We start from the raw sequence: 50,806 nt of genomic DNA, 5'->3' as shown, positions 1-50,806 counted from the left end.
TGGTGGAGGTGGACGGGGGTGTCGAGGTGGACGGGGGAGTGCTCGCGGCCGTGAAGTCCTTGACCGTCTGGTAGGACTTCTTCGGCGTGAAGTTGTTCCGCAGGAGCCCGAAGTTCTGCTCGATGTCGTTGGTGTTCGTCCCGGTGTCGCGGATGTTGTAGATGAACGCAGGGCCCACCCAGGCGGTGTCGCGTGCCGAGGCGAGCAGGATCTGGATCGTCTGCGCCTGCACGTCCTCGCTCACCGCAACCAAGTTGGTGCCGGTGGGGGCGCCCGATTCGGTCATCCAGAGGAGTTTGCCGCCGTCGCCGTTGGCGGTCATGAAGTCGTGCATGTCCCACATTCGCTGAAAGGTGCTGTAGGAGCGGGTCGATGGATCGTTGGGCAACGCGGGGAAGGTGTAGGGGTGGACCGCGACCGCGTCGAACGAGTTCTTCAGGTTCGAGGTGTAGAGCGCCTTGAGGAAGGTCAACGGTGCGATGTCTCGGCCGTTGTCGACGGCCGGCGCGAGGCCGCCGCTGATCACCGTGGGCGCCGGTGACAGCGTCCGAATTGCCGCCGAGGCCGCGGCCAGCAATCGGCCGTAACCGGCGGTGTCCGGTGCGGGCTTGTAGAAGATGTTGAGGTTCGGCTCATTCCAGATCTCCCAGACCCCGATCGAGTTCTGGTAGTGGATGGCGGCGTCTCTGGCGAAGGCGGCGAAGGTCGCCGGGTCGGCGGGCCGGAAATGGCTGTCGGTGGGGTTGTCGGCAGAGTTCTGCGCCCACCGCGGCGTGTAGGCGACCACGCCTGTCGGGCACATCCCGAGACTGGTGATCTTGTTGACGACGCGGTCGAGGGCTGTCCACGTACGGGTTCCGCGCTGCGGTTCGATCACCGACCAGTCGACGTCGACGCGAACGAGTCCGACGCCGGCGTCGCGGGCAGCGGTGAGCTCACGGGTGAGGTCGGAGTCGTTGAGGCCGAGGATGCCCGCGCCGGGCGACACCCCGACGCGCCCCTTGGCGGCCGATCCCTGGCATGCCGCGGGAGCAGCGGTGTGCGCAGTGGGTACGAGAACGGTTGCGGCGCATACGGTCAAGGCCACGACAACGGCGGCGCGGGCGACGAAAGAACGGCGAGTACGAGCGGGTCGTGCAGTGGACATCGGGGGGACCTCTCCAGTGCGGCTGCGTGGGCGTCTACTGCAGAGGTTGCGACCAGTCCCCCCGGACACGCAGGCCACAACCTTCTCGAACGAACGCAATAGTCACACCAGTCACGCGGCGCCACCGCGTCAGTGACCAAAGCTGAGCCGATCCGAGAGCGTTTCGTTACCTCGTCCGCGCATGGTCGGCGAGCTTGTGTCCGACATCGAGGACCGGTGGTGGCTTGTCGGTGTCTGGCGAATCCTGCTGGAGGAGTTCGTCGATACGGTGGAGCTGATCGGCACGGTCAGCGCATCGTCGCCGGCACACTCGATGGCCGTTTCCACGCAGTCAGGACGCTCAGGTTGCGTTCCGGTGCCGCTGATCAGGACTGCGCGGTGAGCACCTGCCGGAGGAGGTGGAGGGCGACGCTGGTGGAGCGGTTGCGGACGTCGGCTCGCGACCCCGGCAGCACGAGGGTGCGGGTCACCACGGTGCCGTCACCCAGCGCGATCCCGAAACACACGGTGCCCACGGGCTTCTCGGGCGTACCGCCCCCGGGTCCGGCGATGCCGGTGGTCGAGATCGCGGTGTCGACGCCGAATCGCCGGAGCGCGCCGGTCGCCATGGCCGCGGCGACCTGTTCGGACACTGCGCCGTGTGCGGCGATGAGATCGGCATCGACGCCGAGGACCTCGGTCTTGATCTCGTTGGAGTAGGCGACGGCGCCGCCGACCACGTACGCCGAGGACCCCGCGCGATCGGTGAGGCGCCCGGCGACCAGTCCCGCGGTGCACGATTCGGCCGTGGCGACGAGGCGGCCCGAGAGCAGCCCGGCGACCTGGTCGTCGACGGTGGACCCGTCGACGGAGAAGATCGCGCGACCGTGTTCGGCCTGCAGCAGGTCGAGCAGCGCGGCGTAGGCGTCGTCGGCGCCGGTGTCGATGCGGGTGACGATCTCGAGTTCGGCGCGGCGCAGGCAGGTGGTGATCTCGAGGCGGTCGAACCCGGAGATGGTCGACTCGGCGGTCCGCAACGTGACGGCGAGCTCGGACTCGGGGAGGCCGATCATGCGGACGGTCTCCTGGCGCTGCTGCGGGGCCGAGGCCAGGATCGCGGCCACCGCGGGCACCTCGACGACCGCGGGCCACATCGCCTGCAGTTCCGGCGGCGGACCGGGCAGCACCACCACGGTCGGGAGGGTGTCGGTGCCGGACACGACGACGCCGGGAGCGGTGCCGGTCGGGGTGACCCACTGCGCGCCGGCGGGGATCATCGCCTGTTTGCGCGTCGCCGCGGCGACGGAGTCGAGTCCGGTCGTGTCGCCGCGCGCCGCCATCCAGCGGTTCACGACGGCGCCGATGGTCTCCTCGAGCGCGGTCTCGAGGACGAGTTCGCGTCCGGTGAAGCGGGCGACGATCTCGACGGTCAGGTCGTCGGCGGTGGGACCGAGTCCGCCGCTGGTGAGGATCAGGTCGACACCGTCGTCGGCGAGGAACCTCAGCTGCGCCTCCATGTCGGCGGGTCGGTCGCCGCAGACGGTGATGTGGGCCAGCTCGATTCCCGCGTCGCCCAATTGTCTGGCCAGCCACGGACCGTTCGCGTCGGCCACCCGTCCGGTCAGCACCTCGGTCCCGGTCACCACGATTCCTGCGCGCACACTCACGATTGCCGAGCCTACGGGGTGCGACCGGACCGACCGCCGCCGTTCCCGTCCGGCCCGGGCGATGTCACTCCGCGCGATGCAGGAAGGTCAACACGGTGAGGGCGAGGATCTTCAGGTCGAGGAGGATCGACCAGTTCTCGATGTAGTAGTTGTCCCACTCGGCGCGGTCGGCGATCGAGGTCTGGCCCCGCAGGCCGTGGACCTGAGCCCAACCGGTGACGCCGGCCTTCACGCGGTGGCGTTCACCGTAGCGGCGGATCTGCATGTCGAACAGTTCGACGAACTCGGGGCGTTCGGGACGCGGGCCGACAAGGCTCATGTCCCCGCGCGCGACGTTGATCAGCTGGGGCAGTTCGTCCATCGACGTCGATCGCATGATCCTGCCGATCTTGGTCCGTCGGTCCACGCCCTCGACCCCGCCGGTGCGGCACCGGCGGTGAGCTCGAACGCGGCGTCGGCCTCGGTCGGTGGGCGCATCGATCGGAACTTGAGGCAGCCGAACACCTTTCCGTTGCGCCCCACGCGGTCCTGCGAGAAGAAGATCGGGCCGGGTGAGCTCAGCTTGACCAGCAGCATTAGGGTGAGGAAGAGCGGGGAGATGAGAAGGAGTCCGAGTGTCGCGGCCACGCGATCGACGGTGTGCTTCACCGCGAACTGCCAACTGCGCGGGTTGACGCGGGGGAGGATCAGCAGGGGCACGCCGCCGAGATGATCGATGCGTGCCCGGGCCCCGACGGCGTCGTGCGCGCGGGGCAGCACCCACGCACGGATACCGCGTCGGTGCGCCGCGCGGACGACGCGGGCGAGCTCGTCGTCGTCGATGTCCTCGGCCGCGACGACGACCTCCTCGGCGTGGGTCGCCGCGATCGCGTCGGCGATGGCCTGCGGAGGGCCGAGTCGGGGCACGCCGTAGGAGTCGGGTTCATCTGTCGCGACGTCACCGGTGAGCCGCAGGGGGGTCGCGGCGAGGATCCCCACCGGCCGGAGGCCGTACTCGGGCATCTCGCGCATGCGGAGGAAGAGTTGGTGCGCCATCAGCCCGTCTCCGACGACGAGAGTCGTTGCGAGGGACCCGTACCGGATGCGCAGGTTGCGCTGGATCACGACCCGTGCGAGCCGACCGCCGGTGACGAGGACGACTGCGCAGACCCATACCTTGGTCGTCGTGGCGCCGGTCTGGGAGGCTTGGGTGAGGAACGTGACGATGAAGCCGAGGGTGAGGACCGCGGCGACGGCCAGGGTCGTCTGCACACGCGGGAGCTCGTCGAGGAAGTTGCGGCGCAGCTGTTTGCGATACATCTGCTGCATCGCGAACGTCTTGATCATCGCGGGGACGAACAGCCACACCGACCACAGCGGAGGGCGCTGGTCCTGTGTGGCGTAGGCCCAGAGCGAGCCGAGGGCCACGGCCGCCGAGGCGGCGATGACGTCGACGAAGACCGTGACGATGGAATGCCCGGGGTGCGTCGCGATGGGTCGTCGCGGACTCGACGGTCACCGTTGGACTCCTTCAGGTCGTCGCGCGGTGCAGTATTTCAAACCGAAAATTTGCCAAGCATAACGATGCTCGACGCCGGAGAACGCCGAACCGCCACACCGCGGCCGGAGGTGAATCTCGCGTGCGGTCGCGCGATCAGCGCCCCGAGCATGGCCGGCACCGTGACCGACAGGTCGTGATGCTGCGCCACCCGACGGCGTGCGCCGGCGACGACGTCGGCCCGCAGCGTGGGATCGGAGAGGACCTGGGAGATCGCGCGCGCCATCGCGACGGGGTCGCACGGCGGCACGAGCACACCGGCGTCGTCGGCGAGGAACTCGGTGGTGCCGCCGTGGTCGGTGCCGATCACGGGCCTGCCGTAGGCCATCGCCTCGAGCACCGAGAGCGGGCCGGCCTCGGGTTCGACGCTCGCCGAGACGATGTCGAATCGGCGCAGCGCCTCACACAGGTCGAGGTGGCCGAGGAACTCCACGCGGCCGTCGAGATCGGGCTCTGCGGCGCGTGCCCGCAGCGCGGCAACGTGGTCGACGTCGCCGGGGAAGTGGCCGCCGGCGAACTCGACCCGCACCCCGGGCAGCTCGGCGACGGCGTCGAGCAGCACGCGGTGTCCCTTCCACGGGGTGAGCAGCGCCAACATCCCCACCACGGGCGGGGTGTGCAGGACCTCGGGCAGGGCGTCGACGGGCCACGTGACGCCGTTGTGCCGGACGACGACCGGTAGGTGTAGCGCCCGCAGCGGTCGGGCCGTCGCATCGGACACCGCCACCGCGCGACGGATCCCGCCACGGGCGAGGCGGATCACGCCCCGTTGACGTCCGGTGATGACGGTGTCGTGGACCAGCCACGACACCCCGCGCGGGCCGGCGGCGATCCGCGCCGCCGGCAACGCGTTCAGGGAGTTCACGACGACGGCGACACCCGGCTCGGCGGCCGCCGCGCGCAGTCGACGGCCCGTGCGGAACCAGCGGGCGACCAGCCGCGCGCCACCGGCGATCCGCGCCGCGCCGCTCTCGCCGGTGAGTCCGAGGTGGTCGATGGCCAGGTGCTCGACCGTCGGCGGGAGGCGGTCGACGAGCGGGCCCGCGGGGCACGCCACGGTGACGTCGTGGCCGTCGCGCAACGCCTGTCGCGCGAGGTCGAGCATCACCTTCTCGGCCCCCGACACCTGCCCGGAGTGCGCGACGAAGACGACGCGTCCCACCGACGGCTTCGTCGTCGACTCGGTCATGACGTCACCCCGTGCACCTTGGCGTGTCGGCCGGGTGCCCGCGCGGACGCGCGGACCAGGGGCAGGGCCACGAGGGTGACGACGAGCGCCGTCGACACTGACACCACCGGCCACGGGATGATCCTCGCGGCCGGCGTCCCGACGGCGCACGCGAGGGCCGTGACCGCGGCGAGGGTCAGCACCGACCCGAGTGGGAACAACCCGACGATCGGCAACGTCCGCACGATCACGATCCACAGCACCACGAGGACCGACCCCAGCGTGGCGACGGTCGCGATCGCCGCGCCGTCGTAGGACATGCGCGGGATGAGGATCACGTTCATCACGACGTTGAGCACCAGTCCGCCGAAGGCGACCAGGGGGTAGCTACGGGCCTGACCTGCCGAGGCCAGCAGGTAGATGCCCAGCACGATCAATGCGTTGAAGGTCGCCCCGAGCACGAGCATGCGCGCGGCGAACGCGCCGACCACGAAGCGTTCGCCGTAGAGCAGACCGATCACCTGTGGCGCCGACGGCCAGAACGCCGCCACCGCGACCGCACCGCCCGCACCGAACGCGGCGGCCGCCCCGCGGCAGCGGCGCCGGAACACCCCGGGTTCGTGCGGCCACGCCGCCTCCAACAACGTCGCGACCGGACCGGCGGCGGCCAGCACGAAGGTGTCGAGGATGTCGGAGAACTTGTAGCCGATGCCGTACACGCCGACCGCGTCGAACGTGTCGAGGATGCTCAGCAACAGCATGTCCACCTTCTGCAGGGCCACGGTGAGGGCGAAACCGATGGCGAGCGGCGCGGCGTCGAGCAGCATCGGCCGCCACCGGGCGAACTCGACGTGCCGCGACGGCCGCAGCCCGCCGTCGCGCCGGCTGATCCCCACCGCCTTGATCACCAGGGCGAGGACCTCGTTGACGACCGGCGCCAACACGAACAGCAGCAGGTAGGGCGCGAACAGGGCGGCGGCGATGGTGAGGGCCAGTTGCACTGTCTGTCCGAGACTCTCGGCCATCGCCGAGAGCAGGAGTCGGTGGCGGCTCTGGAACACGACGGTCAGGGCGTGGCCGGGGGTCGCGACCACGACGACGAGGCCCGCGACCGCGGTCGCGCGGATGACCTCGCCGGGGTAGCCCAGCGCGACCACGCAGATCAGGGCGATGGCGTACCCGCCGAGACCGAGCAGCAGCCGCAGCGCGATGAAGGCCGATGCGGTGCGTGCGACCTCGTCGGGGTCGTCGACGATGAGCCGCGCCATCACCGCGCGCCCCACGCCGAGATCGGTGAAGATCGCCATCAGTCCGAGCAGCGCGAAGACGAACGTGTAGTGACCCCACGCCTCCGGCGAGAGGATGCGGGCGATGATCACGCTGCCGGTCCACCCGAGGGCGGCGATCACGACACGACTGGCGAGCATCGCGCCCATCGCCTTCGCCGCGGCCCGACCGTCCGAGGCCGCGCCCTGCGCCGAGCCGGGATTCGTCGGCTCCGGTGTGACGACATGCGGATCGGGGGGCGGGGTCGCCACCCGGTCGGCCGATCCCGTGCTCACCGGGATCTCGCTCTCATGGGCAGATCCCCTCCGCCCGGTATACGTCCACCGTCGCGCGGGCGGTGCGTTCCCACGTCACCGACGCCATCACCGATGTCGCGGCGCGGCTCAGCTCGGTGCGGGCCGACGGGTCGTGCACCAGTGGCGCCATGGCGGCGACCCAGTCGGCGACGTCGTCGGTGGCCACGAGACGCGCGCCGCCGCCGACCACCTCGGGGAGCGCGCCGACCGCGCTCGCGACGACCGCGGCACTGCATGCCATGGCCTCGACCGGTGGCAGGCCGTACCCCTCGTAGTACGACGCGTACGCGGTCACCGTGGCCGCGGCGTACAGCGCGGGGAGGTCGGCGACGTCGACGTATCCGAGCCCGATCGCCGAGGCGGGCGCGTCGGGTCCGGTCGACCGGGCGCCCGCGAGGACGCAGGGGATCCCCAGTTCGTCGGCCACCGCCACGACCAGGGCCACGTTCTTGCGCGGCTCGACCGTGCCCTGCAGGACGAACTTCTCGGGCAGCCGATGCGCCGCACGCACACGGTCCACGTCGGCCTGCGACGGCGGTCGGGCCCAGCCCGCGGGGGCGAGTTCCACCACGTGCGCGTCGCGGCCGGTGACCGCGTGGATGCGCTCGGCGGTGAACGCCGACACCGCGATGAGGACGTCGGCCCGGCGCAGCGAACGGCGGACGAGCACGTTCTCGCCGGCGGCGCGGAACCGGCTCGACGCCGACGGCATGTTGATCACCGACAGGTCGTGCACCGTCGCGACGGTCGTCGACGGTCCGGCCAGCGGCAGGTCGACGTCGAGACCGTGGAAGACCGACGCCCGCATCGGGGCGGCGCCGTAGACGGCACGTCGGGCGCCGTCGGACACCGGGCGCGTGACCGCCGCCATCCCGCGGGGCAGCTCGGCCACCGCGTCGGACTGGATGAGTGCGGTGGTCGGTGTCGGGGCGAGCAGGTCGGGCATGTGCCTCAGGAGCTCGCGGATGTAGGTCTGGACACCACTTCCGCCCGGTCGGAGTGCGAGCGCGCCGAACGTGAATCCTGCTGTGCTGTTGCGCATCCCACCACTCCCAGGAGAAGCCAAAAATGAAGGTCGAGCGGAAAGATCTCGAAGTAGGTCGCGACGAGGCTCGCGGCCATCGCCGCCACGATCGACGCGCTGACCCCGAGCGCCAACGCCCCGTCGCGGCCGGGCAATCGACGCGCGGACTGCACGCACCACACCAGCGCGGTGAGGACCACCGCGAGGAAGGCCCACAGCCCGATCGGTCCGAGTTCGAGCAGCGTCTTGATGTAGTAGTTGTCGGGCTGATAGTTCGCCGACGTTGACTGCGTCAGTCCGCCTGCCGACGCCGTGACCGTCTGCGGTGACTGGCCCTGGGCCGTCGAGATGCGGTCGGCGGCAGCACCGCTCGAGCCCAGGCCGCGTCCCAGTGGGTGCACCAGGATGCTGGAGATGATCTCGCTCCACCCGGCCCCGCGTTGACCGAGGCTGCTGGAGGAGAAGAACACCGACGTCGTCGACGCCGGCAGGAACGCGAACGCCGCCACCGCCACCGCCAGCAGTGCCCCGAGGGGCGCGAACAGGTATCGGAACCGGATCACGGCGAGCCAGATGATCCGACGAGAAGATCGAGAATCGCCGCGCGGACGACCGATGTCGCCATCACCACGGCCATCACCGGCGCGAGCCAGAGGACGATCCGGTTGCGGCGTCGACGGGGTTCGGCCAGCGCCACCGCGCCATTGACCAGCCGCCCGACCATCACGTACAGCCCGAACCCGAACGGCTGGTTGAACGTGCGGAACAGGGGCCCGCTGGTGCGCACCTGGGTGCCGAAGTCGTAGCCGAACTGCACGAGCCGGGCCGGTCCGACGATCTGCTGGAAAATACCGACCGCGCAGGTCACGACGCACATGACCATCAGGACGGTGACGAGGTGGTCGCGGTCACGGGTGTCGAACGGCGCCCACCACAGCACCACCAGGACCAGCAGGTAGAAGAACGTCACCTTGGCGCCGACCAGTCCGATCGGTCCGTAGACCACGAGCGCCGAGACGAGTCCGAAGGCGACGAACACGACGATCGCCGGCCAGTAGGGGATGTGCACCGGCGGTGAGGTGCGGCGGACGCCGCGCCGGGCGAAGGCGCACACCAGGGTCACCGCGAGGAGCGCCTCCTTCCACGCGGCCGCGACCCCGGGCACGGGCGCGATCACGAGCAGCCCGCTCAACGGGGTGAGGGCGGCGAGCAGCAGAAGCCCACGCTGGGGTCGCTGCCAGATGAATCGCACCACGAACACGGCCAGCACGAGGGCGACGACCGCGGCGGCGCCGTAGGCGACGAGACGCACCCCGCACGACCTCTCCGACGGACCGGTCTGCATTCGTTGTTCATCATCGCGAATCTCCATCATCGCGAATTTTTCGACAGTTCGAGGGAGTTCGGCGCTTCACAGCCCGCGTCGCGTCGCGGATGACATCGGCGTACAGGCAATCGGCAGGTCCTGCGCCAGGGAACTGCCAGCGTCGATTCGTAGCTTCGTGGTTGTCGCCCGGCGAGACCGTCGGACGACGCGACACGACAACGAAGGTGGGTGGAACGCGATGCGTATCAAGAAGATCCTGATCGGCACGGTGGCCGCGGGCGGTATCGGACTGGCGTCGTTGGGTGCCGGTGCGGGGGTCGCGTCGGCGGCACCGACCGCGGTCGCGAGCCATCAACAGACACAGAACCACGAGCAGATCGGCTACGCGTCGCCGTCACGGCCGATGGTGGCCCCGGGACCGGTCCGTCGACCCGACACCCGACCGTTCGAGTTCCGCGGACAACGCGTGACCCCGCAGTTCCGCGCCGACCACCACGGTTGGGGCTTCTGGTTCTTCGGCTTCTGGGTGCCGCTGGCCTTCTAGGTCGCGCATCCTCCGTGCGCGGGGCCGGGTGCCTGTCGGGTGCCCGGCCTCGTTGCGGTGGGCGCCTCAGCGGCCGAGCAGTCCGCCGAGCGCGCCGCCGACCCCCGACTGCTCACCGGCGCCGGTGCCGCCGATCATCCCGCCCGGCGGGAGCTCCGAGGGCTGCACGATGACGAAGCCCTGGCCGGAGAACGAGAGCGTGAACCGCTCGCCGGTGCTGCGACCGATGAGCGTGCCGAGGTTGAACGAGTCGTTCTGCTTGACCCCGGTGCGCAGGCTCGACGACCACGCCACCGCGGCCTGGGGATCGGCGTAGGTCGGCTGGTCGACGTTGAGCACCACCGGCGTCCCGTCGGTGGTGATCGCGATCCGTCCGCGGCCGGTGAACACGCAGTTGAACAGGCCGGCGTTGCTGGCCATCGCCGCGCCCTGCACCCGCGCGATGTTGTACGACAGCGTCGACTCGAAGGCGAGGACGTTGGCCCCGTTGATGGTGAGGCCGTCGGTGCCGTCGAGATCGATGAGGTGGACATCGGTGGATGCGTTGGCGAGGAACAGATCTCCGCGTCCGACGACCTTCATCAGCGGCACGCCCTCGCCGGAGAGTCGCTGTCGGATCATGTTGCCGATGCCGCCGGATCCGAGGGCCTCGAACTTCAGGTCGCCCTGGTAGGCGACCATCGATCCGGTCCGTGCCATGACGTCCCCGTTGAGGGCGACCTTGCACATCTTGCTGCCCTGCTTCTGGATGCCCGGCGCGCTGGCCTCGGCGTACTGGGGTGCGAACAGTTCGCTCTGCATGGGAGGTCCTCCGGGGTTCGAGCCCATGGATGGGGCGGGTGATGGCGTGGGTGCGGCAGGCGGTGGGGAGACCGGCGCGGCAACCGGCGTCGGTGCCGCCGGCTGCGCCGCGGGTGGGGTGGGCGGTGGCGCGGGTTCGTCATCGATGTCGATGCCGAAGGCGGTCGCGATGCCGGCGAGGCCGTCGTCGTAGCCCTGGCCCACGGCGCGGACCTTCCAGGCGTCGTTGCGGCGGTATATCTCCACACAGACCAGAGCGGCCTCGGTGGTGAGGCCCGACATCGCGAAGGTGAGTGGTTCGCCGCCCGAGGTCACCGTCGCGGTGATCTCCCCGGCGCCGGCGAAGGTGGCCGGACCCGAACCGTCGAGGCTCGCGGTCACGACGACGGTGCTCACGTCGGCGGGCAGCGCGGCGGTGTCGACGGCGACGATGTCGCCCGCGCCGCGACCATGGCGGTACTCGACGCCCGGCCCGACGGGGTTGTTGAAGAACACCAGATCGGCGTCGGAGCGGACCTTCCCGTTCTCGCCGAGCAGCAGGGCCGAGACGTCGACGGAGTTCGCCGACGTGACGGTGACGGCCACCGCCGCGGCCGGCAGCGGACGGTTCTCACCGCGGGCGAGCGCGGTCACGATCGGTTCCCCATCACGGCGACCAGTCTTACAGAATCCCCACCCGGTGGGTCGGGTGAATCGGCGACGGCTGTCGCGCTACTTCTTCTCGCAGGCGATGCCGTCGTTGTCGCGGTCGCGACTGGTGTTGTCGGAGTACACGGACGCGTCGATCTCGAAGTTCGACACCGGCCTGCCCGAGGTGGAGTCGACGGCGCCGGGTTTGCCGACGCCGTGCGGGTAGTCGGCATTGAGCGCGGCGCAATTGGAGTACGTCTGCGCCGAGGTGGGGGCCACGCCCATCACGCCGCCGAGGGCGAGGACGCCGGCGATGAGGACGACACGGATGGTGCGGGTGAAGGTCATGGGCGCGCTCACTTCTCGTCAGGCGTGGCGTCACCACGCGAGAGGTGACCGTAGCCCTCAGGTGACGGCGGCGATGTCCGATTCGTGCGCCATTCGTGTGATCGGCTGACGCTCAGGCGTCGGCGGCGACCGGGGCGGTGGCGGTGACCGCCGCGAGGATCTCCGGTCCGCGCTCGGCGACGAGGGTGACCGCACGTCGATGCGCCCAGGCCAGCAGAGGTGTCGCGACGACCACCTCGACCACCACCGCGAGGTACGACAGCGGCGTCGGGAGCAGTAGTCCGATCGCGATGCCCGGGGCACAGATGAGAGCCATGGCGGGAATGGCGGCCAGGGACCAGCGCACACTGGCCCCCGACATCGAGCCGCGCGAGTTCATCGACGAGATCGACGAACCCGGCGGCACCCGGTACGGGGCGAGGGCGGGCAACAGCGCCGCGACCGATGCCGCGGTCGCCGCGCCGCCGACGATGACCGACACCGCGACCGGCCAGGTGGCCGGGTCGGTGTGACGCACGATGCGCGCGACGACGGTGCCGACGATGCCGACGGTCAGGGCCAGCGATGCCGCCAGTGTCATGCGGGCGCGGATGACCAGGGCCGCGGCCGAGGGAGCCGTGATCAACACCGCGAACGCCCACCGGTCGAGCCCGAAGGTGTTGGCCAGCATCGACCCACACATGAACACCACGAGCGGTGCGCCGAACTGCATGCCGTAGGCGTCGGTGCCCGAGAGCATCAGCACCACACCGATCACGATGAACGCCAACGGCAGGATGGCGAGTCCGAGCCGCTGGGGATCGGTGACGAGCATGCGGGCCTCGGTGCGCAAGACGAGCACTGTCGGTGACGCGGTGACCCGTCGAGGGGCGCCGCCGCGCCGCTCGCTGGTCGCCGCCGAGACCGCGTCGGAGTACATCGCCTGATCGATCCGTCGTGACCACGTCACGTAGAGGCCGCCGGCCAGGAGGGCGAGGCCTCCGACGACCACCACCGCGAGCCACCACCGACCTGAGGTGACCGACTCGCCGGCCACGACGGGCCAGCCGGTCGGCAGCACGCGCGCGGTCACCTGCAGCGCCTGGTTGCGTGGATCGATGGCGCCCTGCGACAGGAGCAGATACACGACGTAGACCGCCGCCACCGCCACGACACTGGTCACGGTGGCCACGATGCGTCCGGTCTGCGATCGCATGGCCTGCGCATAGGTCAGTCCCACCAACCGCGAACCGATCACTCCGATCGCCGCGGTGGGTGGGATCGCGACGACGGCGACGACGATCGCGGCCACGTCGAGGTCGGGTCCGGTGGCGAGCGCGAGCGGTACGAGCAACAGCGCGACGATCGCGAACCAGAGCCCGGGGCCGCGCAGCATCGCCCGTCCCGATGCGGTGCGCAGCGCGTCGGCCGACACCGGCAGATGTCGGACATCGGTCGGCGCGACACCGGCCGGTCGACTCGCGATGAGCGGTGCGATCGCGAGCGCCCCGATCACGACGAGTGCACACAGGGCCGCGGTGGTGCGGCGGGGCGCACCGGCGTCGGTGGCCATCGTGAGCCCCACCATCGCGACCAGTAGCAGGAAGGCAAACGCGCCCACCAGGATCCGCAGCGCGACGGGCGTGGGCGAGGCGCCGCGGATGGCGCGGTCGAGATCAAGCAGCGCGGCGACGGTGTCGCGGGTCGGGCGCGACACCGGGTCCGAGGCCGGCCGTGACGTGTCGGTGCTCATCGGACGCCGTTCCCGCCGTCGAGCCAGTCGAGTCCGGGCGCAGCGGTGTCCGCACCGTCCGCCGCGGATTTGTTCACCGTGTCGACGAGGATCGATTCGAGGCTCGTGCCCGCACGCACTGCGGCGGTCTCGCCCGCGGTGACCAGTCGCCCCTTGTCGAGGATCGCGACGTGCGTGCAGATCTGTTCGATCAGAGTCATCGAGTGGCTCGAGAGCACCACCGTGCCGCCGGTGGCGGTGAAGCGTTGCAGGATCTCGCGGATGGTGACCGCCGAGACCGGGTCGACCGCCTCGAGCGGCTCGTCGAGGACCAGCAGCCGCGGGGAGTGGATGAGTGCGGCGGCGAGGCCGATCTTCTTCTTCATGCCCGCCGAGTACGAGCTGACAGGTTTGTCGGCGCTGGCGGCGATGTCGAAGACGGCCATCAGGTCGGCTGCGCGGGCGTCGGCGACATCGGTCGCGAGTCCCTGCAACACCCCGACGTGACGCAGGGCCACGTGGCCGGGCAGCGCCTCGGACATCGTGGGGCCGTCGGGGAGCAGTCCGACGCGGCCACGGGCGGCGACCGGATCGGCCCACACGTCGTGTCCGTCGAGGAACGCCGACCCGTGCGACGGACGCAGCAGACCGGTGGCCATCGACAGCCACGTCGTCTTCCCCGCGCCGTTCGCACCGACCAGCCCGTAGAGCGATCCGCGCGGGATGGCCAGGCTCACCCCGGACACCGCGACCTGTCCATCGTACATCGCCGTCGCGGTGCCGTACACCTTGGTGAGCTCGCGGGTCTCGAGTGCCGGGACCGCAGCCGGGGTGGCATCGGACGCGTCGGGGGTGCGGGGATGATCGGGGTACACAGGTGGCCTCTCGGTCGACGTACCGGAATCTTTCGCTGGGCGAATCATATGTGCCGACCAGGCCGGGCGGGGTGAGAGGGATTTGTTCGCGAGCTGCAGGTTCACCTACACTTGACCGGTTGCCTGCGGCACGGTTGTGTCGCGAACCCGAGCGCGAACCCTTCGCGGCCCTCATCGGCCGTGGTCAGGCGTGCGAACGGTGGCAACGGACCGCGTGCGTCGGGTCGGAATCCGGCGTACACACCCACCAGGTCTGAGGAGATCAAACAGTGATCCAGCAGGAGTCACGCCTGCGGGTCGCCGACAACACCGGTGCCAAGGAAATCTTGTGCATCCGTGTGCTCGGAGGCTCGTCTCGCCGGTACGCCGGCATCGGCGACGTCATCGTCGCCACCGTCAAGGACGCGATCCCCGGCGGCAACGTCAAGCGCGGCGAGGTCGTCAAGGCCGTCATCGTCCGCACCACCAAGGAGCGCCGTCGCGCGGATGGTTCCTACATCCGCTTCGACGAGAACGCCGCCGTCATTCTCAAGAACGAAAGCGATCCGCGTGGAACCCGCATCTTCGGCCCCGTGGGCCGCGAGCTGCGCGACAAGCGCTTCATGAAGATCGTCTCGCTGGCCCCGGAGGTGCTCTGACATGAAGGTTCACAAGGGCGACACCGTGATCGTCATCTCGGGCAAGGACAAGGGCGCGAAGGGCAAGGTCATCGAGTCCTACCCCACGCGCAGCAAGGTCCTCGTCGAGGGCGTCAACCGCATCAAGAAGCACACCTCCGCAGCGCAGTCCGAGCGCGGCGCCTCGTCCGGTGGCATCGTCGTGACCGAGGCCCCCATCCACGTCTCGAACGTGATGGTCGTCGACGCCGACGGGACCCCGACACGCATCGGCTACCGCACGGACGACGAGACCGGCAAGCGCGTGCGCATTTCCCGCAAGAACGGGAAGGACATCTGACATGACCACCACCGAGAACAAGGTGCAGCCCCGTCTCAAGGCGCGCTACCGCGCCGAGATCAAGGACGCGCTGAACGACGAGTTCAAGTACGACAACGTCATGCAGATCCCCGGCGTGGTCAAGGTCGTGGTGAACATGGGTGTCGGCGACGCCGCCCGTGACGCCAAGCTGATCAACGGCGCGGTCAAGGACCTCGAGCTGATAACCGGTCAGAAGCCGGAGATCCGCAAGGCCCGCAAGTCGATCGCACAGTTCAAGCTGCGCGAGGGCATGCCCATCGGCGCGCGCGTCACGCTGCGTGGCGACCGCATGTGGGAGTTCCTCGACCGGCTCGTGTCGATCGCGCTTCCCCGTATCCGCGACTTCCGTGGCCTGTCGGACCGTCAGTTCGACGGCAACGGCAACTACACGTTCGGTCTCAACGAGCAGTCGATGTTCCACGAGATCAACATCGACAACATCGACCGGCCCCGCGGTATGGACATCACGGTGGTCACCACGGCAACCCTCGACGACGAAGGCCGCGCGCTGCTCCGTCACCTCGGGTTCCCGTTCAAAGACAACAGCGTGAAGGACAACTGACATGGCAAAGAAGGCTCTGGTCAACAAGGCCAACGCGAAGCCGAAGTTCAAGGTCCGCGGCTACACCCGGTGCAACCGCTGCGGCCGCCCGCACTCGGTGTACCGCAAGTTCGGCCTGTGCCGAATCTGCCTGCGCGAGATGGCGCACGCCGGCGAGCTGCCCGGTGTGCAGAAGTCGAGCTGGTGACACCGCACCACCGGTAGACACGCACCACTGATCGACCGACGAAGGCCCGAGTCCACGAGGACTCGGGCCTTTGTCGTCGGTGCCTCGCGGTAATCGTCCGGAATCAGGGGCGTCGTGGACACGACGGCCGCACCCTGCCTCGAATCGGACGATCTCGGTGGATCCGATTGTTGACGCGCCCCGTCGTACTGTCATGGACCACGGGGTGTTCACGACGGCTGAGCTGCTGGCGGTGGGCGCATCGGAGAACCGGCTTCGTCGTGCGGTGGCCGATGGTGATCTCTTCCGCCTCCGTTCGGGCTGGTACGCCCGCCCCGACGCGGATCCGAGCGTGGTGGAGGCGGTGTCGTCGGGCGGAGTGCTCGGATGCGTGTCGGCGCTCGCGTTTCAGGGGGTGTGGACGGCGCCCGGATATCCCGCACTCCATGTTCGTCGGAGCAAGGCGCTCCAGGACGGGGTGCGGCCCGGCTGCAAGGGCGTCGGATCACCGCGACCGACAGTCACCGCGGTCGACCCGGTCTCGATCGCCGTGGGCTGCGCCGTGCGATGCATGAGCGCCGAGGACTGGATCGCGGCCTGCGACTCGGTCTTGCACCTGCGTCTCGCAGATCGCGCCGACATCGTTGCCGAACTCGGACCGCAGGGCCGCGGGTTGCTGGACCGTTGTGAGGCCCGTGCGGAATCGGGAACCGAGTCGTTGGTCTGGGTCCGATTGCGGGCGATGGGGTTCTCGGTGATCGTGCAGCCTCGGATCGAGGGCGTCGGGCGCGTCGACCTGCGGGTGGGCAAGCTGCTCATCGAGTGCGACAGCAAGGCGCACCACACCAGCATGGCCAATTACCGCAATGATCGGCGCCGCGACCGGTGTGCCCTGGTGCGAGGGTGGCTGAAGATGCGGTTGACGTACGAGGACGTCGTCTACGAGTGGGACGACACCGTCGGCGACATCCTCGCCATCACACGCCCCCGCCGTCATCGCATCCGGTGACCGGGATCGTCCGACGGGCGGGCCGTCGTGTCCATGACGACCACGACGGCCCGCATCGCCGACACTCTCCGCGGCGATACGCTGCGTCAGCGCTTTTTCTTGCGCCGCTGCGCGCGGTTGGGGCCGGTCGCCCTCGAGATGACGCGTGAGCCGACGTCACGCGCGAATCCCTCGACCCCCTTCAGGTACTGGTCGGCCGGCCGCAGCGAATACCGCTGCTCCCAGGGATAGAACCCGTGATCGTCGGGCCACACCACCTGCAGCACAGGACTGTTCGGGAAGAGCGCACGGTGCACGCGGAGATCGGTGGTGTCGACGGCCTCGACGAGTGTCGCCGCGAGGTCGACGCTCTCGGTGTAGATCTCGGTCTTCTCGGCCACCAGGCGCTTCCACGACCGCACGTCGAGTTCTTCGGTGACATCGCAGAGCACCTCGACGGCGTCCTCGGCGCCGAGGCCGTACACCGCGAGTTCCGGCTCGCCGATGAGCGACCGGCCACTGGTGTACGCATACGGACACGCGGCGGCGCGAGCGTCCGGATCCTTCGCGTGCGTTGCACACAGACCTTCGACCACGGTGACCGCCAGGCCGAAGTTCCGGATGCGGCTGATCGTGTCGCGCACCACGGGATCGTCGTGCCAGCGGGGCATTCCGGGCACGGTCGGTTGCGAGTCGGTCATGTCGGTCTCCTTCATTCGGGGAGCTCGAGCGGACCATCGGCCACCGACGAATCGAACCGTCCGGCAGCCGGTTCGGATCGGGTTGTCCACAGATCGGCTGTTGTCGGCATCCAGCGCGGAGATCGTCCGAACGGTGCGACGCCGTGGTTGTGTTGCCCACAACGGCCCGCTGCTCGGACGATCTCCGTAGGTTCAGGCCATGGCCAAGCTGATCTACGCGGTGTGGGGCAGCGGACTCGGTGGGCTCCTGACCGATACCGAAACCCGCGCGGCGCTGCGGGCGGCGGGTGCGACGCGGCTGCAGATCAACATCGGGGGCACGCCGGAACTCGACGGCGCGATGACGCTGTCGACCCTCACGCCGCCGATCGACGCCGTGGTGAGCGTGTGGTCCGACTCCGACCCGACGCCGGTGGCCGACGTTCTCGCCGGCCGCACCGACCGCGTCGTCGGGTGGGAGGTCGTGGAACGTCGGCCGATCGAACCGCCGCCGACACCCGACGGGGAACCGGCCGACGCGATGGCGAACGTCGCCTTCCTGCGACGACCGGCGTCGGTCGACCGCGACGAGTGGCTCCGCCGCTGGCTCGACGACCACACGCCGGTCGCGATCGCCACCCAGGCCACCTCCGGCTACATCCAGAACATCGTGGTGCGATCGATCACCGCCGACACCGAACAGGTCGACGCCGTCGTGGAGGAACTGTTCCCCCTCGCCGCGGCCCGCGACCTCCACGCGTTCTACGGCAGCGGGGGAGACGACGCCGAGCTCACCCGCCGGATGACCGCGATGCTCGACAGCGTCGTCCGGATCGGCGCCCACGAGAACATCGACGTCGTGCCGACCCGGCGTACCGTGTTCTAGTCCTGACGTGCGATTTGGCGTGGTCGGCGCCGATCCCTACACTAGAACGGTTGCCCGGACTCGGGCGCGCTCTCGCGTGCCCGCCACCGTCCGAGGTGACCACACAATTTTCGAAGGTCACAGCTCGAAAGTGCCGGTGGTGCTCACGCACCACCGGGGTACCACCCCTCACCGGCGATCGCCGGTGAGGACATGCACAACACGCTTCGTAGCAGGCCCACGACGTGACGTGAGAGGCCGCCGGGCGCCCCGAGGGCGACGACGGAACCGACACGCGCGTGCTGCATGGGAACCGCCACGAGAAAGGTTGACGGTCACTCATGACCATGACTGATCCGATCGCAGACTTCTTGACACGTCTGCGTAACGCCAACTCGGCGTTCCATGACGAGGTGACCCTGCCGTCGTCGAAGATCAAGGTGAACATCGCCGAGATCCTCAAGCGCGAGGGCTACATCACCGAGTTCCGTACCGAGGACGCGGCGGTGGGCAAGAGCCTCGTCGTCACCCTCAAGTACGGCCCCAGCCGTGAGCGGAGCATCGCCGGCCTGCGCCGCGTCTCCAAGCCCGGACTGCGGGTCTACGCAAAGTCCACCAACATGCCGAAGGTGCTCGGCGGCCTCGGCGTGGCCATCATCTCCACGTCCTCGGGCCTGCTGACCGATCGCCAGGCAGCCAACCAGGGCGTCGGCGGCGAAGTCCTCGCCTACGTCTGGTAAGGGGCCAACACAATGTCGCGTATTGGAAAGAACCCGGTCGCCATCCCGGCCGGAGTCGACGTGAAGATCGATGGGCAGGCCGTCTCGGTCAAGGGCCCCAAGGGTGAGCTCTCGCTGACCGTGGCCGAGCCCATCTCGATCGCCAACGAGGACGGCACCATCGTGGTGACCCGCCCCAACGACGAGCGCCGCAACCGCTCGCTGCATGGCCTGAGCCGCACCCTGGTGGCGAACCTGGTCACCGGTGTGACCCAGGGCTACACCACGAAGATGGAGATCTTCGGTGTCGGCTACCGCGTGCAGCTGAAGGGCAAGGACCTCGAGTTCGCCCTCGGTTACAGCCATCCGGTGCCGATCGAGGCCCCCGAGGGCATCACCTTCGCGGTGGAGTCCCCGACCAAGTTCTCGGTCTCGGGCATCGACAAGCAGCAGGTCGGGCAGATCTCGGCCAACATTCGCCGCCTGCGGCGTCCGGACCCCTACAAGGGCAAGGGCATCCGCTACGAGGGTGAGCAGATCCGCCGCAAGGTCGGAAAGACGGGTAAGTGACATGACTGAAACCAGCACCACCACCAAGCGCGTGCCGGTCGGCAAAGATGTGTCGACCCGCCGCCGTCGGTCCACGAGCCGTCGCCACTTCCGGCTGCGCAAGAAGATCAGCGGCACCCCGCAGCGACCGCGTCTCGTGGTCAAGCGGTCGTCGCGGCACATCCACGTCCAGCTGATCGACGACCTGGCCGGCAACACCCTTGCCGCCGCGTCGACGATCGAGGCCGACGTGCGCAGTGCCGGTGGCGACAAGTCGGCGCAGAGCCGCAAGGTCGGCGAGCTGATCGCCGCCCGCGCCAAGGCCGCAGGTGTCGAGACGGTCGTCTTCGACCGTGGCGGGCACGACTACCACGGACGGATCGCGGCACTCGCCGACGCCGCCCGCGAGGGAGGCCTGCAGTTCTGATGACCACCACACACACCAGCACTCACAGTGCACACGGAAGGACCATCTGATGCCGGGACGTCAACGGCGTGACGGCGGAACCGGACCCGCCACCAGCACCGATCCGAACGCACCCGCGACCGCGGGCGCAGCCGACAACCGAGGCGGCGGCGACCGTCGCGGTGGCGGCGGCGACCGTCGTGGCGGTGGCCGCGACGGCCAGCGCGGCGGACGCGAGCAGGACAAGAACCGGCTCGAGCGCGTCGTCGCCATCAACCGCGTCTCCAAGGTCGTGAAGGGTGGACGTCGGTTCTCCTTCACCGCCCTCGTGGTCGTCGGTGACGGCCAGGGCATGGTCGGCGTCGGCTACGGCAAGGCCAAAGAGGTCCCGGCCGCCATCCAGAAGGGCGTCGAAGAGGCTCAGAAGAACTTCTTCCGCGTCCCGCTGATCGGCTCCACCGTCACCCACCCGGTCCAGGGTGAGGCGGCTGCCGGTGTCGTCATGCTGCGTCCGGCCTCGCCCGGTACCGGTGTGATCGCCGGCGGCGCGGTGCGTGCCGTGCTCGAGTGCGCGGGCGTCCACGACGTCCTCGCCAAGAGCCTCGGCAGTGACAACGCCATCAACGTCGTCCACGCCACCGTGGCCGCACTGAAGATGCTGCAGCGTCCCGAAGAGGTCGCGGCCCGCCGCGGCCTGCCCATCGAAGACGTCGCACCCGCGGGCATGCTGCGGGCGCGCGCCGGACAGGGAGTGTGACCGACATGGCAGAGCTGAAGATCACCCAGATCAAGGGCACGGTCGGAACCAAGAGCAACCAGCGTGACAGCCTGCGGACCCTCGGACTGAGGAAGATCCGTCAGACCGTCACCCGCGAGGACACCCCGGCCAACCGCGGCCTCATCAACGTGGTGCGCCACCTCGTGACAGTCGAAGAGGTTTAGTGATGACCATCAAGCTCCACCACCTTCGCCCCGCTCCGGGTGCGAAGACCGAGAAGACACGCGTCGGTCGCGGTGAGGGATCCAAGGGTAAGACCGCCGGTCGCGGCACCAAGGGCACCAAAGCGCGCAAGAACGTCCCGGCCGCCTTCGAGGGCGGGCAGATGCCGATCCACATGCGGCTGCCCAAGCTCAAGGGCTTCACCAACCGCAACCGCGTCGAGTACCAGGTCGTGAACCTCGGTGACATTGCGCGGCTGTTCCCCGAGGGGGGCACCATCGGCGTCGACGACCTCGTCGCCAAGGGTGCGGTCCGCAAGAACGAGTTGGTCAAGGTCCTCGGCGACGGCGACCTGTCGGTTGCCGTGCAGGTCACCGCCAACAAGTTCTCCTCCTCGGCAACCGAGAAGATCAGCGCAGCAGGTGGCAGCACCACGGTGCTGTGACACCGAGGTCTCCCGTGGTGTCCGACGTTCAGACGGGCACCACGGGGACCACTGTTAGAGTTCAAGAGTTGTCCGGTCACCGCCCGACACCCGACTCGTTCGGGGCCGGAACGGAGACCACCGTGATCACCGCCGATCGTCCTCGCGCCCCGCGCAAGGAGTTCGGCCGACCATAACGACTGATCACCCCTGTGCGACTGCGTCGACCACGGTTTCCCGTGGCTCCGGCGTGATGCCGCAGGCAGGCGCGTGCTCGTTCGGCAGGAGGAATTAGTGCGTTCCGCCTTTGTCTCGGCCATCCGGACACAGGACCTGAGACGGAAGATCCTCTTCGTCATCGGGATCATCATCCTGTACCGCCTGGGCGCGACCATCCCTTCACCCGGTGTCGACTACCGCCAGGTGCGTTCCTGCCTCGACGAGGTCTCGCGCGGCGATTCGGCCGGCATCTACTCGCTGATCAACATGTTCTCCGGCGGCGCTCTCCTGCAGCTGTCGGTGTTCGCGATCGGCATCATGCCGTACATCACCGCCAGCATCATCGTGCAGCTCCTCACCGTGGTGATCCCCCGGTTCGAGCAGTTGCGCAAGGAAGGCCAGTCCGGCCAGGCCAAGATGACGCAGTACACCCGCTACCTCACGGTGGCGCTGGCGCTGCTGCAGTCGACCGGCATCGTGGCCCTGGCCGATCGTGGCGATCTGCTCCGTGACTGTTCCACCGGCAGCGAGATCCTGCGCGACAAGTCGATCTTCGGCCTCATCATCATCGTGCTCGTCATGACCGCGGGCGCCTGTGTCGTCATGTGGTTCGGCGAGCTGATCACCGAGCGCGGCATCGGCAACGGCATGTCGCTGATGATTTTCGCCGGCATCGCCGCACGCATCCCCGCCGAGGGCAAGCAGATCCTCGACACCCGTGGCGGCCTCGTGTTCGCGCTGGTGCTCGTCGCGGCCCTGGCCATCATCGCGGGCGTGGTGTTCATCGAACAGGGTCAACGCCGAATACCCGTGCAGTACGCCAAACGCATGGTCGGCCGGAAGATGTACGGCGGGTCCTCGACCTATCTGCCGTTGAAGGTGAACCAGGCCGGCGTCATCCCCGTCATCTTCGCGTCGTCGCTGCTGTACCTGCCCAACCTGATCGTGCAGCTCACGCAGAGCAGCACCGGTGAGCAGCCCACGTGGCAGCGGCTGATCCAGACCTACCTGGTCAACCCCAGCAACGGCGTCTACATCGCCGTGTACTTCCTGATGATCATCTTCTTCACGTACTTCTACGTGGCGGTGACGTTCAACCCGCAGGAACGTGCCGACGAGATGAAGAAGTACGGCGGCTTCATCCCGGGCATCCGTCCGGGCCAGCCCACGGCCGACTACCTCGGTTACGTGCTCAGCCGCATCACGCTGCCCGGCTCCATCTACCTGGGCGTGATCGCGGTCCTGCCCAACCTGTTCCTCGAGATCGGCAACAGCGGCGGTGTGCAGAACCTGCCGTTCGGTGGCACCGCGGTGTTGATCATGGTCGGTGTCGGACTCGACACCGTGAAGCAGATCAACAGCCAGCTGATGCAGCGCAAGTACGAAGGGTTCCTGAAGTGAGACTCGTGATCCTGGGCCCTCCCGGCGCCGGCAAGGGAACGCAGGCCGAGATGCTCTCGGAGAGCCTCGGCATCCCGCACATCTCCACCGGTGATCTGTTCCGCGCGAACATCACCGAGGGCACGCCGGTCGGCATCGAGGCCAAGAAATACCTCGACGCCGGCAACCTGGTGCCGTCGGAGATCACTGTCGACATGGTGCGTGCCCGGGTCGCCGAGCCCGACGCCACGGGTGGCTTCATCCTCGACGGGTTTCCCCGCTCGACCGAGCAGGCCGACGCCCTCGGTCAGATCCTCGACGACGCGGGCTCGAAGCTCGACGCCGTGCTGTCGTTCGAGGTCGACGAGGACGTCGTGGTCGAGCGCATGCTCGCCCGCGGTCGCGCCGACGACACCGAGGACGTCATCCGCAACCGCATGCAGGTCTACCTCAAGGAGACCTCGCCGCTGCTCGACTACTACGGCGAGCAGGTCACCGTCATCGACGCGATCGGTGACGTGGGCGAGGTCCACCAGCGTGTGCTGCGCGCGCTCAACCCCTGAGTCACGACGCCATGGGTCTGCGCAAACAGAAGGTCGTACCGTTCAAGTCCGCCGGTGAGCTCGACGCCATGGAGGCGGCCGGCCGGATCGTCGGACAGGCGCTCGTCGCGGTCCGTGAGGCCGCGAAGGTGGGCGTCAGCACACTCGAGCTCGACGAGATCGCCGAGACCGTCATCCGCGAGGCGAACGCGGTCCCGTCATTCAAGGGCTATCACGGGTTCCCCGGCTCGATCTGCAGCTCGGTGAACGACGTCGTCGTGCACGGCATCCCCTCGAAGGACATCGTGCTCGCCGAGGGCGATCTGGTGTCGATCGACTGCGGCGCGATCCTCGACGGCTGGCACGGCGATTCGGCGTGGACGTTCGGCGTCGGCGACCTCAGTGAGGCCGACGCGGCGCTCAGCGAGGCGACGCGTACGTCGATGCTCGCCGGTGTCGCCGCGATGATCCCGGGCAACAAGCTCACCGACGTCTCCCACGCGATCGAGGTCGCCACGCGCGAGGCCGAGAAGACCCACGGCCGCCCGTTCGGCATCGTCGCCGGCTACGGCGGACACGGCATCGGCACGCAGATGCACATGGAGCCGTTCCTCGCCAACGAGGGCAAGCCCAACCGCGGCCCCGGGCTCGTGGTCGGCAGCACGCTGGCCATCGAACCGATGCTGACCCTCGGCACCGTCGAGACCTCGGTCCTCGACGACGACTGGACCATCGTCACCGACGACGGCTCGCGTGCCGCCCACTGGGAGCACACCGTCGCGGTCACCGAGAACGGCCCGCGCATCCTCACCCCGCGGCCCGACCCCACTTCGTAGATCCAGCTTCGCGCGCTCAGGCCCGTAGCCACCGTGCCCCGACGAAGTGGCGGTTGCGTCCGGTGCCGGCCAGTGTCCACTCCGATCGCACCGGCAACACCGGGCGCCCGGAGCCGAGCGTGCAGGGTGCGAAGTGCACCCACATCTCGTCGATGAGACCCGCCGCGACGTATTGCGCGGCGAGGTCGCCGCCGCCGACCACCCACACGTTGTTCTCCCCAGCGGCCTCGAGTAGACGGGGATGCAGGTCGGTGACCGCGCCGGAGAACGCCTGCACGCCATCGTGATCGCGGCGGACGATCTCGGGTCGGTGCGTCACGACCCACGCTGGCATCTCATACGGCCATGCGCCGTCCTCGTGCTCGACCACCCACTCATACGTCGTCGCACCCATCACGATCGCGCCGACGCCGGCGATGAACGGCGTGTAGCCGCCGAACCCGTCGGTGTCGATGTCGCGCGAGGTCAGCCAGTCGAGGCTGCCGTCGTCGTCGACGATGAAGCCGTCCAGGCTCGATGCGGTGTAGTAGATCGTCGACACACGGGACCTCACATCTCGATCTGGATGGTCACCGGTCCGTCGTTGACGCTGTGCACGCGCATGTGGGCACCGAACCGGCCGGTGGCCACCGTAGCGCCGAGATCGGACAAAGCGGTCGCGAATCGGTCGACGACGGGCTCGGCCACCGCGCCCGGGGCCGCGGCGTTCCACGATGGTCGACGCCCCTTCGTCACGTTCGCGTACAGGGTGAACTGACTGATCACGAGTATCGGGGCGTCGAGGTCGGCCGCCGACCGTTCGCCGTCGAGGATGCGCAGCCGCCAGACCTTGTCGGCCAGCGCGTTCGCGGTGTCGTCGGTGTCGTCGTGGGTGACGCCCACCAGTACCACCAGTCCCTGGGCGCCGCCCTCGAGGTCGAGCCGTCCGACGATCTGATCGTCGACCTCGACGTGTGCCGCCGTCACCCGTGTCACCACTGCGCGCATGGGAACCGACGCTAGCCCGTGTCGACATCTCCGATCGCGTCAAGATCGCGCGGCCCCGCGTCAGGATCCCGTTCAGATCCTGGCGCCCGCCCGGGGCCGGGGGTGATGGTGAGACCGTGACCACCGCGCAGCGCATCCGTCCGACCTGCACCTCCGACATCGCGCTGTCGGCGCGCGGGGTGGTGGTCGTCCCCGTCGACGACGTCGCGGCGCCGTGCCACGAGGCCATCGTGCGCGCACGGTGCTTCGGTCGGATGGTCCGTGCGGTGCACGTGTGTCCCGCCGGTGCCGATCATCAGGAGCTGCGCCGGTGCTGGCAGACCGCGCACCCGCTGGTCGACCTGGTGATCATCGACGCGCGACCCCACGAGCGGGCCGCGACCCTCATCGCCGACTGGGTGCACGTGATGAGTTCGGTCGACGATCTGCTGGTGGTCCTCGCCGACGGGACCGAGGCCGGCGACGCCCACGCGTTGTCGACCGATCTGGCCACCGCACTCGACGCCGCACTGGTCACGTCGCCGAAGGTGCTCGTCGCCCACCTGCACGTCGGTTGACCCGACGCCGGCGACGGAAGCAAACGACCCGACCCGGGGTTGAGTGATGACATGACCACAGCGACCGGCAGACACGCGTTCGGCACCCATGGCATCTGGGCCCCCTTCTCCGGGGTCACCGGCGATCAGGCCGGGCGCATCGAGCAACTCGGCTACGGCACCATCTGGCTGGGCGGGTCGCCGACGTCGCTGACCCCCGCACGGCGCCTGCTCGAGGCGACGTCGGGCATCCGGGTGGCCACCGGCATCACCAACATCTGGAACACCGACCCCGCGGCCATCGCGAGGGAGTTCGCCGACCTCGACAAGGACTTCCCGGGCCGGTTCTACCTGGGTGTGGGTGTCGGCCACCGCGAGGCAACGCAGGAGTACGCCTCGCCGTACGACTCGATGGTCGACTACCTCGAGGTCCTCGACGCGAACGGACTGCCCGTCGAGCGTCGCGTGCTCGCCGCGCTGGGACCGAAGATGCTGCGCCTGGCCGCCGACCGGTCGCTGGGCGCCCACCCGTACCTGACGACCCCCGACCACACGCGGTACGCGCGCGAGCAGATGGGCGACGCCGCGTTCCTCGCACCCGAACAGAAGATCGTGCTCGAGACCGACGCGGTCACCGCCCGCGAGATCGGTCGCCCGCCGGTGGAGAACCCCTACCTGCACCTGCGCAATTACGTGGCCAACCTCAAGCGACTCGGCTACACCGACGCCGACATCGACAACGGCGGGAGCGACGCCCTCATCGACGACCTGGTCGCCCACGGCGACGCCGACGCCGTGCGTGCCAAGGTCGACGCGCATCTCGCGGCCGGCGCCGACCATGTCGCGATCCAGGTGCTCGGTGCCGACGACATCACCGATGTCCTGGAGTTGCTGCCCGCGGGCTGACCTGCGATTTGGAGGGGCGCGCGCAGAGAGCGTAAGGTAGATCGCTGGTGCGCTTCGCGCCGGTACTGCCGTGTCCACAGGTTGTCGACAGTGGACTCGGTTCCGGCGAATCGGCTCGGTGATCAGCAGTCTCGCTCACATCACCGGCCGACGTGCGTACCGACACGGTAAACGAGATGTCGTCGCCTCGTGCGGCGGCAGAGATTGTGGAGGACATGGCCAAGAAAGACGGCGCCATCGAGGTCGAAGGCCGCGTGGTCGAGCCCCTGCCGAATGCGATGTTCCGCATCGAGCTGGAGAACGGTCACAAGGTGCTCGCGCACATCAGCGGCAAGATGCGGCAGCACTACATCCGCATCCTGCCCGAGGACCGCGTGGTCGTGGAGCTCTCGCCCTACGATCTCGCCCGCGGTCGGATCGTTTACCGCTACAAGTAGCGACTTCCCGGGTATCCACCCGGGTGGCACCACCCCCGACGGCTCGCTGCGGCGTGCCCGAGGAACCCCACCACCGAGAGGCACAACGACGTGAAGGTCAACCCGAGCGTCAAGCCGATCTGTGAGAAGTGCAAGGTGATCCGCCGCAACGGCCGGGTCATGGTGATCTGCGACAACCTGCGCCACAAGCAGCGTCAGGGCTGATCTGCACTCGATACGACCACCGCGTCGCATCACAGATCGCTTGAGTACGAACAACTGAATATCGAGCACCACCATGAAACTTCCAGCACCAGCAAGGGCATATGCGCCCTCGCCCACCTCCGGAACGAAGGCCGGAGCCCCGAATTTCGACTCGCGGGGACGGACTGGGAGCAGACCTTCGAAACGAAAAGGAATGCCAGATGGCACGTGTTTCTGGTGTCGATCTCCCGCGCGAGAAGCGCTTGGAGATCGCACTGACCTACATCTACGGGGTGGGTCGTACCACTTCCAAGGAGATCTTGGCCGGCACCGGGCTCAGCCCGGACCTGCGCGCCAAGGACCTGACCGACGCCGATGTCGCGAAGCTTCGCGAGTACATCGAGGCCTCGGTGAAGGTCGAGGGTGACCTGCGTCGCGAGGTGCAGGGCGATATCCGTCGCAAGATCGAGATCGGCTGCTACCAGGGGATCCGGCATCGCCGAGGTCTGCCCGTCCGTGGACAGCGCACCAAGACCAACGCCCGCACCCGTAAGGGACCCAAGAAGACCATCGCCGGGAAGAAGAAGTAATGCCCCCCAAGTCACGTACCGCGGGCCCCAAGAAGGGCACGTCGCGTCGCCGCGAGAAGAAGAACGTCCCGCTCGGGCAGGCGCACATCAAGTCCACGTTCAACAACACGATCGTGTCGATCACCGACCCGGCCGGAAACGTCATCTCATGGGCGTCCTCGGGCCACGTCGGCTTCAAGGGTTCGCGTAAGAGCACCCCGTTCGCCGCGCAGCTCGCTGCCGAGAACGCCGCCCGCAAGGCCCAGGAGAACGGCGTCAAGAAGGTCGACGTCTTCGTGAAGGGCCCGGGTTCGGGCCGAGAGACCGCGATCCGTTCGCTTCAGGCCGCCGGCCTCGAGGTGGGCACGATCTCCGACGTCACCCCCGCCCCCCACAACGGCTGCCGCCCGCCCAAGCGGCGCCGCGTCTAAGCGGGAAAGGTTAAGGAAAAACAATGGCTCGCTATACCGGACCCGCAACCAAGAAGTCGCGCCGTCTGCGCGTCGACCTCATCGGCGGAGACCAGGCATTCGAACGTCGCCCCTACCCGCCGGGCCAGCACGGCCGCGCGCGCATCAAGGAGAGCGAATACCTGATGCAGCTGCAGGAGAAGCAGAAGGCCCGCTTCACCTACGGCGTGATGGAGAAGCAGTTCCGTCGCTACTACGAAGAGGCCAACCGTCGCAACGGCAAGACCGGTGACGAGTTGCTCGCCATCCTCGAGACCCGTCTCGACAACGTCGTGTACCGCGCGGGCCTCGCGCGGACCCGCCGTCAGGCGCGTCAGATGGTCACCCACGGCCACCTCACCGTCAACGGTGTGAAGGTCGACGTGCCCAGCTACCGGGTGTCGCAGTACGACATCGTCGACGTCCGCCCGAAGTCGCTGCAGACCGTGCCGTTCCAGATCGCCCGCGAGATCCAGGGCGATCGGGTGGTGCCGGGCTGGCTGCAGGTCGTCCCGTCGACCCTGCGCATCCTGGTGCACTCGGTTCCGTCGCGTGCGCAGATCGACGTGCCGCTCACCGAGCAGCTCATCGTCGAGTACTACTCGAAGTAACACGAGGTCGGAGACCTCACCGTTTGCAACAGGTCGGTTCGACCTGACCCGCCGGGCGGCACACCGCCGCCCGGCATCCGCGAGGGCGTCATATAGCGGTCGTCCACACAGGAGGAAACACCCATGCTCATCTCACAGCGACCCACACTCTCCGAGGAGATCGTCGCCGAGGATCGCTCGAAGTTCGTCATCGAGCCCCTCGAGCCCGGTTTCGGCTACACCCTCGGCAACTCGCTGCGGCGCACGCTGCTGTCGTCGATCCCCGGCGCAGCGGTCACCAGCATCCGCATCGACGGTGTGCTCCACGAGTTCACCACCGTCCCCGGGGTCAAGGAGGATGTCACCGACATCATCCTCAACCTCAAGGGCCTCGTGGTGAGCTCCGAAGAGGACGAGCCGGTCACCATGTACGTGCGCAAGCAGGGACCGGGTGCTGTCACCGGTGCCGACATCGTGCCCCCGGCCGGTGTCACCGTGCACAACCCCGATCTGCACATCGCGACCCTGAACGACAAGGGCAAGCTCGAGGTCGAGCTCGTCGTCGAGCGTGGTCGTGGTTACGTCCCCGCCGTGCAGAACAAGGCGTCCGGCGCCGAGATCGGCCGCATCCCGGTCGACTCGATCTACTCGCCGGTCCTCAAGGTGACCTACAAGGTCGAGGCCACCCGTGTCGAGCAGCGCACCGACTTCGACCGTCTGGTGCTCGACGTGGAGACCAAGAACTCCATCACCGCACGGGATGCGCTGGCCTCGGCCGGCAAGACCCTGGTGGAGCTGTTCGGTCTGGCTCGTGAGCTCAACGTCGAGGCGGAGGGCATCGAGATCGGCCCGTCGCCCGCCGAGGCCGACCACATCGCGTCGTTCAGCCTCCCGATCGAGGATCTGGAGCTGACCGTCCGGTCGTACAACTGCCTCAAGCGTGAGGGTGTGCACACCGTGGGTGAGCTCGTCGCCCGCACCGAGTCCGACCTCCTGGACATCCGCAACTTCGGTCAGAAGTCGATCGACGAGGTGAAGGTCAAGCTGCACGCGCTCGGCCTCGCACTCAAGGACAGCCCGGCCAGCTTCGATCCGTCGCAGGTCGCCGGATACGACGCCGCCACCGGCACCTGGTCGGATCCCGCCGCCTTCGGCGACGCGGACTCCGGCGAAGACTACGCAGAGACCGAGCAGCTCTAACCCACTTTTCTCGGTCTGCGCGTGACGCGCGGAGACCGGACCTACAGGAGATATCAATGCCCAAGCCCACAAAGGGGCGCCGCCTCGGCGGTTCGGCCTCGCACCAGAAGGCGATGCTGGCCAACCTGGCCACGTCGCTCTTCGAGCACGAGCGGATCACCACCACGGAGTCGAAGGCCAAGCGTCTGCGTCCGTACGCGGAGAAGCTGATCACCCACGCGAAGGCGGGCAACCTGGCCCACCGTCGCGAGGTGCTCAAGGACATCCGTGACAAGGACGTCGTCCACAAGCTGTTCGCCGAGATCGGTCCGTCGTTCGCCGAGCGTGAGGGCGGCTACACCCGCATCATCAAGACACTGCCGCGCAAGGGCGACAACGCCCCTATGGCCGTGATCGAGCTCGTCACCGGCGCCACCGCGTCGAGTGAGGCCAGCCGCGCGACCCGTGTGGCCGCGTCGCAGAAGGCCGCGACCCCGGCTGCCGAGGCCGCTGCCGCCGACGACAACAACGTGGTGGCACAGGTCGAGGCCGACGCCGACGACGCGGCGGTCGAGAACGCCGACGCCGTCGCCGAGGGCACCACCGAGGAGTCGTGGGCCGAGAGCGCCGCGGAGATCCAGGACGGCAAGGCTGCTGACGAGAAGTCGGACGAGAAGCCTGCCGACGACAAGTGAGCTGATCGCTCACACATGATGTATCCCGATGAACCCGCCGTTGACATGGTCAGCGGCGGGTTCGTCGTCGGCGCTGCAGCCGATCGCCTCCGACTGCGATTCGACATTGGTTACGACGGAACCGATTTCGCGGGGTGGGCGCGCCAGCCGGGTCAGCGCACGGTGTGCGGTGAGATCGAGGCGGTGCTGTCGGTGATCCTGCGTGAACCCGTCGTGTTGACCGTGGCCGGCCGCACCGACGCCGGCGTCCACGCGACCGGACAGGTCGCGCACTGCGACGTCGCGGCGGCCGCGCTCGACACCCGATCTCTGCAGAACGACCCGGCACAGCTGGTCCGCCGCACCGCCCGCATGTTGCCCGCCGACGTCCGTATCAAGGCGGCAACCGTGGTGTCGACCGATTTCGACGCCCGGTTCGCGGCCCTGCGCCGGCACTACCGGTACCGACTGACCGATGCCGCGTGGGGCGCCGAGCCGGTGGCCGCGCGCGACACCGCCACGTGGTCGCGTCAGCTCGACGTGTCGGCGATGAACGACGCCAGTGCGACGTTGATTGGCCTGCACGATTTCGCGGCGTTCTGCAAACGCCGCGACGGCGCCACCACTGTCCGTGACCTGCAACGGTTCTCGTGGAGCCGGGACGAGGCCGGCATCGCCGTGGCCGAGGTGAGCGCCGATGCCTTCTGCTGGTCGATGGTGCGTTCGCTCGTCGGGGCCGTCGCCACCGTCGGAGAGGGCAGGCGTTCGGTGCAATGGTGCGCCGGTCTGCTCGAGGAGACCTCGCGTGCGAGCGCGGTACCGGTGGCCCCGGCGTGCGGTCTGACGTTGGTCGGGGTCGACTACCCGCCGCCGGATCAGTGGGCGGCGCGCGGCGCGGTCACCCGTGACGTCCGCGATGCCGTCGGGTGCTGCGGCGATGCGCGAGGCGACGACGTCCGGTCAGAGTGACCCGGTCAGGGGCGTAGCACCAGACCGTGGGCGTCGCGGGTGCCGCCGGAGAGCATCGTGATGGAGTCGACGAGCGTCCAGGTGGCCAGTCCCAGGAGGGCGTAGACGCCCAGCGGGTAGGTCAGCGCGAGATACCAGGCCAGGATCAGGCTGAGCAGCTGCGAGACCCCGATCACCATGTGCCCCAGGTAGAACCGACCAGCACCGAAACCGCCGAGCGTGAGCTGCAGGAGTCCCGCGGTGCGCTTCGACCGCGACGACAGCGGCGTACCGGTCGCCGGATCCCGTCCCCACGGGGCCCAGGGGTCGTCGACACCGGCCAGCCCGGGCAGCGCATAACCACTCGAGCCGCGCGGCGCCCGTGGCGGGAACTCCGGGCTGTCCCACCACGGATCCCAGTCGATCTCGTCCCTGTCGGCGTCGCGATCGCTCATGTGGCGCTGCGCTCGTCGGCCATCGCGTCGAGGACGGCCATCTGGACCGCGACGCCGCCGGTGAGGTCGTCGTCGACGGGACCCTGCGCCAGCAGGCGGCTCCACTCGTTCGAGTCGTGCACCATCGGCGTGGTCCCGGCGATGAACGCCTCCACCGCGGAGACGAATCGATCGGGATCATCGTGGTACGGGAAATGGCCTGCGCCCTCGAAGGTCTCGAGCAGGGAGTGCGGCATCGCCGAGTGCGCGAGAAGCGCGTGCTCGTAGGGGATCACGGTGTCGGCGGTGCCCCACACCAGGAGCACCGGCAACCGCTCGGTGAGGTAGCACCGGTCGAGCATGGTGACGACCTGTCCACGCCAGTCGACCACCGCGCGCAGCGTCCGCATGAACGCGGCGTGCGCGGTCGGGTCGACGAGACCGTTGACGATCCGCATCACCTCGGTCGCGTCGTGCAGTTGTGACCGCACCGCGGTGGGTGCGGGCAGCGTCTGTACGCGGGCGACGACGGCCCCGAGGAGGGCGAGGCGTCCCACCGCCTGCGCGGCCGGCAACAGTCCGGGCATGCGCAGCCCGGCTATCACCTGGTGTACGCCGGGCAGGGCGAGAACCCGCAGGAGAGGACTGACGTCGCGGGTCACGCCGCCCGCGGCGACCAGGACGAGTCGCTCCACCAGGTCGGGGAACTGGTAGCAGAACTGCATCGCGACACCACCGCCGAGAGAGTGCCCGATCACCGTCACCCGACGCACGCCCAGCACCGACATCAGATCGCGCATGCCGTTGGCGTAGGCGGCGACCGAGTAATCGGCGCGGGGCTTGTCCGAGAGACCGTGGCCGAGCAGATCGGGTGCGATGACGGTGAAGTGCGGCGCGAGCAGGTCGATCACCTCGGTCCAGGCCGAGGAGTTGTCGCCGATGCCGTGGATGAGCAGGACCGCCGGACCGCTGCCTGCGGTGCGGTAGGCGCGGCGGTAGCCGTGGATAGTGCGGTATTCGACCCGCTGTGTCTGCGCCCGCGTCGGGACCGGACGCAGCGGCGACCGCCGCTTGCGCGTCACGATTCGGTTCCTGGGCTGCATCGACGACCTCTCGGGTGTGGAGCACGTGGTGTTCGGGCGTGGAGCACGGTGTGTGCGGCGGGGTGTTTCGAGTAAACCGCAGGTTCGGTCACTTCGCCGACCCATGCGTCGTTTCGGCTCCGATGGACACGCGGTGAACTCCCGATGGTCGGGCGGTGAAACCGCTCTCGCGGCCCGGGGAGTGCGTGTGGGCGTGCGTATCGTCGGTGGACGTGAACCCGTTCGACGTGGACTCCTTCCTGGCGACGGGCGGCCTGATCGGCCTGTGCGTCCTGGTGTTCTTTGAGACCGGGTTGCTCATCGGGTTCGTCTTTCCCGGTGACTCGCTGCTGTTCACCGCCGGCATCCTCGCCGCCGCGCCCGATCCGTATGCCCCGCTGTGGCTGCCGTGCGTGGTGGTGCCGATCGCGGCGGCTCTGGGCGATCAGTGCGGCTTCTTCATCGGTCGCCGGCTCGGCGAGGGCGTGATGCAGGGCCGGGTCATGCGGTTCATCGGGCCCGAACCCGTCGACCGCACCCGTCGCTTCTTCGACCGATACGGCGCCCTGACCGTGTTCTTCGGTCGCTTCATCGGCGTCGTGCGGACTCTCGTCCCCCTGCTGGCCGGGTTCACCGGCATGCGGTGGGCGGCGTTCACCTTGTTCAGCGTGCTCGGGAGCGCGTTCTGGGGTGCGGGCATCATCGTGCTCGGCTACCTGCTCGGCAACGTCTCGTTCATCGCCGACAACATCGACTGGATGATCCTGGCCTCGGCCTGCACCGTGGTCATCCCGCTGTCGGCTCATCTCGTCCGCCGCGCCGTGCTGCGTCGCCGCGCTCGCCGGGCCGATGCCTCGTCGCCGCAGCCGACGCCCGGCGAAGCGGCCGACGTCACCGTCGACGCCGGCCGCTGACCTCTCCGTCGAGCCGCTAGCGCAGGTAGGGCTCCGCGCGTCGCAGGTTGGTCGCCGAGAAATCGTCGGCCACCGTGGCCGCCAACTCGACGAACGCCCGGTGGGCGCCCTTGCCCAACAGGTCCAGATCGACCTCGGCGCCCTCGGCCAGGTGGTCGTCGAACGGGATCGACTGCACCGCCCGGCAGCGGGTGAGGAAGTGCTGGCTCAGCTGGTTGGTGTCGATCGTCGACGCACCCGAGCGCGACGAGCTCAGCACCACGACCGCGCGGCTGACGAGGTGGCCGTAGCCGTGGGCCTGCAACCAGTCGAGGGTGGCCCCGGCGCTGCGCGCACCGTCGATGGCCGGCGAACTCACCAGGATCAGCGCGTTGGCGAGGTCGAGGACGCCGTTCATCGCCGAATGGCTCAGTCCCGTACCGCAATCGGTGATGATTATGTTGTAGAAGCGCTGCAACACCTTCATCACGCCGCGGTAGTCGTCCTCGCTGAACGCCTCGGCGACCGCGGGGTCGCGTTCGGAGGCGAGCACCTCGAGGCGGCTCGGCGCCTGCGAGGTGTGCGCGCGCACGTCGCTGTAGCGGTAGATCGAGTTGTCGGCGAGCAGATCGCGCACCGTCGACCGTGTCTGCTGCGGGATGCGCTGCGCCAGGGTTCCCAGGTCGGGGTTGGCGTCGACCGCGATCACACGATCGCCGCGCAGCGACGCGAACACCGAACCGAGACCTACGGTGGTCGTCGTCTTGCCGACACCGCCCTTGAGCGACAGCACCGCGATCCGGTAATCGCCGCGCACCGGGCGGTTGACCCGCTCGATGAGCTGGTTGTGGATGAGATCGTCGGGGGAGTCACCCGGGTTGATCGCACCCGCCGACATCCGGTGCACCGCACGACGCCATCCGCTGTTCGGCGCGCGCCGCGCCTTGCGCAGCAGTGCGACCTGATCGAGGGACGCGGTGCCGTTCGCGGGCGGGTACGGGCCGTCGCCGGGAGTGGTGTGGGTGAAGCCGGACTGGCCGTATCCGGACGGAGCGGGCTGGCCGTGACCGTTCGGGTGATGATCGGTCTGCGGCGCGCCGTACCCGTTGGGCGCGTAACCGGGTGGGGCGTACCCCGGCGGGGGACCGGAGGGTGCGAAGCCTCCCGGCGCGGCGAAGGGATCCGACGCCGGACTGATCGGGGGCGGCCCACCGTTCGTCACCGGTGGTGCGGGCCACGGGTTGGCGGGTGGCTCGGGCGCCGGACCCTGCTGGGGTGCCTCGAACTGTCGGGGCGAGTCGAACTGCTGTGGCGGCCCGGACCGGGGCTGGTGATCGGCCTGCTGCGGTGGGCCCTGGTACGGCGCGGGGCCGTCGAAATGCTGCGAACCAGGTGGCGGGGCCGGGTCGAACCGGGGCTGCCCACCGAACTGCGGGGGCGCGCCCTGGAACGGTGGTGGCCCGTCGAACGGCGCCGGGGCACCGAACTGCTGCGGTGCCTCGAACTGCTGGGGCGTCTCGAACTGCTGCGGTGCCTCGAACTGCTGGGGCGTCTCGAACTGCTGCGGTCCACCGAACTGCGCAGGGGGTCCCTGGAACGGTGGTGGCCCGTCCTGGTGCGGGGGTCCGTCGAACTGCTGCGGCGGTCCCGCGAATTGCGGGGGCGCGAAGGTCTGGCCCCACGGGGCGGGTGGCGTCTGCGCGGTTCCCCGGTCGGCGTCGGGTGCGGCCCACGGCGGCGGGGTCGACGGCGGCTGGGTCGGTGCCCCCGGTGGGGGGCCGAAGCCCTGAGCCGGCGCGACTCCCGGATCGGGCTGCGGGGGAGCAGTGCCCTCGGTGGGCCCCCCGTCGTGACGGTCGTGGCCGCCGGGCACCTGCGGCTGCGGCGCCGGTGTGGTGACCCACCGCGTCGCGTCGGCGACGTCGCCGTCGGTGCGCGCATCTTGGGCGGGTGTGGGGTCGGGCGACCCGGCCAGCCACGAGGGCGGCGGGGGTCGGTGACCGGTGCCGCGCCCCACCGCGGCCGCTGCGTCGGCGTCGTCGTTCGGTTCGTGATCGGTGTGACGCCCGGCGGCGCGTGCGGCCGGGTCATCGGTACCGGCGTCATCCCGCGGCGGCTGCTGCAGCCACGGCGGGGTCGACGAGATAGCACTCTTGTCGTAGCTCAACGGACATCCCCTAAGTCGTGCGGTCATCGGCGACGCCGCCGTCGGCTTCGACGACCGCGTCGCACGGTTCCTCCCCTGCCCGTACCGCGAAGCGTGCTCCGCGTACAGGCGACCGCCAGTTTACTACCGCACACCCTCGGTGTAGGAAGACAGGTCGTCGCGCGGCAGTAGGGTCATCCCATGTCGCGGCGGCCACCACGGGCGGGCGCGTCCGCTGTGCGCAGGAGGGACGTCGATGTCGGCAGAGGGTTCGAAGAAGGCGATCGTGGCGGCGCTGGCCGCCAATGCGGGGATCGCGGTCGCGAAGTTCGTGGGTTTCGCCGTCACCGGCTCGTCGTCGATGCTCGCCGAGGCGGTGCACTCCGTGGCCGACACGTCCAACCAGGGACTGCTCCTGCTCGGACAGCGCGAGGCCGCCAAGAAGGCCGATCGGCTGCACCCCTTCGGATACGGCCGCAGTCGCTACTTCTACTCGTTCGTCGTGGCGATGGTGCTGTTCACACTCGGCTCGCTGTTCGCGATCTACGAGGGGTACGAGAAGATCGTGCACCCGCACGAACTCGAGTCGCCGATCGTGGCCGTCATCATCCTGGCGGTCGCGATCTGTCTGGAGGGCTACAGCTTTCGGACCGCCTTCGGTGAATCGAAGCCGCTGAAGGGCTCGGCGTCGTGGTGGCGGTTCATCCGCAACTCCCGCAATCCCGAGCTACCGGTGGTCCTGCTCGAGGACACCGGCGCGCTCATCGGCCTCGCGTTCGCCCTCGGCGGTGTCGGACTCGCGACGCTGACCGGTGACCCGGTCTGGGACGGCATCGGGACCCTCGCCATCGGCATCCTGCTGGGCGTCATCGCGGTCATCCTCATCGTCGAGATGCACAGCCTGCTCATCGGCGAGGGCGCCACCGCCGCCGACGAGACCGCGCTGTTCGCGGCGTTGGAGGCCGAACCCGGCATCGATCGCGTCATCCACATGAAGACGCAGTACCTCGGCCCCGACGAGTTGCTCGTCGCGGCCAAGCTGGGCATCCCCGCCGGGGCGACCGCGGTGACCATCGCCGACACCATCAACTCCGCCGAGGCGCGCATCCGGTCATCGCTGCCGATCGCGCGCGTTATCTATCTGGAACCCGATATCGACCGCGGAAACTGACACCGCGAGGGCTCGGCATGGCAATGTCGTCGGCACCATGTCCCGTCCGTTTCGCACCCTTCTCGCTCGCACTATCGTCAGGAGATCGTCGTGACGCGATCGCAGTCCTCCCAGCCGTCGCGGTCACTGCGACACTCCCTCACCCGGACCAAGTCGGTCGAGCAGTCCATGGCCGACACCGACGAACCCGGTTCGCAGCTGAAGAAGAGTCTTTCGTGGTGGGACCTCACCGTCTTCGGTGTCTCGGTCGTCATCGGTGCCGGCATCTTCACCATCACCGCGTCGACCGCGGGCGACAAGGCCGGGCCCGCCATCTCCGTCTCGTTCATCATGGCCGCGATCGCCTGCGGTCTCGCCGCGCTCTGCTACGCGGAGTTCGCCTCGACGGTGCCGGTCGCCGGATCGGCCTACACCTTCGGCTACGCGACGTTCGGTGAGTTCCTCGCCTGGATCCTCGGCTGGGACCTGATCCTCGAGTTCGCCGTCGGCGCGGCCGTGGTGTCGAAGGGGTGGTCGAGTTACCTCGGCACGGTGTTCGGATTCTCCGGGGGCACCGCCGAGATCGGTGGACTCGACGTCGACTGGGGCGCACTGCTGATCGTCGTGGCCATCACCGCGCTGTTGGTGCTGGGCACGAAGTTGTCGTCGGGCGTCAGCGCGGTCATCACCGCGATCAAGGTCACCGTGGTCCTGCTGGTGATCGTCGTCGGGTTCTTCTACATCAAGACCTCGAACTACGGCCCGTTCATCCCGAAGTCCGAGCCGACCGAGAGCGGCGGGAGTTCGGTCGAGTCGACGCTGTTCTCGCTCATGACCGGCGGCGGCGACTCCAACTACGGCTGGTACGGACTGCTCGCCGCGGCGTCGATCGTGTTCTTCGCCTTCATCGGCTTCGACGTGGTCGCGACCACGGCCGAGGAGACCAAGGACCCCAAGCGCGACGTGCCGCGCGGCATCCTGTTCTCGCTGGGCATCGTGACCGTCCTCTACGTCCTCGTGACGATCGTGGTCACCGGCATGGTCAGCTACAAGGACCTCGCGACGTCGGCCGGCAACGGTGAGGCCAAGAACCTCGCCTACGCATTCGGCCTGAACGGCATCACCTGGGCCGAGAAGGCGATCTCGATCGGTGCCCTGGCGGGTCTCACGACAGTGGTCATGGTCCTGATGCTCGGCCAGTCGCGGGTGCTGTTCGCGATGGCCCGTGACGGTCTGCTGCCGCGTGGTCTGTCGAAGACCAGCAAGTTCGGTACGCCGGCGCGCATCCAGCTCATCGTCGGTGGCGTGGTCGCGGTCGTCGCGGCGTTCTTCCCGATCAACAAGCTCGAGGAGATGGTCAACGTCGGCACGCTGTTCGCGTTCGTCGTCGTCGCCGCGGGCGTCCTCGTGCTGCGACGCACACGACCGGACCTGTCGCGCGGCTTCACCGTGCCGTGGATGCCGGTCATCCCGATCCTCGCGATCGTGTCGTGTGTGTGGCTGATGCTGAACCTCTCGGCGCTCACCTGGATCCGTTTCGTCATCTGGATGGTGATCGGTGTCGCGTTCTACTTCCTCTACAGCCGACGGCATTCGATGGTCGGCCGGCGCGAGCGGGGAGAGGTGGCGTCGGTCGACTCGCAGGCGCTGTCGAAGTCGCCTCCCGGCTGATCGGTCCGGGCTCGGCTCGGCCGGGCGGTCGCGCGGACAGCGGCCCGCGGTTGTGGGGATTCACAGGGCCGTCGGCCGTCCGCGGTCATCATCACCGGCGAAACCGGTCGTTCACCGGCCGTTTTTCGCGCTTGAGCGGCGAGTTCGTTAGCCTCATACGTGACACTCGGGCCCGACCGGTCCGATCGCCAACCAGGAGTGATAGATGACATCGGTGCAGACAAGCCTCAGTGCGGACAATCTCGGCGGGATCGACTTCAAGGTCGCGGACCTGTCGCTCGCCGCGTACGGCCGGCTGGAGATCGACCTCGCCGAGGCCGAGATGCCCGGCCTGATGGAGCTGCGTCGTGAATACGCCGATGTGCAGCCGCTCAAGGGTGCCCGCATCTCCGGGTCGCTGCACATGACCACGCAGACCGCGGTGCTGATCGAGACGCTGACCTCGCTCGGTGCCGAGGTGCGCTGGGCGTCGTGCAACATCTTCTCCACCCAGGACCACGCCGCCGCGGCCATCGTCGTCGGCCCGCACGGCACCCCCGAGGAGCCCAAGGGCATCCCGGTGTTCGCGTGGAAGGGCGAGAGCCTGGAGGAGTACTGGTGGTGCGCCGAGCAGATGCTCACCTGGCCGAGCGAGCCCTGCAACATGATCCTCGACGACGGTGGCGACGCCACCATGATGGTGCTGCGCGGCGCGCAGTTCGAGAAGGCCGGCGTCGTCCCGCCGGTCGAGGACAACGACTCCGCCGAGTACACGATCTTCCTCAACCAGCTGCGTGAGCGCTTCGAGACCGACAAGACCAAGTGGTCGACCATCGCGGAGTCGGTCAAGGGTGTCACCGAGGAGACCACCACCGGCGTGCTGCGCCTGTACCAGTTCGCCGCCGCCGGCGAGCTCGCGTTCCCGGCCATCAACGTCAATGACTCGGTCACCAAGAGCAAGTTCGACAACAAGTACGGCACCCGCCACTCGCTGATCGACGGCATCAACCGCGCCACCGACGTCCTCATCGGCGGCAAGAAGGTCCTGATCGCCGGCTACGGCGACGTGGGCAAGGGCTGCGCCGAGTCGCTCGCCGGCCAGGGCGCCCGCGTCCAGGTCACCGAGATCGACCCGATCAACGCGCTGCAGGCGCTCATGGACGGCTACGACGTCGTCACCGTCGAGGACGCCATCGGCAAGGCCGACATCGTGATCACCTCCACCGGCAACCTGGGCATCATCACCCTCGATCACATGCGCCAGATGAAGGACAAGGCGATCCTGGGCAACATCGGCCACTTCGACAACGAGATCGACATGGCCGGCCTCGAGAGCTCCGGCGCCAAGCGCGTCGTGGTGAAGCCGCAGGTCGATCAGTGGATCTTCGACAACGGCAAGTCGATCATCGTGCTCTCGGAGGGTCGTCTGCTCAACCTCGGCAACGCCACCGGTCACCCGTCGTTCGTGATGAGCAACAGCTTCTCGAACCAGGTCATCGCGCAGATCGAGGTCTGGACCAAGAACGACGAGTACGACAACGAGGTCTACCGCCTGCCCAAGCACCTCGACGAGAAGGTCGCCAAGATCCACGTCGAAGCACTCGGTGGCACGCTCACCAAGCTCACCAAGGAGCAGGCCGAGTACATCAACGTCGACGTCGAGGGCCCGTACAAGCCGGACCACTACCGGTACTGAGTTCCGCGCTTTCTTCAGCCGTTTAGGGTAGAACCTCTTCATGGCGAATCAAATCGCAGCCCAGGCAGATGAAGTGCAGTCTTCATCGCCTGGGCTGTCGGTTTTAAACCCACCCCGAACCTCCGGCTATCTCATAAGCGCGCCACTCGAAACCGCCGAAGCTCAAATTTTCATATCGTCCGGCAGTGACATGCAGCCTTATCGCGATCTGGTCGACAGTCTCGCAAAAAGGATGACTGATCAGGCAGTCGACGCTGGCAAGCGCTTTCGTTTACAGATCCGTCGATGGGAGGCTGCAGCGCCACGTCGAACAGGTGGAGATGGGAATCGTGAGTTTCGGTATGATGCGGCCAATTCGCACTTAGTCCTAGTGTTGTTGCATGGCGATCTGCGCGATGGAACTCGAGAGGAACTGGAAGAAGCCCTCGACGGCGATAAAGCGCAGGTCGCAGTGATTTGGATTTCTCCACCGCCGCCAAAGTCTAGGCGCCGTGATGTCAAGTGGCTTCACCAAAAAATGGACGAACGGTCGAACGATATTCGTTGGGAAAAGGCGCACACGAGTCTAGACGCCATTGGTGCAATAGTTGGGGTTCTATCCCGCGTGTTGATTGATTTGGCCAGCCAGGATTCCAGTGAAGAGAGGGGCGCCTACAGTGAGTCCCGCTAGTCTCAGTTCGGATCAGAAAGTTCTTCGCGCCGCGATTAGGGGAGACTTACGGTATCTCGACAAGTCGGGGATGCCGGGAGCAAAGCATTTTTCAGCAGTGCTGAAGCTACACCCCGCGCATCTGGAGTCTCAACGACCGGAATGGGCGGGCTTTCGCGAAGTCGAACCACTGACCGATGATGGTTCGGCGCTATTTCTCGTTGGAGAAACGCTGCGGACCGCATTGATGGAGGGACGCGGAGAGGCTGCCGAATACTTTCGTTCGCGCCAAAATGCCGACGGCGGTAAGAGCGGTTTCGTCCGCGCGCTGCTCCTACAGACCGAATTGTGGCTGGAACCGACAGAGGCTCGGGCACGCGACTGCTACAAGCGTCTGGTGCTGGAAGAGCGGTCTCTCGACCGGGACACGATCGCACGCCTTTTGATGTTGATTGCATTTCGAATTCTCGAAAGCTCCGGAATCGACGCCGCGAGCGAATTCTACGTTCTCGCCTTCAGGCGGGCTACCGGCGACTTGAAGAAGGCGATCGGAGGAGTAGGTGGAGATTTTGGGCAAAATGAGTATATCTACTTCAAACGCCTGACATCGCCGAGCGTTCGTTACGACGACATTCTTGATGTCGTCGGTTCCGTGTCCACCAAGTTTGTATTGGACTCAGCCCGCGAGAAGTTTCGTAGTCCTTTCACGAGAACATTCGGCAGCGGACAGTCAGCGTTGCCGCGGGAACTTCTCGCTGCCCAGCTTCAGGCGGACTGGGCCGGCGCTTACTGGGTTTACAAGCGAGTGATGCTGACTATGGCGAGTGTCGGATTACTCGACTCGCGTAGCCAGTCTGAAACCAAGGCGGCGATCGTAAATTGGATCGCTGGCGGAGGGCGCGACATTGAGCGGCTTCTAAGTTCAAACGAAGCCATTTTTGATGAGGATACGGCGCGAGAATTCATCCAATCCGACTTGTTGAATGGTCGGAGAGTTTCTCGGACTACGTGGCAGAAAGTTTGCTCGCAATTGTGGGACGTGCTGCCGTTCGACCTGGCGAAAGATTGGATCGACTCCAGTCACCTTGAATTGCGTTGGATAAGTAGCGGCGACGACGAAACCGCAACTCAATTACATCCCGATCAAGAAAGCTTGCAAACTTTCGCTCGCTTAATCTCGTACAGTCCGCAATTGTGGGTGGAAAGATTCGTCAGCCTTAGCCCAGAAGTGAGAGGTGCGGTCTGCCGACGACTCGTACCAGCGGATGTTGAAGATGTCGGGAGACCAGCGTCTGACGTGTTGGTTGACGCGCTGATGGATGCGATTCGCTCGGCTGAATCTGACCCCGACGCCTCGTTGACGGACGCATTTTTGTGCCTTGCTGCGATTCGGGCGTCGTCACGTGACGACGACGATGATCTCAAAAAATTTATCGTTGCGGCGCAGCCGCGAGAGGCAAGTGCGGTAGTCGCCCTGAACTTTCCGGACCTCGCGAACGTCGCTTTGATCGAGGATCTAGAAGAGGAAGTTATTTCGCGACATGTCGACGAGGTTCAAGCAAATCAAGAAGGTAGATGGTCCTCTTTCGGCTCCAGCAGCTCGAAGCAGATCGCGCAGGCTGCCATGGCGCTGGGTCGAGTGACGCCGCGCGGGCTGGAGGCCGTCGAAGCTACTTTAGCCTCTGCTTACTCGTCGGCAACTGACGTGATTGATGCATGTCAGGCACTAGTCTGGTTGTTAGATGAGGGCGTCACAGGAATCCGTACCCCCCCAACGGAACTCATTCGCGACCGAAGCGATTTGTCGATTGTCGATAGAAGTTGGACGGGTCGAGACGATCTGCGTGCAATGAACGCTGCCTTGGCCGGTCTTCGCCTACGAGTCTCCCAAGACCGTCGATCGCAAATCGACCAACTCGCCTTCGCGGTTCGAGATCCTGACGTGCAGGTGCGGATAATTGCTCTGAACCAATTCGAGACTAAGCGAGTCGATCTGCATGAGGATTCCGACGCAGTTCTTGATAATCTCCTTTTAGGCGCAGTTTTTGACCCTGATTCGCGTGTGGTTGCTCTAGCGGCACGTCTCACAAGTCAAATAACGCAGAAGAGCCTTGTCGAGCTGGCGTGGGCGCGCTTGGCAGACCAATATGCGGCGGCTCATATCCGCGTACGCCTCACAGCCACGGACGCGGCACTGCAAGCGCGTAAGCGCGGACACGAAAACGCCTACTCGGAGCTACTCCTGCAAGCCGGAGCAAGCGACTCGTCAATTGTTGTTCGACGCTTGGTCGCACGGGCTTTATAGCGTACAGCGAAGGCGTTGTTCTCGGCGTCGGTGTCCGAGCGCTACCCGTTCCTCGTGCGGGGCACCGAGCAGGGGGCGACGTCTACTCGGTGAGGAGGTCGTCGGCGATGGCGAGCGCGCCTGCGTTGTCGACCACCGTCCACGGCGACATCCAGTCACGCTGTGCCAGAGCGCGATACAGCTCGTCGACGCGGTTCTGCAGTGAGCCGTCGCGTTCGTAGGCGTCGCGGGCGCGCGACGAGTCCAGGTCGGCGCGTGAGCGTGCGCGACCCATTGCGACCTCGGCGGTGACGTCGATGAGCAGATGGTGGTCGGGGACGGGCAGACCGAACCGGTGGTACTCGACCTCGGCCACCCAGGCGACGGCCTCCCCGTCGGCGTCCTGCTCGCACCGCGCGGCGGTGTAGGCGGCGTTCGAGGCGACATAACGGTCGAGGAGCAGGACGTCGCACCCGGCGAGACGTTCCCGGATCAGCCCGGCGGCGCCGCGTCGGTCCAGGGCGAACAGCATCGCCATCGCGTAGGGGCTCGACCGGAGGTCGCCGTGCTCGCCGTGCAACGCCTCCGCGGCGATGTCGGCGTGGACCGACTCCCCGTAGCGGGGGAACGCCATCGTCGCCACGCGGTGACCCGTCGCGGTCCACCGTTGGGTCAACCCGTCGACAAGCGTGCGCTTGCCGGCGCCGTCGAGCCCTTCCACCGCGATGAGAACTCCCACACCGCCGATGCTAGCCAGCCGCACACGGCAATTGCGCTCATCTGCACACGGGCGCGCCGTCGGCGACGTGTGGCGATGTGCCGGTCAGAGGACCGGTGGGCGTCGGCGCGCCACCCGCCGGTTCACCGGTCGCAATGTCACCATGGGTGTCATGAAGCCCAGGATTCTCGTCGTCGACGACGACGCGGCGCTCGCCGAGATGCTCACGATCGTGCTGCGCGGTGAGGGCTTCGAACCGTTCGTCGTCGGTGACGGCACCCAGGCGCTGGCCGCGGTCCGCGAGATCCGGCCCGATCTGGTGCTGCTCGACCTGATGTTGCCCGGGATGAACGGCATCGATGTGTGCCGCGTCCTGCGTGCCGATTCCGGCGTCCCCATCGTGATGCTCACCGCGAAGAGCGACACCGTGGATGTCGTCCTCGGCCTCGAATCCGGCGCCGACGACTACATGGTGAAGCCGTTCAAGCCGAAGGAACTCGTCGCCCGCGTGCGCGCCCGGCTGCGCCGCACCGACGACGAGCCCGCCGAACTGCTGTCCATCGGCCCGATCGAGATCGACGTCCCCGCGCACAAGGTGACCCGTGACGGCAACCCGATCTCGTTGACGCCGTTGGAGTTCGACCTGCTGGTCGCGCTCGCCCGCAAACCCCGCCAGGTGTTCACCCGCGACGTGCTCCTCGAGCAGGTCTGGGGCTACCGGCATCCCGCCGACACCCGGTTGGTCAACGTCCACGTCCAGCGCCTGCGCGCCAAGGTCGAGCTCGACCCGGAGAATCCCGAGGTCGTGCTCACGGTGAGGGGGGTCGGCTACAAGGCCGGCCCGCCGTGATCCGTACACACCCCTCCCGACCGGCCCGCATGGGGCGCGGCCGTCGCCGCATCAACCCGACCTTCCCGCGTTTCCTGCGCCGGTGGTCGGCGGCCGGCCGGGTCACCGGACGTCTCTGGCGTCGATCGCTGCAGCTGCGGGTGGTCGTGTCGACCATGGTGCTCTCGCTCGTGGTGCTGCTGATCCTGGGTTTCGTGCTGACCAGCCAGATCACCGACCGGCTGCTCGAACAGAAACTGCGGGCGGCCACCGAGGAGATCGACCGGGCCCGCACCTCGGTCGAACGCGACCTCGCCGGCGGCGACACCAACGCCTCGATCACCAACCGTCTGCAGCAGACCCGGTCGATCCTCACCGACCGCGACGTCGGCACCACCCCGGCGTCGGGAGTGGTCGGCACCTTCGACACCGTCCTGCTGGTGCCCGCCGGTCCCCAGGACTCGGCGTCGGTCGGCCCGGCCGACGAGATCCCCGACAACCTGCGCGCCATGGTCCGCGGCGGCCGCATCGCCTATCGGTACTCCTCGGTCGCCGAGAACGGCGGCAAACGGTCACCCGCGCTCATCATCGGTACACCGACGGCAACCGGCGTGGCCGGGCTCGAGCTGTACCTGGTGTTCCCCCTGACCAACGAGGAGAGCACCGTCTCGCTGGTCCGCGGCACCCTGTTCACCGGCGGTCTGGTGCTGATCGTGTTGCTGGCGGCCATCGCCATGCTGGTGTCGCGGCAGGTGGTGATCCCGGTCCGGTCGGCGTCGCGGATCGCGGTGCGGTTCGCCGACGGTCGACTCAAAGAGCGCATGCCGGTGCGAGGCGAGGACGACATGGCCCGGCTGGCGATGTCGTTCAACGACATGGCCGAGAGCCTGTCCAAACAGATCAGCAGCCTCGAGGAGTTCGGCGGACTGCAACGGCAGTTCACCTCCGACGTCAGCCACGAACTGCGCACCCCGCTCACCACCGTGCGGATGGCCGCCGACGTCCTCTACGAGTCGCGCGACGACCTCGACCCGGTGAACAAGCGGTCGGTGGAGCTGATGAACAGCGAGCTCGACCGCTTCGAGACGCTGCTCGGTGAACTCCTCGAGATCTCCCGCCACGACGCCGGCGTCGCCGAACTGGCCGCCGAGAAGATCCCCATGAGCATCCCCATCGACGGTGCGCTCGCCACCGTGCGACACCTCGCCGCCGACACCGACACCCCGTTGGTCCTCGATCTGCCCACCGAACCGGTGATGGCCGAGATCGATCCGCGCCGTGTGGAACGCATCCTGCGCAACCTGCTGGCCAACGCCATCGACCACGGTGAACAGAAGCCCGTGACGCTCACGATGCGCAGCGACGGCGACGCGGTGGCGATCACCGTCCGCGACCGCGGCATCGGTCTGCGGCCCGGTGAGGAGAAGCTCGTCTTCAACCGGTTCTGGCGCTCTGACCCCTCGCGTTTCCGTCGATCCGGCGGCACCGGGCTGGGCCTGGCCATCAGCATCGAGGACGCGCGCCTGCACAACGGTCGACTGGAGGCGTGGGGCGAACCGGGCGCCGGCGCCAGCTTCCGGCTGACGCTGCCGTTGGTGCGCGGGCACAAGGTGCTGGGAAGTCCGTTGCCGCTCAAGCCCCTCGGTGCACGGAAGGCCACCGGCCGTGAGTGATGCCCCACGACGTCGGCGTCGCACGCCGATCGCCGCGCTGGCCGCGATCTGCGTCGCGGTGACCGTGAGCGCCGGATGCGTGTCGATCCCGACCAGTTCGAGCCCGCAGCCGATCGGCACGCTGCCCAGCCGGGCACCGGCGGTGTCGGTGCCGAGCCCGGTACCCGGGATGAGCCCCGAGGCCCTGGTCCGCGACTTCCTCAAGGCCTCGGCGAACCCCGGTTCGGGTCACCTGGCGGCCCGGCAGTACCTGACGGCGTCGGCGTCGGACAACTGGGACGACCGTGGTGGCTCGCTGATCCTCGACTCCATCAGCGTGTTGACCGACGGCCGCACCGACGACACCTTCACCGCGCGACTGATCGCCGACAACACCGGCGTCCTGCAGCCCAACGGTCATCTCATCCCCGCCACCGGCAAGGTGGAGTCGCGTCTGACCATGCGACTGGTCGACGGGCAGTGGCGAATCGACGGACAGCTTCCCGCCGGGGCGATGGTCGACCGCACCCAGTTCGTGTCGAGCTACCGCGCCCGCAACGTCTACTTCCCGTCGGTGTCGGGTGACCGGCTCGTCGCCGATCCGCGGTGGCTGTACTCCACCGGCAACGACGTCAGCGACCAGCTGGTCGACATGCTGATCTCCGGCCCCTCCGACGAGCTGTCCCGCGCGGTCGACTCCGCCTTCGGATCCGCGGCGGCACTGCGCGGATCGATCGAGACCCTCGGATCCGGCGGCAAACGGTTGCAGCTGACCGGGGTGAGCTCGCTGTCCGACCGCGACCGCACCCTGCTCGCCGCGCAGGTCGTCTGGACCCTCGATCGCGCCGACGTCCCCGGTCCCTACGTCATCGACGCCGACGGCGCGCCGCTCAACGAGCGGTACTCGTCGGGCTGGACCACCGGCGACGTCGCGTCGCTCGATCCCTCGGGCACCGCGCAGTCCTCGGTGGGCCTCATGGTCATCCGGTCAGGCTCGCTCGATCGCGTGACGGGCACCGGTCTCACCCCCGTCGAGGGACCGCTCGGTACCTCCGGCGCCGTTCTCTCGGCGTCGGTGTCGTCGGACGGCAAGCGTGTCGCGGCCGTCACCCGCGGCGCCGCGGGCGGGCCGGCGATGCAGCTGCAACTCGGCGATCTCGGGGGGACACCGGTGACGGTGGCGTCGGGACGCACGATCTCGCGGCCGTCGTTCGGTCCCGACGACGACACGGTGTGGGCCGTCGTCGACGGCCGCCTGCAGCGGTGGTCGCGTGACGCCACCGGTGCCCTGCAGGCGCCGCGGCTCGTCGACACCGGCGCACTGTCGCTCGTGGCGCGCGGCGACATCACCGAGGTCCAGGTGTCGCGCGACGGTGCTCGCGCCGCCGTGATCGTGGGCGGCACACCGATTCTCGCCGTCATCTCGACCACCGGCGCCGACACGCAGGCGCTGACCGGTGCGCGCGACGCCGCGTTCAACATCGGGGGCCAGGCCGTCTCCCTCGACTGGGTGTCGGGTGACACCGTGGTCGTGGCACGAGGCACCACCGACTCGCCGATCGTGCAGGTGAGCGTCGACGGGACGCCTGCGGTCGGTCTGCTCAGCGGCAATTTGACCCCGCCGGTCACGGCGGTGGTGGGGGATCGTTCGACGCTCTACGCCGCCGACAGCCGCGGCGTCCTGCGACTCGGCAGCACCGACGGTCAACCCGACCAGTACTGGAACGAGGTCGCCCCGACGATGGGGTCGCAGGCCATCCCGGTCCTGCCCCAGTGATCGCTCTCGTCGGCGTCGTCGCGCGCTGTACCGTCCGCGTGTGAGCAGCCCCGCGCCCCGCGTCCTGGTGATCGGGTTCGACCCGTACCGGGTCGGCGGATCGTGGGATCCCGAGCCGGTCGCGCAGGGGATCGAGGCCGGTCTGGCCGCGTTCGCCGAGCACGGGGTCGCGGTGACGACGTGCCTGTTCGGTCTCGACGGCAGCGACGACATCGAGGCGGTGGTGACCGAGGCGCTCCGGGCCCACCCGTTCGAGTGCGTCACCATCGGCGGGGGACTGCGACACTCCGACGACCACGTCGAGTGCTCGAACTCGTGGTGGATCTCGTTCGGCGCCACGCCCCTTCCGCGGCGATCGCCTTCAACAGCGGCCCCGCGACGACCTACGAGGCCGCGGCCCGCTGGATCGTGTGACCTGACGTCGTCCCGGGTGTATCTGTGCACAACCCCCGGCGCCGGCGGCCGACGGCAGAGGGCCGCCGGATCGGCGCGACGAGGATCGAACCATGTCGCGATGGTCCACCTGGCTCGACGGTGGCCGCGCGGTCGCCCACGCCGCCGCCGATCTCGCGGTGCCGCTGCACTGCGGTGGCTGCTCGCGCCCGGGCACGCGATGGTGCGACCGGTGCGAGGCGACCCTGCGCGACGATCCGGTCGCACTGACCCCGCGCGTACCGCCGCCGGTGAGCACCTGGGCCGTCGGCCGCTACGTCGGACCGTGTCGAGGCGCTGTCCTGGCGCTCAAGGAACACGGCCGGGGTGACCTGGTGCCGATCCTCGGCGCGGCCGTGGCGCGCGATCTCGTCCGGCTGGCGGTGTGGTCGGAACTGCCGCGCACGACCGGTTCGCTCATCCTGGTGCCGGCACCGACGCGCTGGTGGGCGGCACGTCGCCGCGGCGGCGATCCGGTGACCGCCATCGCGCGGGCCGCGGCCGACCTCCTCGGCCCGCGGGTCGCGGTCGTCGGTGCACTCCGCACGTCGATGTGGGCGCAGGACTCGGCCGGGCTGTCCGCGCGCGACCGCGTCGACAACCTCGCCCACGCGATCTCCCTCACCGCGCGTCGGGCCTCGCTCGCCCGGCTGCGGGCACCCGACACCGCCGTCGTCCTGCTCGACGACGTCCTCACCACCGGCGCCACCGCGACCGAATCGCTGCGGGTGCTCGCCGCGGCCGGCGTCGGGGTCCATGCGGTGCTCGTGATCGCCGGCGCCTGAGCCGGGTCCCGAGCCGATCGGTGACTGCGCCCGAACGCGACATGTCCGGCGCGACACACCGCACGACACGCGGTGAGGTCAACGAAACGACATGAAAACTCGATGAAATGTTGACCCGCAAATCATGGCGACACCATGGCGCAGCGACTACGTTGAGGAATCACACTCGTCGACGTCACGCATCGTGCCGGCCGGTGATCACGACCAGCCCGCGCCCGACGGCGTGGTGCACGTCGGCGGTGATCGAACACCATCGCCCGACCTGTGGAGGTGAGGCCGCTCCCCCCAGAAGTGTCGTTGCGATGCAATCGATCTCACGCCCGTTCGTGAGACGTCTGCGCGACCACGGAGGTCGGACACCGGCCCCGCCGAGCAGCGGCACCGACCCCGACCGTGGCCGACCGCGATCCCTTTCGGGCGACATCTCGTTCGCCCGAGTCGCGACGCCCGCGGAACACCCCAGACCAGGAGGTAACCGAGTGTCGACCGTGTTGAATACGACCCCCCGCGCAGGTATTGATGCGGCGCCCCGGGCGAGCAACCCCGCCCAGCGTCCCGTACCGACCCCCCGTGAGC

Annotated in this window: 57 protein-coding genes; 37 read left to right on the top strand and 20 right to left on the bottom strand. The window is 68.2% G+C overall.

The genetic code is table 11. The annotated features are described in order from the left end of the window. On the bottom strand, positions 1 to 1,087 hold a 1,087-nt coding region (locus tag TU34_RS14870), incomplete at its 3' end, for a glycoside hydrolase 5 family protein (protein ID WP_238981329.1). Between the two features lie 241 nt (positions 1,088 to 1,328). On the opposite strand from TU34_RS14870, the gene TU34_RS14865 reads away from it, so the two are divergent. Next, positions 1,329 to 1,529, top strand: coding sequence for a hypothetical protein (locus tag TU34_RS14865; protein ID WP_045823685.1), 201 nt, complete (start codon positions 1,329 to 1,331; stop codon positions 1,527 to 1,529). Here TU34_RS14865 and TU34_RS14860 read toward each other — a convergent pair. The 8 genes from TU34_RS14860 to TU34_RS24575 all read right to left on the bottom strand — a co-directional run bounded on the left by TU34_RS14860 (position 1,513) and on the right by TU34_RS24575 (position 9,417). Then, a complete protein-coding gene (locus tag TU34_RS14860) occupies positions 1,513 to 2,793 on the bottom strand; it encodes a competence/damage-inducible protein A (RefSeq protein WP_045823684.1) in 1,281 nt (426 codons plus the stop codon). The two genes, TU34_RS14865 and TU34_RS14860, sit on opposite strands and share 17 nt — an antisense overlap. Positions 2,794 to 2,857: 64 nt before the next feature. Then, positions 2,858 to 3,154, bottom strand: coding sequence for a sugar transferase (locus tag TU34_RS24505; protein WP_052688956.1), 297 nt, complete (start codon positions 3,152 to 3,154; stop codon positions 2,858 to 2,860). Beyond that, on the bottom strand, positions 3,133 to 4,200 hold the full coding sequence (locus TU34_RS24345) for a sugar transferase (RefSeq protein ID WP_052688955.1): 1,068 nt from the start codon (positions 4,198 to 4,200) through the stop codon (positions 3,133 to 3,135). Before TU34_RS24345 ends, TU34_RS24505 begins: the two co-directional genes overlap by 22 nt. A gap of 128 nt (positions 4,201 to 4,328) precedes the next feature. After that, positions 4,329 to 5,519, bottom strand: a complete 1,191-nt coding sequence (locus tag TU34_RS14850) for a glycosyltransferase family 4 protein (protein ID WP_065973611.1) — start codon at positions 5,517 to 5,519, stop codon at positions 4,329 to 4,331. Further along, on the bottom strand, positions 5,516 to 7,060 hold the full coding sequence (locus TU34_RS14845; RefSeq protein ID WP_052688954.1) for an oligosaccharide flippase family protein: 1,545 nt from the start codon (positions 7,058 to 7,060) through the stop codon (positions 5,516 to 5,518). The genes TU34_RS14850 and TU34_RS14845 overlap by 4 nt, the downstream gene beginning before the upstream one ends. Before the next feature lie 13 nt (positions 7,061 to 7,073). Next, the gene (locus tag TU34_RS14840; protein WP_045823682.1) at positions 7,074 to 8,123 is read right to left on the bottom strand and encodes a glycosyltransferase; all 1,050 of its coding nucleotides are present in this window, start codon (positions 8,121 to 8,123) and stop codon (positions 7,074 to 7,076) included. Further along, positions 8,033 to 8,668 carry a hypothetical protein gene (locus TU34_RS24580; RefSeq protein ID WP_338063004.1) on the bottom strand — a complete coding sequence of 212 codons (636 nt, stop codon included), beginning with the start codon at positions 8,666 to 8,668 and terminating at the stop codon, positions 8,033 to 8,035. Before TU34_RS24580 ends, TU34_RS14840 begins: the two co-directional genes overlap by 91 nt. Beyond that, a complete protein-coding gene (locus TU34_RS24575) occupies positions 8,665 to 9,417 on the bottom strand; it encodes a hypothetical protein (protein ID WP_338063003.1) in 753 nt (250 codons plus the stop codon). Before TU34_RS24575 ends, TU34_RS24580 begins: the two co-directional genes overlap by 4 nt. A 253-nt stretch (positions 9,418 to 9,670) precedes the next feature. Here TU34_RS24575 and TU34_RS14830 point away from each other — a divergent pair, with 253 nt between their 5' ends. After that, entirely contained in the window at positions 9,671 to 9,976 is a 306-nt protein-coding gene (locus tag TU34_RS14830) for a hypothetical protein (protein ID WP_045823681.1), read from the top strand. Positions 9,977 to 10,042: 66 nt separating this feature from the next. Here the strand turns inward: TU34_RS14830 and TU34_RS14825 are convergent, their stop codons facing one another. The 4 genes from TU34_RS14825 to TU34_RS14810 form a co-directional block, all read right to left on the bottom strand. Next, positions 10,043 to 11,410: an AIM24 family protein gene (locus tag TU34_RS14825; protein ID WP_045823680.1), complete on the bottom strand. Its 1,368-nt coding sequence runs from the start codon at positions 11,408 to 11,410 to the stop codon at positions 10,043 to 10,045. A 78-nt stretch (positions 11,411 to 11,488) separates the two neighbouring features. Next, entirely contained in the window at positions 11,489 to 11,755 is a 267-nt protein-coding gene (locus TU34_RS14820; protein ID WP_045823679.1) for an excalibur calcium-binding domain-containing protein, read from the bottom strand. Positions 11,756 to 11,867: 112 nt separating this feature from the next. Then, positions 11,868 to 13,487 (bottom strand): hypothetical protein, encoded by a 1,620-nt coding sequence (locus TU34_RS14815; protein ID WP_045823678.1) that lies wholly within the window; start codon positions 13,485 to 13,487, stop codon positions 11,868 to 11,870. Then, the gene (locus TU34_RS14810) at positions 13,484 to 14,341 is read right to left on the bottom strand and encodes an ABC transporter ATP-binding protein (protein WP_045823677.1); all 858 of its coding nucleotides are present in this window, start codon (positions 14,339 to 14,341) and stop codon (positions 13,484 to 13,486) included. The genes TU34_RS14815 and TU34_RS14810 overlap by 4 nt, the downstream gene beginning before the upstream one ends. Positions 14,342 to 14,610: 269 nt before the next feature. On the opposite strand from TU34_RS14810, the gene rplN reads away from it, so the two are divergent. From rplN to TU34_RS14785, 5 genes are all read left to right on the top strand, one after another. Next, entirely contained in the window at positions 14,611 to 14,979 is a 369-nt protein-coding gene (rplN, locus tag TU34_RS14805) for a 50S ribosomal protein L14 (protein ID WP_045823676.1), read from the top strand. Between the two features lies 1 nt (position 14,980). After that, entirely contained in the window at positions 14,981 to 15,298 is a 318-nt protein-coding gene (gene rplX / locus TU34_RS14800) for a 50S ribosomal protein L24 (protein ID WP_045823675.1), read from the top strand. Position 15,299: 1 nt separating this feature from the next. After that, on the top strand, positions 15,300 to 15,881 hold the full coding sequence (rplE, locus tag TU34_RS14795; protein WP_045823674.1) for a 50S ribosomal protein L5: 582 nt from the start codon (positions 15,300 to 15,302) through the stop codon (positions 15,879 to 15,881). A 1-nt stretch (position 15,882) separates the two neighbouring features. Further along, complete coding sequence (locus TU34_RS14790; protein ID WP_045823673.1) at positions 15,883 to 16,068, top strand: type Z 30S ribosomal protein S14; 186 nt, start codon at positions 15,883 to 15,885, stop codon at positions 16,066 to 16,068. 205 nt (positions 16,069 to 16,273) lie between these two features. Beyond that, entirely contained in the window at positions 16,274 to 17,056 is a 783-nt protein-coding gene (locus tag TU34_RS14785) for a hypothetical protein (RefSeq protein WP_338063002.1), read from the top strand. Positions 17,057 to 17,142: 86 nt separating this feature from the next. On the opposite strand, the gene TU34_RS14780 is transcribed toward TU34_RS14785, so the two are convergent. Beyond that, positions 17,143 to 17,736 carry a DUF4262 domain-containing protein gene (locus tag TU34_RS14780; protein ID WP_045823692.1) on the bottom strand — a complete coding sequence of 198 codons (594 nt, stop codon included), beginning with the start codon at positions 17,734 to 17,736 and terminating at the stop codon, positions 17,143 to 17,145. Between the two features lie 199 nt (positions 17,737 to 17,935). Between TU34_RS14780 and TU34_RS14775 the strand changes: the two genes are divergently transcribed. The 10 genes from TU34_RS14775 (at position 17,936) to map (ending at position 24,595) form a co-directional block, all read left to right on the top strand. Then, positions 17,936 to 18,601 carry an EthD domain-containing protein gene (locus tag TU34_RS14775; RefSeq protein WP_045823671.1) on the top strand — a complete coding sequence of 222 codons (666 nt, stop codon included), beginning with the start codon at positions 17,936 to 17,938 and terminating at the stop codon, positions 18,599 to 18,601. A 320-nt stretch (positions 18,602 to 18,921) separates the two neighbouring features. Next, a complete protein-coding gene (rpsH, locus tag TU34_RS14770; protein WP_045823670.1) occupies positions 18,922 to 19,320 on the top strand; it encodes a 30S ribosomal protein S8 in 399 nt (132 codons plus the stop codon). Positions 19,321 to 19,332: 12 nt separating this feature from the next. Next, a complete protein-coding gene (gene rplF / locus TU34_RS14765) occupies positions 19,333 to 19,869 on the top strand; it encodes a 50S ribosomal protein L6 (protein ID WP_045823669.1) in 537 nt (178 codons plus the stop codon). A 1-nt stretch (position 19,870) separates the two neighbouring features. Then, on the top strand, positions 19,871 to 20,275 hold the full coding sequence (gene rplR / locus TU34_RS14760) for a 50S ribosomal protein L18 (protein WP_045823668.1): 405 nt from the start codon (positions 19,871 to 19,873) through the stop codon (positions 20,273 to 20,275). Between the two features lie 49 nt (positions 20,276 to 20,324). Then, positions 20,325 to 21,011 carry a 30S ribosomal protein S5 gene (gene rpsE / locus TU34_RS14755; RefSeq protein ID WP_045823667.1) on the top strand — a complete coding sequence of 229 codons (687 nt, stop codon included), beginning with the start codon at positions 20,325 to 20,327 and terminating at the stop codon, positions 21,009 to 21,011. 5 nt (positions 21,012 to 21,016) lie between these two features. After that, on the top strand, positions 21,017 to 21,196 hold the full coding sequence (gene rpmD / locus TU34_RS14750) for a 50S ribosomal protein L30 (RefSeq protein WP_045823666.1): 180 nt from the start codon (positions 21,017 to 21,019) through the stop codon (positions 21,194 to 21,196). Between the two features lie 2 nt (positions 21,197 to 21,198). Further along, positions 21,199 to 21,639, top strand: a complete 441-nt coding sequence (gene rplO, locus TU34_RS14745) for a 50S ribosomal protein L15 (protein ID WP_045823665.1) — start codon at positions 21,199 to 21,201, stop codon at positions 21,637 to 21,639. Between the two features lie 273 nt (positions 21,640 to 21,912). Beyond that, a complete protein-coding gene (gene secY, locus TU34_RS14740) occupies positions 21,913 to 23,238 on the top strand; it encodes a preprotein translocase subunit SecY (protein ID WP_045823664.1) in 1,326 nt (441 codons plus the stop codon). Then, positions 23,235 to 23,780 (top strand): adenylate kinase, encoded by a 546-nt coding sequence (locus TU34_RS14735; protein WP_045823663.1) that lies wholly within the window; start codon positions 23,235 to 23,237, stop codon positions 23,778 to 23,780. The genes secY and TU34_RS14735 overlap by 4 nt, the downstream gene beginning before the upstream one ends. A gap of 11 nt (positions 23,781 to 23,791) precedes the next feature. Continuing rightward, the gene (gene map, locus TU34_RS14730) at positions 23,792 to 24,595 is read left to right on the top strand and encodes a type I methionyl aminopeptidase (RefSeq protein ID WP_045823662.1); all 804 of its coding nucleotides are present in this window, start codon (positions 23,792 to 23,794) and stop codon (positions 24,593 to 24,595) included. A gap of 16 nt (positions 24,596 to 24,611) precedes the next feature. Here the strand turns inward: map and TU34_RS14725 are convergent, their stop codons facing one another. Then, positions 24,612 to 25,136 carry a dihydrofolate reductase family protein gene (locus TU34_RS14725; RefSeq protein ID WP_045823661.1) on the bottom strand — a complete coding sequence of 175 codons (525 nt, stop codon included), beginning with the start codon at positions 25,134 to 25,136 and terminating at the stop codon, positions 24,612 to 24,614. An 8-nt stretch (positions 25,137 to 25,144) separates the two neighbouring features. Continuing rightward, positions 25,145 to 25,582 (bottom strand): D-aminoacyl-tRNA deacylase, encoded by a 438-nt coding sequence (gene dtd / locus TU34_RS14720; RefSeq protein ID WP_045823660.1) that lies wholly within the window; start codon positions 25,580 to 25,582, stop codon positions 25,145 to 25,147. A 116-nt stretch (positions 25,583 to 25,698) separates the two neighbouring features. Between dtd and TU34_RS14715 the strand changes: the two genes are divergently transcribed. The 10 genes from TU34_RS14715 (at position 25,699) to truA (ending at position 32,074) form a co-directional block, all read left to right on the top strand. Next, positions 25,699 to 26,139: a hypothetical protein gene (locus tag TU34_RS14715; protein ID WP_150116547.1), complete on the top strand. Its 441-nt coding sequence runs from the start codon at positions 25,699 to 25,701 to the stop codon at positions 26,137 to 26,139. A 51-nt stretch (positions 26,140 to 26,190) separates the two neighbouring features. Then, the gene (locus TU34_RS14710; protein WP_045823658.1) at positions 26,191 to 27,024 is read left to right on the top strand and encodes an LLM class F420-dependent oxidoreductase; all 834 of its coding nucleotides are present in this window, start codon (positions 26,191 to 26,193) and stop codon (positions 27,022 to 27,024) included. A 215-nt stretch (positions 27,025 to 27,239) separates the two neighbouring features. Then, positions 27,240 to 27,461 (top strand): translation initiation factor IF-1, encoded by a 222-nt coding sequence (gene infA / locus TU34_RS14705; RefSeq protein WP_007616247.1) that lies wholly within the window; start codon positions 27,240 to 27,242, stop codon positions 27,459 to 27,461. Positions 27,462 to 27,551: 90 nt separating this feature from the next. After that, positions 27,552 to 27,665, top strand: a complete 114-nt coding sequence (gene rpmJ / locus TU34_RS14700; protein ID WP_013127970.1) for a 50S ribosomal protein L36 — start codon at positions 27,552 to 27,554, stop codon at positions 27,663 to 27,665. Positions 27,666 to 27,865: 200 nt separating this feature from the next. Beyond that, positions 27,866 to 28,234 carry a 30S ribosomal protein S13 gene (gene rpsM / locus TU34_RS14695; RefSeq protein WP_045823657.1) on the top strand — a complete coding sequence of 123 codons (369 nt, stop codon included), beginning with the start codon at positions 27,866 to 27,868 and terminating at the stop codon, positions 28,232 to 28,234. Then, positions 28,234 to 28,644, top strand: a complete 411-nt coding sequence (gene rpsK / locus TU34_RS14690) for a 30S ribosomal protein S11 (protein WP_045823656.1) — start codon at positions 28,234 to 28,236, stop codon at positions 28,642 to 28,644. Before rpsM ends, rpsK begins: the two co-directional genes overlap by 1 nt. 23 nt (positions 28,645 to 28,667) lie before the next feature. Then, positions 28,668 to 29,273: a 30S ribosomal protein S4 gene (rpsD, locus tag TU34_RS14685; RefSeq protein WP_045823655.1), complete on the top strand. Its 606-nt coding sequence runs from the start codon at positions 28,668 to 28,670 to the stop codon at positions 29,271 to 29,273. A gap of 123 nt (positions 29,274 to 29,396) precedes the next feature. Continuing rightward, positions 29,397 to 30,452, top strand: coding sequence for a DNA-directed RNA polymerase subunit alpha (locus TU34_RS14680; protein ID WP_045823654.1), 1,056 nt, complete (start codon positions 29,397 to 29,399; stop codon positions 30,450 to 30,452). 56 nt (positions 30,453 to 30,508) lie between these two features. Beyond that, the gene (gene rplQ / locus TU34_RS14675) at positions 30,509 to 31,126 is read left to right on the top strand and encodes a 50S ribosomal protein L17 (protein WP_045823653.1); all 618 of its coding nucleotides are present in this window, start codon (positions 30,509 to 30,511) and stop codon (positions 31,124 to 31,126) included. Positions 31,127 to 31,171: 45 nt separating this feature from the next. Next, positions 31,172 to 32,074 (top strand): tRNA pseudouridine(38-40) synthase TruA, encoded by a 903-nt coding sequence (truA, locus tag TU34_RS14670; RefSeq protein WP_045823691.1) that lies wholly within the window; start codon positions 31,172 to 31,174, stop codon positions 32,072 to 32,074. A 5-nt stretch (positions 32,075 to 32,079) separates the two neighbouring features. On the opposite strand, the gene TU34_RS14665 is transcribed toward truA, so the two are convergent. Beyond that, positions 32,080 to 32,508 (bottom strand): NINE protein, encoded by a 429-nt coding sequence (locus TU34_RS14665; RefSeq protein WP_082080310.1) that lies wholly within the window; start codon positions 32,506 to 32,508, stop codon positions 32,080 to 32,082. Next, on the bottom strand, positions 32,505 to 33,569 hold the full coding sequence (locus TU34_RS14660; RefSeq protein WP_045823652.1) for an alpha/beta fold hydrolase: 1,065 nt from the start codon (positions 33,567 to 33,569) through the stop codon (positions 32,505 to 32,507). Before TU34_RS14660 ends, TU34_RS14665 begins: the two co-directional genes overlap by 4 nt. A gap of 233 nt (positions 33,570 to 33,802) precedes the next feature. On the opposite strand from TU34_RS14660, the gene TU34_RS14655 reads away from it, so the two are divergent. Further along, complete coding sequence (locus TU34_RS14655) at positions 33,803 to 34,483, top strand: DedA family protein (RefSeq protein WP_045823689.1); 681 nt, start codon at positions 33,803 to 33,805, stop codon at positions 34,481 to 34,483. Between the two features lie 16 nt (positions 34,484 to 34,499). Here TU34_RS14655 and TU34_RS24340 read toward each other — a convergent pair whose 3' ends face one another. Continuing rightward, on the bottom strand, positions 34,500 to 36,629 hold the full coding sequence (locus tag TU34_RS24340; RefSeq protein WP_238981328.1) for a MinD/ParA family ATP-binding protein: 2,130 nt from the start codon (positions 36,627 to 36,629) through the stop codon (positions 34,500 to 34,502). 235 nt (positions 36,630 to 36,864) lie between these two features. Between TU34_RS24340 and TU34_RS14645 the strand changes: the two genes are divergently transcribed. The 5 genes from TU34_RS14645 (at position 36,865) to TU34_RS23590 (ending at position 44,058) form a co-directional block, all read left to right on the top strand. Next, positions 36,865 to 37,779: a cation diffusion facilitator family transporter gene (locus TU34_RS14645; protein ID WP_045823651.1), complete on the top strand. Its 915-nt coding sequence runs from the start codon at positions 36,865 to 36,867 to the stop codon at positions 37,777 to 37,779. Positions 37,780 to 37,947: 168 nt separating this feature from the next. Beyond that, complete coding sequence (locus TU34_RS14640; protein WP_082080314.1) at positions 37,948 to 39,429, top strand: APC family permease; 1,482 nt, start codon at positions 37,948 to 37,950, stop codon at positions 39,427 to 39,429. A 205-nt stretch (positions 39,430 to 39,634) separates the two neighbouring features. Beyond that, complete coding sequence (ahcY, locus tag TU34_RS14635) at positions 39,635 to 41,104, top strand: adenosylhomocysteinase (protein ID WP_045823650.1); 1,470 nt, start codon at positions 39,635 to 39,637, stop codon at positions 41,102 to 41,104. 40 nt (positions 41,105 to 41,144) lie between these two features. Then, positions 41,145 to 41,774 carry a hypothetical protein gene (locus TU34_RS23595; RefSeq protein WP_150116546.1) on the top strand — a complete coding sequence of 210 codons (630 nt, stop codon included), beginning with the start codon at positions 41,145 to 41,147 and terminating at the stop codon, positions 41,772 to 41,774. A 70-nt stretch (positions 41,775 to 41,844) separates the two neighbouring features. Continuing rightward, positions 41,845 to 44,058, top strand: coding sequence for a hypothetical protein (locus tag TU34_RS23590; RefSeq protein ID WP_150116545.1), 2,214 nt, complete (start codon positions 41,845 to 41,847; stop codon positions 44,056 to 44,058). A gap of 82 nt (positions 44,059 to 44,140) precedes the next feature. Here TU34_RS23590 and TU34_RS14630 read toward each other — a convergent pair whose 3' ends face one another. Next, positions 44,141 to 44,776, bottom strand: a complete 636-nt coding sequence (locus TU34_RS14630) for a dTMP kinase (protein WP_045823649.1) — start codon at positions 44,774 to 44,776, stop codon at positions 44,141 to 44,143. A gap of 142 nt (positions 44,777 to 44,918) precedes the next feature. Between TU34_RS14630 and mtrA the strand changes: the two genes are divergently transcribed. From mtrA to TU34_RS14605, 4 genes are all read left to right on the top strand, one after another. Then, positions 44,919 to 45,605, top strand: a complete 687-nt coding sequence (gene mtrA, locus TU34_RS14625) for an MtrAB system response regulator MtrA (RefSeq protein WP_203225470.1) — start codon at positions 44,919 to 44,921, stop codon at positions 45,603 to 45,605. Between the two features lie 29 nt (positions 45,606 to 45,634). Further along, entirely contained in the window at positions 45,635 to 47,257 is a 1,623-nt protein-coding gene (gene mtrB / locus TU34_RS14620) for an MtrAB system histidine kinase MtrB (protein WP_045823648.1), read from the top strand. Beyond that, a complete protein-coding gene (lpqB, locus tag TU34_RS14615; RefSeq protein ID WP_045823647.1) occupies positions 47,250 to 49,013 on the top strand; it encodes an MtrAB system accessory lipoprotein LpqB in 1,764 nt (587 codons plus the stop codon). Before mtrB ends, lpqB begins: the two co-directional genes overlap by 8 nt. Before the next feature lie 506 nt (positions 49,014 to 49,519). Further along, entirely contained in the window at positions 49,520 to 50,230 is a 711-nt protein-coding gene (locus tag TU34_RS14605; RefSeq protein WP_045823646.1) for a ComF family protein, read from the top strand. Positions 50,231 to 50,806 lie beyond the last annotated feature (576 nt).

The organism is Williamsia herbipolensis, assembly GCF_000964005.1.
Lineage (GTDB): Bacteria > Actinomycetota > Actinomycetes > Mycobacteriales > Mycobacteriaceae > Williamsia_A > Williamsia_A herbipolensis.
The sequence above is the reverse complement of the archived record's forward strand: the minus strand, read 5'-3'. Positions and strand labels throughout refer to the sequence as shown.

Excerpts from the sequence above, each read along its gene's own strand:
- rplX (WP_045823675.1), top strand. The coding sequence starts at position 14,981 with ATGAAGGTTCACAAGGGCGACACCGTGATCGTCATCTCGGGCAAGGAC.
- mtrA (WP_203225470.1), top strand. The coding sequence starts at position 44,919 with ATGGGTGTCATGAAGCCCAGGATTCTCGTCGTCGACGACGACGCGGCG.
- TU34_RS14815 (WP_045823678.1), bottom strand. The coding sequence starts at position 13,487 with ATGAGCACCGACACGTCACGGCCGGCCTCGGACCCGGTGTCGCGCCCG.
- map (WP_045823662.1), top strand. The coding sequence starts at position 23,792 with ATGGGTCTGCGCAAACAGAAGGTCGTACCGTTCAAGTCCGCCGGTGAG.
- TU34_RS14605 (WP_045823646.1), top strand. The coding sequence starts at position 49,520 with ATGTCGCGATGGTCCACCTGGCTCGACGGTGGCCGCGCGGTCGCCCAC.
- TU34_RS23590 (WP_150116545.1), top strand. The coding sequence starts at position 41,845 with ATGCCGGGAGCAAAGCATTTTTCAGCAGTGCTGAAGCTACACCCCGCG.
- infA (WP_007616247.1), top strand. The coding sequence starts at position 27,240 with ATGGCCAAGAAAGACGGCGCCATCGAGGTCGAAGGCCGCGTGGTCGAG.
- rplR (WP_045823668.1), top strand. The coding sequence starts at position 19,871 with ATGACTGAAACCAGCACCACCACCAAGCGCGTGCCGGTCGGCAAAGAT.
- TU34_RS14790 (WP_045823673.1), top strand. The coding sequence starts at position 15,883 with ATGGCAAAGAAGGCTCTGGTCAACAAGGCCAACGCGAAGCCGAAGTTC.
- TU34_RS23595 (WP_150116546.1), top strand. The coding sequence starts at position 41,145 with ATGGCGAATCAAATCGCAGCCCAGGCAGATGAAGTGCAGTCTTCATCG.
- ahcY (WP_045823650.1), top strand. The coding sequence starts at position 39,635 with ATGACATCGGTGCAGACAAGCCTCAGTGCGGACAATCTCGGCGGGATC.
- TU34_RS14850 (WP_065973611.1), bottom strand. The coding sequence starts at position 5,519 with ATGACCGAGTCGACGACGAAGCCGTCGGTGGGACGCGTCGTCTTCGTC.
- TU34_RS14780 (WP_045823692.1), bottom strand. The coding sequence starts at position 17,736 with ATGACCGACTCGCAACCGACCGTGCCCGGAATGCCCCGCTGGCACGAC.
- TU34_RS14710 (WP_045823658.1), top strand. The coding sequence starts at position 26,191 with ATGACCACAGCGACCGGCAGACACGCGTTCGGCACCCATGGCATCTGG.
- TU34_RS14665 (WP_082080310.1), bottom strand. The coding sequence starts at position 32,508 with ATGAGCGATCGCGACGCCGACAGGGACGAGATCGACTGGGATCCGTGG.
- rplQ (WP_045823653.1), top strand. The coding sequence starts at position 30,509 with ATGCCCAAGCCCACAAAGGGGCGCCGCCTCGGCGGTTCGGCCTCGCAC.
- TU34_RS14680 (WP_045823654.1), top strand. The coding sequence starts at position 29,397 with ATGCTCATCTCACAGCGACCCACACTCTCCGAGGAGATCGTCGCCGAG.
- TU34_RS14640 (WP_082080314.1), top strand. The coding sequence starts at position 37,948 with ATGGCCGACACCGACGAACCCGGTTCGCAGCTGAAGAAGAGTCTTTCG.
- rplF (WP_045823669.1), top strand. The coding sequence starts at position 19,333 with ATGTCGCGTATTGGAAAGAACCCGGTCGCCATCCCGGCCGGAGTCGAC.
- TU34_RS24505 (WP_052688956.1), bottom strand. The coding sequence starts at position 3,154 with ATGGACGAACTGCCCCAGCTGATCAACGTCGCGCGCGGGGACATGAGC.
- rplO (WP_045823665.1), top strand. The coding sequence starts at position 21,199 with ATGACCATCAAGCTCCACCACCTTCGCCCCGCTCCGGGTGCGAAGACC.
- rpsE (WP_045823667.1), top strand. The coding sequence starts at position 20,325 with ATGCCGGGACGTCAACGGCGTGACGGCGGAACCGGACCCGCCACCAGC.
- rpsD (WP_045823655.1), top strand. The coding sequence starts at position 28,668 with ATGGCTCGCTATACCGGACCCGCAACCAAGAAGTCGCGCCGTCTGCGC.
- rpsK (WP_045823656.1), top strand. The coding sequence starts at position 28,234 with ATGCCCCCCAAGTCACGTACCGCGGGCCCCAAGAAGGGCACGTCGCGT.
- TU34_RS14775 (WP_045823671.1), top strand. The coding sequence starts at position 17,936 with ATGGCCAAGCTGATCTACGCGGTGTGGGGCAGCGGACTCGGTGGGCTC.
- TU34_RS14830 (WP_045823681.1), top strand. The coding sequence starts at position 9,671 with ATGCGTATCAAGAAGATCCTGATCGGCACGGTGGCCGCGGGCGGTATC.
- TU34_RS14820 (WP_045823679.1), bottom strand. The coding sequence starts at position 11,755 with ATGACCTTCACCCGCACCATCCGTGTCGTCCTCATCGCCGGCGTCCTC.
- mtrB (WP_045823648.1), top strand. The coding sequence starts at position 45,635 with ATGGGGCGCGGCCGTCGCCGCATCAACCCGACCTTCCCGCGTTTCCTG.
- rpsH (WP_045823670.1), top strand. The coding sequence starts at position 18,922 with ATGACCATGACTGATCCGATCGCAGACTTCTTGACACGTCTGCGTAAC.
- TU34_RS14840 (WP_045823682.1), bottom strand. The coding sequence starts at position 8,123 with ATGCGCAACAGCACAGCAGGATTCACGTTCGGCGCGCTCGCACTCCGA.
- TU34_RS14865 (WP_045823685.1), top strand. The coding sequence starts at position 1,329 with ATGGTCGGCGAGCTTGTGTCCGACATCGAGGACCGGTGGTGGCTTGTC.
- rpmD (WP_045823666.1), top strand. The coding sequence starts at position 21,017 with ATGGCAGAGCTGAAGATCACCCAGATCAAGGGCACGGTCGGAACCAAG.
- rplE (WP_045823674.1), top strand. The coding sequence starts at position 15,300 with ATGACCACCACCGAGAACAAGGTGCAGCCCCGTCTCAAGGCGCGCTAC.
- rpsM (WP_045823657.1), top strand. The coding sequence starts at position 27,866 with ATGGCACGTGTTTCTGGTGTCGATCTCCCGCGCGAGAAGCGCTTGGAG.
- dtd (WP_045823660.1), bottom strand. The coding sequence starts at position 25,582 with ATGCGCGCAGTGGTGACACGGGTGACGGCGGCACACGTCGAGGTCGAC.
- TU34_RS14645 (WP_045823651.1), top strand. The coding sequence starts at position 36,865 with ATGTCGGCAGAGGGTTCGAAGAAGGCGATCGTGGCGGCGCTGGCCGCC.
- truA (WP_045823691.1), top strand. The coding sequence starts at position 31,172 with ATGGTCAGCGGCGGGTTCGTCGTCGGCGCTGCAGCCGATCGCCTCCGA.